Source organism: Enterococcus avium ATCC 14025 (assembly GCF_000406965.1).
In the GTDB taxonomy this organism is placed as follows: Bacteria; Bacillota; Bacilli; order Lactobacillales; family Enterococcaceae; genus Enterococcus_A; species Enterococcus_A avium.
Window position 1 is genome coordinate 260,459 of sequence record NZ_KE136366.1, and the last position, 56,744, is coordinate 317,202.

Consider the following 56,744-nt stretch of genomic DNA (forward strand, 5'->3'; position numbering starts at 1 on the left):
GTGGTGCAAGAAATTCTATTTTGGCAAAGGTCCAGAAACGGAATTTTCTAATCCTTTGCCTACTCTGAACGCGTTAGAATTATTCCGACGGATAAATTTTGTTGAGGAAACTGAATTAGATGATGCGGTGGATTTTTTATTAAGCCATTGGGAAACGAAACTTCCACTTGGTCCATGCCATTATGGAATTGGGACGCTGTTCATGCAAGTAGAATACCCATTTCGCGGGTACAATTTATTTTATTATCTTTATGTTTTGTCCTTTTATAAAAAAGCACGAAATGACCAACGGTTCAAAGAAGCCTTTAAAGTATTGCAGGAAAAAACGGTGGCCGATCAAATCGTAGTAGAACGGGTAGTTCCTAAATTACGTAAATTAAACTTCTGCAAAAAAGATCAGGTTAGCCTGTTAGCAACTGAACGGTATCAAGAAATTTTGACGAATATAGCGGAATAAAAGCCCATGATATTTTTATGCGTATCTTTTTAACAAAAGAAGAGGAGGTACGTCATGAAATTAATTGAAGTAAAGAGAGAGTATGGGCTTAATCAAAATACATTTTACGGCTGGTTAAGAGAAAATCAAATGATCATCAAAGAGATGACAGGATATGTTATTGGTCCTAAAGCTTTTGAGGGTATGGAGACAAGGACAAATCGGAGGGTGAATGATGACGGTGAAATTTTGATCACGACTCAAGTTATAATTGATAATCAAAAAATCCCTCAATTATTGGAACAGTATGAATCCTCCGGTTTACCAAAACTTTACTCGAACCGAAGAGTGGAGAGTGAGCGACAGCGAGCTTCTAACGGTGAATTAGAAAAACGTGTGGAAATTCTAGAAAATCAGCTAGCTATCTATGTAAATCAAAATAACCGAAAGCACACGTGAAGGTGCTTTCGGTTATTTTTTCGTATTACGCTAAAATCGTGCCGACAGGAAAAAGTCTTCTGAAAACTTTTCGAACGAGTGGTCCAGCGATAATTATTTGAAATGGCAGTGCCATCACAAGATTTTTCAAAATGTTCGTTCCCCACATAATGAACAATTTGTTCCATTCATGTGTATGGCTTAAAACTTCAATAGAGCCATAAAGCGACATGAAAAAGACCATGGGTAAAACCATGCAGCTAGAAATGGTTAAGACTTTGCGTAAAGGACTAGCAAATGTAGGCATGATTTTGAATGCGATTTTTTTCGCTGTAGTCGAAACGACAAACCAGTCCAGAATTAAAGCGCAGCAATAGCCCAAAGGTAAACCGAGCCAGGCTGTTTTAAGTACCTCTAAAGTGATTGTACCGGATTGTAAAGCGATATTATATAAGCTCATCCAGAACACCATCACAAAACACATCATTATCGTATAAACAAAACTTTCTCTTTTATTACTTGGCATAAAAATCCTCCTAAATTTAAATATGGTGAATTCATAAACAGGTCATGAATTTCAAGACGCAAAAAAAGGCAATCATATAACTCGCTACGATTGCCACTTGGGATCTTCACTGCGTTATGGAAAGTCATTTTTTGCTTTTTCCATTATATACAGATTTTTATGATTCATGTAAGTAAAATTTTTATTTTTTTTCACCAATTTCATCTTTTAAACGATAAATCTTAGAAGGACGACCGATTCCGACTGGTCGTTCGCCAATTTCATCAAAATATTGCAGCATTGCTTTTTTGAAATTTGAGTGATCGACGGTTTTATAATCAACGCCTAAAAATTTCGCAAAAACTTTACGTGCTTCAGTAATCGTAAATTCTTCACCTAAAACCTGTAAAATTAATGGTTCGTGATCCATTTTGTTTAAAACACGATTGAAGGCTTTGCGGATAATCTCATTATGGTCAAAGGCTAAAGTATCTTTACCGATTGATTTTCCAGCCTCAAGCTCAATTTCAATTGAAATACCATCACTTGTTAAGCAAATCGTATCGCCGTGCCGTTCCAGATTAAACCAGCGCGCATCCTGTGTATCATCTCCAGCAGTGGGAGGTACTTGTCCAATAAATGCAAGATAGCTGACAGTAATCACCCAACCACGAGGATCACGGTTCGGTGTACTAAAGGTATGGAGCTGCTCGACACTTTTTCGGCCGATAGTTAAACCGGTTTCTTCAGCGGTTTCGCGACGTACACTGTCGTTAGTGGATTCATTGCGCTCAACGAATCCGCCAGGGAGTGCCCAAGAATTACGATAAGGATTGCCGCGTCGCTGAATTAGTAAAATTTTTAATTGATCCTCTTCTTTGTTATAGCCCATAATGACGATATCGACAGTGACTGAGGGCTTGTCATACTCGGGGTGGTCTTGTTCTTTATACCAAGCAATGAATTCCGCTTCATCTGCTTCGTGTTCATAGTAATCTTTTTCTGCTTCTTTAGAGGCAAATTTTTTCATCTACAGTTCACCTATTTCTTATAAGTATTCGCTACCTTATTGTAGCATGAATAATAAAAAAAGGGGAACTCCGCTTGGAATTCCCCTTTACTACTCATAATTATTTTGATGAGTCAGTTGCTTTCTTATTTGAACTATTTGTTGTTAAGAAGTCAGATAAGATATTTTCAAATGAATCATCTTTGATCTTCACGTTTGCTTTCTTCAATTCTTTTGAAATTACTTCAGAAGAGAAGGTTTGATCAGCCATTTTAGTGTCTTCAGCGATTTGTTTTAATTCCTTTTTGTATTTATCCATGTCATTGCCTTTAGATGAATTTTTTTCCATCTTAACAATGTAGTAGCTTGATTGGTAAGTAGATGAATCCATTGCCGTAATCACATCAGAAACTTCGCCATCCTTCAACTTAAAGGCTGCTTCTTTAACTTCAGAAGGAACAGTTGTTGATTGTGAGTCAAATTTGATTTCGCCGCCATCTTTTTTCGTTGTTGAATCTTGTGATTTTTCTTTAGCGATCTTCGCGAAATCACCTTTGTCATCTAATTGTTTTTTGATTTCTTTTGCTTCATCTTCGCTGCTAGCTAAAATAATGCGAGCAGTTACTTCTGGATGGAATGAATCCCAAGCAGCTTTTATGTCTTTATCAGTAATTTTTACATGAGCTTTTAATCCTTCTTGGAAAGCTAAAGACTGTTTCAAGTATTCTTTATACGATTTTTTTGTATAGCCAGCTGATTGTAGTTGACTTTCAAAGCTATCGCCTAATTGCTTCTCTTGTTTCTTATATTCTTTGTCAATTTGCTTGTCTGTGACTTTATCACCATAGGCATTTTCAAAAACCTTATAGATGATCATGTTACGTACTAAACTTTGGTTCGATTGTTCTTTTTTCGCTTCATTATAAAAATCTTCGACGGTAATTTTACCGCCCTTCATTGTTGCGATGTCTTGATTAGAACTTCCTGAACAAGCCCCTAAAACAATTACACTAAGTAAGCCAGTAGTGGCTAAAAGAATCTTTTTCTTCATTTCTATGCTACAACTCCTAAAAATTAAAATTTACATCTGTTTGTTATTCCTGTTCAACTATAACACACCTAAAAATGTAAAGGAAAGGGGATTAAAAATAGTTTCCGAGAAAATTCACAATAAAGGCATAATTATTTTTAATGAAATAAATTGGTTACTGCTATCCAGCAGGACGCTCTAAAGAATAGCGGCCCTTCTTGATTACTTTTTTTTCATCGACTTCAGGCAAGGCCAGATTGATTTTGTCAATTTGTTCTTGGATCTGTTGAATGCGCGGCTCCGCTTGGAAGCGAAATTCCTCGATATCCTTTTCCACGCCAGATTTAAAGGCGGGAACTAATGTATCAAAGGTTTCCTTTAGGTTCGTTACAGATTCACGAAAATCAGCCAGATTATCATTTAATTCGTCCGTTAATACTACGAGTTCACGCGTATTAGTGATCAGTTTTTCCCGGGTTTCTTCTCCTTTACGTGGTGCTAATAGAAGTCCGCCGAGTGTTCCAAGACCGGCACCAAATAAAATTCCTTTAAAAAAACTCATTTATTTCACCTGCTCCTTGATCTTATCCGCGATCGCTTGTAATTCTTCTGCTGACTGTTCCTCCGCATGATTACCAAAATGAATCGAAAAATCATCCTTTTTACTGTAGCGAGGGATCAGATGAACATGTGAGTGGAAAACAGATTGATACGCCAACTCTTTATTATTATTTATGATATTTAAGCCCTCCATTTCAGGAAATGCTTTTTCAAGTGCACGGGCAATTTTAGGAATACGTGTAAAGAGATCAGCGGCTAAATTTTCATCATATTCAAAAATATCAGTTACATGTTTTTTTGGCACAACTAATGTGTGGCCTTTCGTTGCTTGCGAGATGTCTAGAAATGCATAGACTTTTTCGTCCTCATAAATTTTGTAGCTAGGGATTTCTTGATCAATAATTTTACAAAAAATACAATTTTCCATTGCAAACATCCTTTCTCATTCACTCATATTGTTTTATATTGTGCCGCTGCTGCAAAAAGCAGGTAAGCGATCGTAAATACTTCTTTTACTTTACCATAACTTGTAATACTTGTGCTGGAAAAGGTTGGGAGAAGATTAATTATTTATAGGATTCTGCTATAATGTAAACTATGAAATTGAGTGCCGCTTCAGCGAGGCTATTTCTGCCTTAAATTTAGAAAATGAGAAGCCATTAGTTTTTCGTATAAATAGAGTGAAACGAACTAGGAGGATAAGTATGAGCTTAACGATTCAGCATGTTACGGGCGGCTACGGTCACTTGCCTGTTTTAAAGGATATTAATTTTGAAGTCCATAATGGAGAAATGATCGGTTTGATCGGCTTGAATGGAGCAGGGAAATCTACAACGATCAAAAATATCATTGGATTATTGACGCCGCAGAAGGGAACTATTGCAGTTGATGACTTGACTTTACAGCAAGATCCAGAGAACTATCGAAAAAAGATCGGTTATATTCCTGAAACACCTTCATTATATGAAGAATTAACGTTGCGAGAACATATCGAAGTTACCGCAATGGCATATGGGATTCCAAAGGATGAGGCGATGAAACGGGCTGAATCATTATTGAAGACCTTTCGTTTGGAAAATCGTCTAGACTGGTTCCCTGTGAATTTTTCTAAGGGAATGAAGCAGAAAGTGATGGTTCTATGTGCCTTTTTAATCCAACCCAGTTTGTATATCATCGATGAACCCTTTTTAGGATTAGACCCATTGGCAATCAATGCGCTATTAGAGCTGATGGTAACGATGAAGGAGCAAGGGGCCGCAATCTTGATGTCTACTCACATTTTAGCAACGGCAGAGAAGTATTGTGATCGTTTTATCGTATTGCATGAGGGTGAAGTACGAGCACAAGGGACTTTGCAGGAATTGCAGGCGGAATTTAATTTGCCAGGTTCCTCTTTGGATGAAATCTATATTGCGTTGACAAAGGAGAAAGAACATGCATGATTTTTTTCTATTAAGGCGGCAACGCCATCAGAAAAAAATGATGAAATATATGCGCTACGTATTGAATGATCATTTTGTTTTGGTGTGCTTGTTTTTAGTCGGAGGACTAGCCTTTTATTATTCAAATCTTTTAAAACAATTACCGACAGATTTTCCTTGGAGCTTGCCAATCGTAGGAATTATTTGGTGGTTTATCTTACCATTTGGTAAGTTAGCGACCTTAGTTGAACCAGCGGATATGACCTTTTTATTACCTAAAGAAAAGGAAATGGGGAACTATCTATCACGCGGTTTACGTCATTCAATCGCTTTTCCATTCGTAATTGAACTGCTTATTTGCGGAGTGTTATTGCCATTAGTGGTTTTAGCCAAACAAGTAAGTTTTGTAAGCTTTTTCTTTTACTTACTAATGCTTTGGGGCCTAAAATTAGGAAATTTAAGAATACAACGCTTAGCATGCTACCAAGAAACACGGGAGCAAACGCAACGTTTGACTGTATTCTGGTTCTGTGTGAGTGGTGTGATTATTTTTGCTAGTTTATATGGATCAGCGTGGCTTGGCACGATTTTGGCTTTCGTAGCAGTATTTGGGTTCATTTCGATCACGCAGGAAAAGGATCGACTGTTGGATTGGAGTAAGATGATTGATCAGGAAAATGCTCGCTTGCATCGGATTTATCAATTTATTAATTTGTTTACTGATGTTCCAGAAGTTGAAGCAAAAGTACGACGCAGAAAGTATTTAGACGGTTTATTAGCAAGAATTCGCTTCAAGCAAGAAAACACGTATCTTTATCTATTTGCCCGCAGAGCTCTGCGGGGAGCAGAATTTGGTGGACTGTTCTTTCGTTTATTGATTGTAGGCGGTGTATTGCTATTTTCGCTGAATGACTTTCGCTTTATTGCGGGTGTCAGTATGCTGTTTATTTACTTAATAGGTTTTCAAATGATTCCTTTGTATAATCAGTTTGATTACATTAGTGCGACTCAGCTTTATCCAGTTTCGGAGAAGTATAAAAAGACTGCTTTGCGTCAGTTAATGGTCATTTTGTTATCTGCCGCGGCAATTATTTTCACCATTTGCAGTATGATACATTTGTCTATTGTCGGAAGTTTCGCTTTAATTGTGTTACTTTTAGGTGAAATTGGCTTGTTTGCTTGGTTCTATCTCCCGACCAGAATAAAGAAAATGGAGGATTAGTGAATGAAAGTATTATGGAATGAAGAAATTGTCGATGAATCAGAAGTAAAGATTGATATAGAAGATCGCGGTTATCAATTTGGTGACGGTATTTACGAAGTGATTCGGATTTATGATGGGTATATGTATATGGAAAAGGAGCATTTGGACCGTCTTTGGGTCAGTGCTGAAAAAATTCGCATGACACTTCCATTTACAAGAGAAGAATTAAGTCAGCGTCTGCATCGCCTAGCACAAGAAGTTGGACTTGAAAATGCTCGAGTTTATTTTCAAGTAACACGTGGTACAGCAAAACCGCGACTACATGATTTTCCCAATCCGAAAGAAGTTCAACCGGTTTTGATGGCTGATATTCAACCTGCGTCTCGCCCAAGTGCGAAACAGAATATCGGTATTCGCGCTGGTTTTGTAGAAGATAAACGCTGGCTGCATTGCGACATCAAATCCATCAGCTTATTAGGCAATATCATGGCCTTAGATGAAGCACAGCAAAAAGGCTATGACGAAGCAGTTTTAGTACGCGATGGCATTGTAACGGAAGCATCAGCATCAAATTTGTGGATGGTGAAAGACGAAGTGCTTTATACCCATCCAGACGGGAATCTTGTTTTACCAGGAATCGCAAAAATTAAAATTCGGGAATTGGTAAAAGCTTTAGGTATCGAATTGAAAGAAGAAGCATTCACTGAAAAAGAGCTACTTGCGGCAGACGAATGTTTTAAAACGAGTTCAGTAGCCGAAATCATGCCAATCATTGAAATCGATAATCAAACAATTGGTGATGGGACGCCAGGGAAAGTGACGAAAAAGCTTCTTAACGCGTATATCGAGTCAGTGAATTTAGCGGTTCAGGCGCATCGTGATGAAAAATAATCAAAGAAGAACATACATGCCCTTGACGAAGCGACTTTCCCCGACTAAAATAGGAAATACGTTTAAAATGCTAGGGGAGGGCCTTGGGAATGGAGTTTCAGTTGGATAGTGACTGGCGTGTGCAGCCGATCAAAGGTGATACGGGAAAAACGTATATCGGCTATCGTGACGAAGATCGCGTCTTCATTAAACGAAATACCACCCCAATGTTGGCGGCTTTATCTCGTGAAGGAATCGCACCAAAACTTGTTTGGATCAAACGAACAGGAAATGGTGATACACTGACTGCTCAAGAATGGTTGGATGGTCGAATTCTTGAGCCAGAAGAAATTCCGCGTCGAAATGACGTGGTTGATGTATTATATCATCTACATCACTCGCCATCATTGAAAGTGATGTTAAAAAAAATGGGTGGACGTCAAGTGTCACCACAACAACTATTAGCTGATTATGAGGCGAATTTGCCGACAATGATTGAGCAAAATGGTTTTATTGAATTAGTGTATGATTATTTGAAAAAAAATATCCCAACCTACGCTAAAAAGAATTACACCGTTGTTCATGGGGATGTAAATCATCGGAACTGGTTGGTTTGTTCTAACTATTTATATCTAGTTGACTGGGATTCGGTGATGTTCGCTGATCCAGCATTAGATATTGGTACGATTTTAGGAAACTATGTACCATTATCCAGCTGGAGTAAATGGCTCGTCCGCTATGGGATTCGCCCGACGGATGAAAATATGGAACGAGTATACTGGTATGGCTTAATGAGCTTGCTGCTAGAGATCGCTCGTCAGTATAAACGAGAAGAATATCATCATATGAATCAATCAATCTTACAATTAAAACGAATTTTTGCTGGAAGCTGAACGTCTTGTTCAGCTTTTTGTAAGTTCAATTAACGGATGAATAAAATAGGTTTGTTCATGGAAATACTGTTATTGATTTTATTTTAAAAGAACTTTTTGGAGGGAAACAATGCGCGTTAGAAACCGTCCGGGGGCTGCAGAAATGCTGGCTGCCCGTCCTGAATATGTTGTACAAGAACCAGAAGCGTGGAAAGGCCGCTGGTCTGAACGTTTCGGTAATGATCATCCGATCCATATTGAAATCGGTATGGGGAAAGGTCAATTCATCACTGGAATGGCTGCTGCACATCCTGAAATCAATTATATTGGAATTGAGATGCAAGTGAGTGTGATTTCTATCGCACTAGATAAATTAGTTGAAGCAGAATTGCCAAATTTACAATTATTGCATGTTGATGGGTCGGAGCTGACAAATTATTTTGCTGATAGTGAAGTTGATCAAATATATTTGAACTTCTCTGATCCATGGCCAAAGAAAAAACATGAGAAGCGACGTTTAACTTCACCAAGCTTCTTAGCAGTAGATGAGGAAATTTTACGACCTGCTGGTGAGATTCATTTTAAAACTGACAATCAAGGATTGTTCGAATACTCACTGAGTAGTTTTTCAAAATACGGTATGACATTGGAACAAGTTTGGTTAGACTTGCATGAAAGTAATTATGAAGGAAATATTATGACCGAATATGAAGAAAAATTTTCAAGCAAAGGACAGCGAATTTACCGAGTGGAAGCCCGTTTTAAAGACAAAACAAAATAATTGCTACAAGAAGATGAACTTTTTTTGGTTTATCTTCTTTTTTTTGAAGAATTGAAAATGTTCTGCGTATATTATTTTCGAGGTGAAAGGAATGGAGATTGAACAGTTTTCAGACGAATTGATCCAATATGGTTTCGATCATCAAATGCAGGATTTATATTTATTACCTCAAGGTGAAAAGTACCGCTACTTTTTTCGGAGAGGTCCCTTCTATGAACATAAAAACTCGACTCTATCCTATGTTAATAATGAAATGTGTGTGGTTTCTGCCCTGCAGTTGATCAATCGTTTCAAATATTTGGGTCAAATGGATGTCAGTGAAAAACGAAAAGCTCAGCTTGGTGCGATCTCCTACCCCTTGCCTCATAGTGAACAACGGTTACGTCTTTCGACTGTTGGAAATTATTTACAACAAGAAAGTTTAGTTATTCGTTTTCTGCATCAATTTGGTCGCAGTCCCGAAGTATATCATTTACCAGAGCAAATTGAAATTCTCCAGCAACACACAAAAAAACGTGGTTTATACCTATTTTGTGGTCCCGTAGGTTCAGGGAAAACAACCTTAATGTATAAATTGGCACGAGAGATGGATGGTCAAGTGATCACGATTGAAGATCCTGTAGAGATTGAAGAAGCAGATTTCTTGCAGTTGCAAGTAAACGAAAAAATTTATCAGAGTTACGATGAACTGATTAAGCTGTCTTTACGACATCATCCCGATGTTTTAATAATCGGGGAGATTCGTGATACGAAAACGATTCAAGGAGCGATCAGAGCTGCTCTGACTGGTCATTGTGTGTATGCAACAATCCATGCGGCCAGCCTAGAGTCTGCCCATGCGAGGATTTTTGAACTGGGTGGGGAAGCCACACTGCTCAAAGAATGTTTACAGGGAATTGTTTATCAGGAACTGTTGTCAGTAAATGAAACGGTAGGGTTATTGACTAGTTATCGATTTTATAAAGAGGAAGTACATTTTACTTGGAAAGAAGGGTTAAATCGTGTGGCGCAAAAAGCAAATGACGAGAAAACAACGAGTTGATTTTGTTCATCTATTAGGAGATCTCTTGCAAAATGGTTTTAGTTTGCAGCAGGCGTTTGCTTTTTTTATCAATGCCAATCTTTTTGCACCGTCTATTTTGGAAGCCGTTCAACAAGATTTACATCAGGGAAAAAGTTTGGCACTAAGCTTTACCCAACTGCGGTATTCGAATGACCAGCTCTTACAAATCGAATTAGCGGAGACTCATGGGGATTTGGCCCAAACGCTATTAGGAATCGCTGAACAAATGCGCTTAGTTCAACGTCAGCGAGAAAATTTTCTAAAAGCTGTATCCTATCCGCTGCTTTTACTCGTTTTCTTAATCGTAATTCTTTTAGGTATGCGTTTTTTCTTACTTCCCCAGCTATTGACCAGCGGAATGATCCGTGCAGAAGACTTTTCTGTACAGTTAATAAAAGCAGTTCCTATGATTGGATTAGGAATAATTCTTTTTTTGCTCTTACTGATGGTCAGCTGGAGGAATTGGGGAAAGCGGCATAATTATATAGTTCGCTTTCGTTTCTTGGCGAAAATTCCACTTGTAGGAACATTGTTCAGCAATTACTATTCAGCTTATTTCGCATTGGAATGGGGCAAGCTTTTTCAACAAGGTTTAGAACTGAATCAGATTATTGAATGTTTGTTGGTAATTGATGGAAAATCATTGATGCAAGAGCTTGCTGCTGATTTAAAAATCCGTTTAGCACAAGGCAATACTTTAGCAGCAGAATTAGGACGTTATCCTTTTTTGACTAAAGAATTCAGTCGAATTGTGTTTCAGGGAGAGGCTCGCGGAAATTTAGCAAAGGAGCTATTAACTTATAGTCAATTAGTTTGGCGTCGTTTTTTTAATCAATTAGAATTTTTGGTTTCATGGTTGCAGCCGCTTGTCTTTCTAATTGTTGCACTTTTGATTGTCAGCTTGTATTTAACAATGCTGCTGCCTTTAACAAATTTGGAGGGGATACTGTGAAGAAGAAGCTTTCAGGTTTTACTTTGTTGGAAATGTTAGTTGTTTTATTTATTATTAGTCTGCTGTTGCTGTTATTTGTACCCAAACTAATGAGTCAAAAAGAAAGCGCAACCAATAAAAGCGATGCTGCTATTGTCAAAGTTGTTGAGACACAAATTGAAGTCTTTGAACTGGATTATGGACGTAAGCCAGAGGAAGGTGAATTAGTCAGTAAAGGTTATGTTAGTGAAGACCAGTATAATAAATATGTACAAAAGAAATAAATTTAGCGGCTTCACCTTAATCGAGACGTTGATTGTTTTAGCTTTGGTTTGTGCTTTTGTATTGTTGCCGACGATTGCTATCAAAAGCTGGCAGCATCAATTGGAAAAAAACTTTTTCTATTATCAATTTGAAAAATCTACTTTGCACTTGCAGCAAGTGGCTATTGCAGATCATCAAAGAACTCGAATTAGTCTTAATAGCAGTTCCCAATTAATTGATTTCTATACCAATCATACCGAATTATCATGGAGAATATTGCCCGTTCCAAAATCAATTAAATTAGGCAGCAGGTATTCGATTTATTTTAAAGCTGGCAGCGGTAATGTTTCTACTGATCAGCCTGGGAATGGAAATATTCCAAAGGTCGTTTTTACTGATGAAGGAAAAGTTATTACCTATCAGTTTCAGATGGGGAGTGGTCGTTTTGAAAGGAAATAAAGGATATATCCTATTAGAGAGCTTGGTCAGTTTAACCATCTTATTAATTATCGTAGCCAGTTATGTCGGTGTTACCGTACAAATGCAAAAAGAAAGTCGCCAACGGTTAGCTACTCTTGAAAATTATCGTGATTTATACACTGAGACAAGACGATGCCGTTTGCACTTTCTGGAAATGCAGAGTTCACAAATGGAGATTTCTGTGGAAAAGGGAATAGCTATACACCAGCAAGGAGGAATCGTGATTGTCAAAAAGTAGCGGCTTCACCTTGTTAGAAAGTTTAGTGGCACTTTTGATGCTTAGTGGTATTTTATTGTTGTTGTCTGGTTTGGTTAAACATGCGAATAAAATGGAACAAGCCATCAGCGGTTACCATCAATTGGAATGGGAAGTGTTTTTGCTTCAATTAGACAATGAGTTGGAGGAAGTTAACTATTTGTCTAGTACAACACATGAAATTAATGGAGAAGTGGAAAACGCGGAAGGGGAAATAGTTGCTGTAACAATTAAGAAAAATAAGCAGCGGATTGTAAAAAGCCAATCCAATGGTTTTCAACCATTATTGACAGGAGTGAATCAATTTGTGTGTAAAGAAAATAATCATGGTGTGGATTTCATCGTTACCTTCGTTGATGGAAAGAAGAAAGAAGGAACATGGATCTTTAAATAGCCAAGGCGGAGCGCTGTTGTCCGTCTTATTGGCTATTTTTTTATTCAGTTTTTTGCTGCTAAATTTAACAACAAGTTATCATCAAACAGCTGATCTGGTGGAGCGTACTGAACACTTATATCAGGCTAAAATTGCAAAAGAACTATTTTTAGCCGACTACCCGAAATTAAAAGAAAAAGAGGGTGTGTGGGAGTTCAACAAGGGGGGACTGTCATACGAAACTGAGGAAGATTATGTGAAAATCGATGTGAAAATTAAAAAGAAAACATATCAATTTTGTGAAAAAATTAGCACATCTAATTCATCTGACTGATATAGTTCGTGGTATCCCGTTGATGAGGGGGAATATCTTGTAAAAGATACATTAGGTTGAATTAGAAAATCAATAATAAAAGAAAGAAAGCGATTGATTAATTACAATATGTCCGCTAAAATAGAACAGGTATCGTGAGTGTTATATTAGTTTGTGAGGTGCAAGATGAATCCAGAAAAAATTGAAACAGCTTTTTCTTTGATGGAAGAAGCGATCATCGCATTGCAGCATTCACTAGGAACTTCTTTTTTTGACGCTTACATCGAAAATACGGAGAACTTAGTTGACAATGCAAAAGTACGCGTGCTTGATCAACAACCTGATGCTGATACTGTCACAAAAGTAGAAGCATTGTATCAAAAATTAATAGGATTAGAGCTTGAGCAAGAAGATTGGCGTAAATTAACGCAATTGATTTTGCTTAAGGGTTCAAAAACGGAAAGCTTACAGCCAAACCATCAATTGACGCCAGATAGTATTGGCTTTTTATTTGTTTTTCTAATTGAACAATTAACGTTAAAAAAGAATCAACCATTAGAAATTTTAGATATTACTGTTGGTATGGGAAATCTATTACTGACGGTGTTGATCAATTTACAGGCAGCAGATTATTCAGTTAAGGGAATCGGTGTGGATAATGATGAGACACTTCTTGCTATTGCAGCTTCAAATAGCTTATTGATGAAGGAAGAAATCAAATTATTCCATCAAGATAGTTTACAGGACTTGTTAGTCGATCCAGTTGATTATGTGATCGGTGATCTTCCCGTAGGTTATTATCCAAATGATCAGCAAGCGGAGAAGTTTGCGACTCATTCTGAAAAAGAACACAGCTATGCTCATCATTTATTGATGGAGCAAGCCATGAATTATGTGAAGCCTGAGGGTTTTGGTCTTTTCTTAGTACCAAGTAATTTTTTAGAAACTGAACAGGGCCCGTTACTGCAAAAATGGTTAAAAGATGAAGTGCTATTGCAAGGAATCATCCAATTACCAGATGAATTATTTAAGTCTGAGCATTCACGGAAGAGTATTCTACTGTTACAGAAAAAAGGTGAAACGGCTGAACAAGCAGAAAAAGTATTGCTCGTTCATCTCCCATCATTAAAAGATCCAAAACAAGTAACCGAGTTCTTCAAAAAATTCGAGGACTGGAAGTCTTCTAATTTATAAACTGCTCGTAGGAGCTAAAAGCATTTCAATTATAAAGGAGAGTTAAAATGTCAAAAACAATTGCAATCAATGCAGGTAGTTCAAGTCTAAAATGGCAACTTTATCAAATGCCTGAGGAATCAGTAATCGCTAAAGGAATCGTTGAACGGATCGGCTTGAATGATTCAATCTTTACCATCAAATATGGCGATGGAGAAAAATTTGAACAAATTTTAGATATCAAAGATCATGAAGTTGCGGTTCAAATGCTATTAGACCAATTAATCGAACTAAAAATTATCACATCATTTGATGAGATTACTGGTGTCGGTCACCGTGTAGTAGCTGGCGGTGAATATTTTAAGGATTCTGTTTTGATTGATGATGAGGTCTTGGAAAAAATCGAAGAACTAAGTGAATTCGCACCGTTGCACAATCCAGCAAATGCAATGGGAATCAAGGCTTTCCGTCATATTTTGCCAAATGTAACAAGTGTGGCTGTTTTTGACACTTCTTTCCATTCAACAATGCCGGCAACGAACTATTTGTATAGTATTCCTAAAGAGTATTATGATAAGTATTCTGCTCGTAAATATGGTTTCCACGGAACTAGTCACCGCTATGTTTCAGAACGTGCGGCTGAATTACTTGGCAAACCGATTGAAGAAACGAAGATTATTACTGCCCACATTGGTAATGGGGGTTCTGTTACTGCTGTTGAAGGTGGTAAATCAGTTGATACATCTATGGGCTTCACGCCGTTAGCAGGGCTGACGATGGGAACACGTGCTGGGGACATTGATGCTTCATTGCTTCCATATCTAATGGAAAAAGCAGGAATCAAGGATATCAACGAGATGATTGATGTATTGAACAAAAAATCAGGTGTTTTAGGGTTAACAGGTATTTCAAGTGATATGCGCGACATCGAAAATGGTGCTGACGAAGGCAATGAAGAAGCTATTTTAGCTTTGGATATTTATTGTGATCGTATCCGTAAATATATCGCTCAATACATTTCAGTAATGAACGGTGTTGATGCTATTGTTTTCACTGCGGGTGTTGGTGAAAATGCTGACCCTGTTCGCCGTATGGTTTTAGAAAATATGACTTGGTTCGGTATTGAAATCGACGAAGAAATCAATAAGAGCATTCATGGAAAAGAAGCGGAACTTTCAACTGAAAATTCTCGCGTAAAAGTATACGTGATTCCAACTGACGAAGAAGTAATGATCGCTCGTGACGTTGAGCGCTTAAGTAAATAACCAATGAAGCCTTTGCCAAAAATGGTGAAGGCTTTTTGTATCGAAAGAATAAACTTTAGGCAGGTAAGGAAATTTTCGATGAAGAAATCTGAAAGCATAATTTTGTTGTATTAGAACAAAACTATGCTATTTTTTTGTGCTAAACTTTTTATGAAAGTGAGAGTGACTTTTTATGAGTGAAAAGAGAAATATCGAGCGTTCGATTCAAGAATATGTCCCTGGGAAACAGGTCACGCTTGCTCATTTGATCCCCCATGCTAATGAAGAAGTTTTTGAAAAATTAGGACTGGAGCATTCGGGTGACGCCATTGGTATTTTGACGATTACACCGAGTGAGGCATCAATTATTGGTGCAGATATTGCCAAGAAATCAGGAAATGTCTCTATTGGTTTTATGGATCGCTTTAGTGGAGCTGTCGTGATTATCGGAGAAGTATCCTCAGTCGAATTTGCCTTAAAACAAGTGACGAATTCACTTGCAGCAATCTTGAATTTTGATGTTGCAGAAATTACTAGGACTTAATGATGAAACGAGTCATTTTAATTGGAGAAACTGGATCAGGTAAAACAACCCTTATGCAGCTTTTGAATGAATGGGAGATCAAGTATCATAAGACGCAGCAAGTATACTTTACAGATAATGTGATTGATACACCAGGCGAGTTTTTGGAAAATCGTTTCTATTATAATGCGTTAGTCAGTTCGGCGGTTGGTGCGGATTGCATCGCGCTTGTTCAGAGTATTACGAATCGTCAGAATTATTTTCCACCTTGCTTTTCATCACGTTTTACTAAACCGATGATTGGAATCATTACGAAAACAGATTTGAATCATAATCAAGCAGATTTAGATTTAGCAGAAAAACGATTACGATTGGCGGGGGCGAAGAAAGTTTTTTCTTTGTCTACTGTTAACCAAGAAGGTGTTTCTGCTTTAAAAAACTTTTTATTAACAAAAGATTTTTGACAGCGAATACATTCTGCGGTACCATGAGTGTGTGAATAATTGAATAAGAGCATTTGGAATAGGGAACAAGGTGCGAATCCTTGACAGACCCTTTCTACTGTATACGCAGACAAAATCTCAAATGGCCACTTTCGGGAAGGCGAGATGGAGGATGAAGCGAAGTCAGGATACCTGTCCTTTTGCTGAGATAATTGTATTGGGAGAATTATTTCACCTTTAAATAGTCAATTGATGTTTATTTGGTGAGGTGTCTTCCATAGATACCTCACCTTTTTTGCGTGATCCACTTCTCACAGGTTTTATAGAGAAAAGAGAAATCTTAATTTAGAACAAATGATTGATAATGATGCGGATGGATTCACCTGTATATGAAAATAAGCTCAGTTTTAAAACGAATTTCCTTACAGTAGAACTAATTGCTCCAATATAAAAAAACAGTCGTACCACGACTGTTTAGATTCCTTATTTTATTTTCCGATAATTAACAGGTGTCATACCTACAAGTTCTTTGAATATTTTACAGAAGTAGCTAGTTTGTGAATAGCCGATATTTTGTGAGATAGACTTAATACTTAAATTAGATTGTGTCAAAAGAACTTTTGCCTGCTCAATTCTTTGTTGATTCAAATAGGTAATAAAACTGACACCGATCTCTTTTTTGAATAAACGACTGAAATAAAACTGGCTGAGATAAACATGGTTAGCAACATCTTCGAGCGTCAAATTTGTTGTTAAATTCGTATCAATATATGAAATAGCTTTACGGATTTCATCATTTTTCGAAATTATAGAATCTTTAGCTTCTTTTTTACTTGGATGAAAGTTAAATTTAATTTGTTCACGAGGATCAGAATCGTTAAAGTGGTAGTCGCCAATTGTTTTGAGTAAAGCAGCCGCGGATTCAATTTGAGTAGTACTGACTGTTTTTACTTTTCCTCTAGCTTGACGTAGTTCAGGAGAAGTTTCCCAATGGGTGACAATCGGATGGATACGAGTATATGGGTTTTTGTCATCATCAGTAATCTCTACCTGACCGAAAAGAGCAAATCCAATTAATTGATTATTGCTGATGATAGGTAATGAAATGTCAGTAAGACCAGCATGACAACGATAGATACAGGGATCACCATTTTTTGACGCCTCTAAACCGCCAAACGCATCGCATTTTTGACAAAGGGATTTGAATTCTGGATTAGAGCGCATCAACTGGCAAAAGGGAGAAAAATTATAAAGATCAGAAGTCTCCTTTCCGTGTATATCAACAAGGACGGAACCAAAATCTGCCGCAAGTGCGAAATCCTGAATTGTTTTGGAAAGTTGCAAAGAACTATGGGAATTCAATGTACTAATATTTTCCATGTAAGCGCCTCCTAGTCATCTACCATTTTACCAGAACATATTTTTATTTTAAATCTTGTTTATACCAATAACATTATTTTGACCAGCAGAAGACAAAATATTGCTATTTATTGAACTTAATTGACCACTGATTAAGGCTTATTTAGTAATGTCTTGACACTAATCTGCAACAAAATTTTAACATTCGAATTAATCCGACAAAAAGATAGGACAAATTTGTTCTATCTTTTTTGTTTATCATTATAAATGTAAGTGTTATCAAAATAATTAGGAGGAATGTTTTATGCCACAAGAAGCGCTAGGAATGATTGAAACTAGGGGGTTGATTGGTGCTATCGAAGCAGCTGATGCAATGGTAAAAGCTGCAAATGTTTCCTTGGTTGGAACGGAAAAAATTGGTTCTGGATTAGTCACTGTGATGGTACGAGGAGATGTAGGTGCGGTTAAAGCAGCTGTTGATGCAGGTGTTTCTGCGGCTGACGCGGTAGGGGAAGTTGTTTCTAATTATGTTATCCCACGTCCACATACTGAAGTTGAAGGCTTGCTCCCTAAGTCAGAATAGAAAGGGTGGGATAGCTGATGGCAAACACTGATCAAAAGATCGAAGAGATCATGAAACGCGTGCTCGCAAAAATGGAAACAGGAAATGAGATGAAAAACACTAACGGAGGAGATCGAAAAATGATTGAAAAGCAATGTGCGTTAACTGAATTTGTAGGAGCAACAGAGTTTGGAGATACAATTGGGTTAGTAATTGCTAACGTCGATTCATCTTTATTAGAAACAATGAAATTAGAGAAAAAATATCGTTCAATCGGAATTGTTGGTGCTCGTACTGGTGCCGGACCTCATATTATGGCTGCTGATGAAGCAGTGAAAGCGACAAATACAGAAGTAATCCTAATTGAAATGCCTCGAGATACAAAAGGCGGAGCTGGTCATGGATCGATCGTGATCTTCGGTGGCGACGATGTATCGGATGTGAAGCGTGCGGTAGAAGTTACGTTGAAAGAAGTTGATACCCGCACATTTGGTGATGTATATGGAAACGAAGCTGGTCATATCGAGTGTCAATATACGGCACGTGCTAGTTACGCATGCAATAAAGTATTTGGCGCTCCAGTTGGAAAAGCATTTGGTATTTTAGTGGGTGCACCTGCCGCAATTGGTGTTGTTATGGCTGATACGGCGTTAAAATCTGCAAATGTTGACGTAGTTTCTTACGCAACACCGCAAAATGGACAAAGCTTCTCAAATGAGGTAACGATGACAATTACAGGCGATTCTGGTGCTGTACGTCAAGCAATTATTTCAGCACGCGACATCGGTTGCCAATTATTGGGAACAATGGGAAGTACGCCTAAAAATGATCAACCATCATACATTTAAGAGTGGGAGTGAAAAATAGATGAAATCAAAACGATTTGAAGAACTAGAAAAAAGACCGGTCAATCAAGATGGTTTCGTAGATGAATGGGTAGAAGAAGGTTTAATTGCAATGCAAAGCCCGAACGACCCTAAGCCAAGTATCAAGATCGTCAATGGTGAAGTTGTTGAGCTTGACGGAAAAGACAAAGCGGATTTTGACTTGATCGATTCTTACATTGCGCAATATGGAATCGATTTGACTCGTGCGGAAGAAGTAATGACTATTCCTTCTAAAGAGTTAGCGAATAAAATCGTCGATCCAAACATTTCTCGTGAAGAAATCGTTCAATTAACCACAGCAGCTACACCTGGGAAATTGAATGAAGTTGTCGGCTATATGAATGTTGTTGAAATGATGATGGCGGTTCAAAAAATGCGTGCCCGTCGTCGTCCTACGACGCAATCTCACGTAACCAACGTTCGAGACAATCCAGTTCAGATTGCTGCTGATGCGGCTGAAGGGGCGTTGCGCGGATTTGATGAACAGGAAACAACCGTTGCCGTAGCTCGTTATGCACCATTTAATGCAGTGGCAATCATGGTTGGTTCACAAACTGGACGTCCAGGCGTATTAACTCAATGTTCATTAGAAGAAGCAACAGAGCTTGATTTAGGGATGCGCGGATTCACTGCTTATGCTGAAACAATCTCTGTATATGGTACAGAACAAGTATTTACCGATGGGGACGATACACCTTGGTCTAAAGGCTTCTTGGCCTCTTGTTACGCATCTCGCGGATTGAAAATGCGCTTTACTTCTGGAACAGGCTCAGAAGTACAGATGGGATATGCTGAAGGCAAATCAATGCTGTATCTTGAAACACGCTGTATTTTCTTAACAAAAGCTGCCGGAGTTCAAGGACTACAAAATGGTTCAATTAGTTGTATTGGTGTTCCAGGAGCGGTTCCTTCAGGAATTCGTGCAATTTTAGCAGAAAACTTAATTGCTATGTTGCTTGACTTAGAAGTTGCTTCAGGAAATGACCAAACCTTCTCACATTCGGATATTCGTAGAACCGCTCGTTTGCTGATGCAGTTCTTACCAGGAACAGACTTCATTTCATCTGGTTATTCTGCAACACCAAACTATGACAATATGTTTGCAGGTTCAAACTTCGATGCAGATGATTTCGATGATTACAATATCATTCAACGTGACTTGAGAGTGGATGGCGGATTACGACCAGTTAGCGAAGAAGACGTGGTTGCCGTTCGTAATAAAGCAGCAAGAGCGTTGCAGGGCTTGTTTGACAAGTTGGGCTTGCCAACGATCACGGATGAAGAAGTGGAAGCAGCAACCTATGCTCGCGGATCACAAGACATGCCGGAACGTGACATGGTTCAAGATATTAAAGCAGCGCAAGAATTATTAACGCAAGGTGCAACTGGTTTGGATCTGGTAAAAGGATTATCAGAAAGTGGCTTCGAAGATGTAGCGACCAGCTTGCTTAATCTATTGAAACAACGTGTAGCTGGAGATTTCTTACAAACTTCTTCAATATTTGATGCGGATTGGAATGTAATCTCTGCTGTCAATGACAAGAATGATTATGCTGGACCAGGAACCGGATATCGACTTGACGGTTCAGAATGGGAAAAAGTAAAAGCAATCCCTAAAGCAATCAATCCGAAAGATATTTAAGGAGGAGTAAAAATGACAGAACTAAATGAAAATCTTTTACGCTCCATCATCAAAGAAGTTCTAACTGAAATGGAAGCGAACACAGGAGATCAACCAGTTGCGTTTGAAAAACAAGCAAAGACAGAGCCTGCCGCATCATCCGATTGGTTTAAATCTGTCGGTGTTGCCCAACCAGGAAACTCTCAGGATGAAGTAGTTATTGCAGTGGCACCAGCATTTGCAGAATCACAAACAACTAATATTCTTGGTGTCCCTCACAAAGAAATTTTGAAGCAAGTAATTGCCGGAATTGAAGAAGAAGGATTGAAAGCACGGGTTGTTAAGGTATATCGTACTTCGGATGTGGCTTTTGCCGGTGTTGAAGGTGACAAATTATCTGGTTCAGGTGTTTGTGTGGCAATTCAATCAAAGGGAACGTCCATCATTCACCAAAAAGATTTGCAGCCGTTATCAAATCTAGAGCTTTTCCCACAAGCTCCGCTAATCACTTTAGAAACTTATCGGGCAATGGGGAAAAATGCTGCAAAGTATGCTAAGGGTGAATCGCCAAATCCGGTACCGATGATGAATGATCAAATGGCTCGTCCAAAATATCAAGCATTGTCAGCATTGCTTCATATTAAAGAAACGAAACACGTTGTAATCGGAAAACCAGCAGAAGAAATTTCTGTAACTTTATAGTGAGGTGACTAGAATGAATGAGCAATCTATCGAAAGTTTGGTTCGAGGAATCTTAAAAGATATGAATAACGGTGCAGGAAGTGCAGCACCTGAAACATCAGTAAGTTCTGGATCAGCAACTGTAGCTGATTATCCAATCGCAAAAAATCATCCTGATTGGATCAAAACAAAAACAGGTAAAACATTAGATGATATTACATTGGAAAATGTTTTGAATGGCTCTTTGACGCCGGATGATTTGAAAATTACCCCACGTATTTTAAAAGCACAAGGCGAAATCGCTACAAGTGCAGGGAGAAAAACGATCTCAAATAACTTTGATCGTGCGTCTGAATTGACGGCTGTTCCTGATGCTCGCGTATTGGAAATGTATAATGCGTTACGACCTTACCGTTCAAGTAAACAAGAATTGTTAGATATTGCGAACGAATTAGAAACGCAATACAGTGCAAAAATCAGTGCTGCTTATGTTCGCGAAGCAGCAGAACATTATGAAAAACGGAAAAAACTAAAAGGTGATAACTAATTTCTAGTTCGGAATTTCAGGAAGAGGAGCAATGAGTGATGAAACGTGTAATTGGGATTGACATTGGAAATTCCTCAACTGAAGTTGCTTTAGTTGAAATTGATAACCATCAACAAGTCCGATTCCTAGAATCAGCAATTGCGGAGACGACTGGAATAAAAGGAACAAAGAAAAATTTATTTGGTATCTATAAGGCGATCAATGAGGCTTGCGCTAAAAATCATTTAAAGATCGAAGAAATCGATTTGATTCGGATCAATGAGGCGACACCGGTTATTGGTGATGTAGCGATGGAAACAATCACAGAAACAATCATTACAGAATCAACCATGATCGGTCATAATCCCAAAACACCAGGTGGTTTAGGACTAGGGGTTGGGACAACACTTCGCTTTGAAGAACTTGAAAAAAGCGGCAAGCGTGACACGCCCTACATTTTGATTATTGAAAAATCCTTTGACTTTGATGATGTAGCACGTCAAATTAATCAATTTGTGGCAAGTGGCTATCTGATTACTGCTGCAATTATGCAATCTGATGACGGCGTTTTAGTGAACAATCGCTTGGATAAAAAAATACCGATTGTCGATGAAGTTTCGTATATCGATAAAGTTCCTGTCAATATGCTGGCAGCAGTTGAGGTGGCTGAGACAGGTCGGGGTGTTTCTCAATTGTCAAATCCGTATGGAATTGCCACTGTCTTTGATCTTGATTCAGAGGCAACTAAAAATATCGTCCCAGTTGCCCGGGCCTTAATCGGAAATCGTTCGGCAGTTGTCATAAAAACACCAAAAGGCGATGTCAAAGCTCGGACTATTCCTGCTGGAAAAATCGAAATTACTGGTGGAAATCGGCGAAATACTGTGGGGATTTCAGCTGGAGCTGAAAAAATCATGGAAACTGTATCAGCGTTTGAAGTGATCGATAACGTGACTGGTGAACCGGGCACGAATGTTGGCGGCATGCTGGAGAAAGTTCGTTTAACCATGGCTGAGTTAACCGATCGACCAGTGAATCAAATCTTTATTCAAGATCTGCTGGCTGTCGATACCTTTGTTCCAATTAGTGTCAAAGGCGGATTAGCTGGGGAATTTTCGATGGAGCAGGCGGTAGGGATCGCTTCAATGGTCAAATCGGATCATTTGCAGATGTCAAAAATCGCTGATGCGATCCAGCAGGATTTAGGGATCAAGGTTGAGATCGGCGGCGCGGAGGCGGAGGCAGCAATTTTAGGTGCACTAACGACACCAGGAACATCAGCTCCACTAGCCATTTTGGATTTAGGTGCCGGGTCGACCGACGCTTCTATTATTAAAAAAGATGAGAGAATCGTAGCCACTCATTTGGCTGGCGCCGGCGATATGGTAACGATGTTGATTCAATCGGAACTAGGTTTAGAGGATGTTTATCTAGCTGAGGATATCAAAAAATATCCTCTGGCAAAGGTTGAAAATATTTTCTACATTCGTCATGAGGATGGCTCCGTTCAATTCTTTGATCAACCATTAGATCCGTCCTTATTTGCTAAGGTCGTCGTGGTAACACCTGATGGTTATGTTCCGATTCCAGGCGATGATTCCATTGAAAAAATCCGCTTGGTTCGGCAGACAGCAAAAGAACGAGTCTTTGTAACGAATGCGTTACGAGCATTGCGAAGAGTTAGTCCAACGGGAAGTATTCGCGATATTCCATTTGTAGTCATTGTCGGCGGATCGGCTTTAGATTTTGAAGTACCCCAGATTGTAACCAATGCACTCTCTCATTACGGATTGGTCGCAGGTCGCGGAAACATTCGACAAATTGAGGGACCGCGAAATGCTGTGGCAACCGGATTGATTCTTTCATATTTGAGGGAGGGGTTCGATGGAGCTTGAGCTAAATGTTCGTCCTGTAGTCTTGATTTATCTTGATAATAGGTCATCGACTGAGGATATTCAATTTGTTCTCTATGGTATGGAAGAAGAAAAAATCCCTTATAGCTTAGAACAAAAGAATTTTTCAACAGCGACAGAGGCTGCTTATGTTGCGGCAAATACCTCATCGTTAAATGTTGGAATCGGCTATGTAAACAATGAAGTCGTTCTTCATTATAAAAATTTGGCACCAGAAACTCCTTATCAATCGATTCAACGAGTTGTAACTTGTCCACCATTGATTTTAAAAAACTTTGGTGGGAATGCGGCACGTTTAGTAAAGGGTGTGCCATTCAAATCAATTGATCCAATGGAGGTGAAAGCATGAAACAAGCAATTGGCTTAGTTGAAGTAACAGGCTTAGCTAGTGCAATCGAAGTATCAGATACAATGGTCAAGGTGGCGAATGTAGAACTCTTGGGTGTTGAAAAAGCGAAAGGTTTCGGTTGGATGACCGTTAAAGTGGCTGGAGATGTTGGGGCGGTTAAGGCAGCGGTTGATGCTGGTAAAGCCAAAGCGGTCCAAAATAATGTGTATCTTTCTTCACTGGTTATCCCTCGTCCAGCAAACAACTTAGAAGACTTCTTCTTTAAAAAGGAAGAGGAGAAGATTGATGTTCCTGCTGAGACGATTGAACAGCCAGAAGCAGTGATCGAGTCAGTTGAGGAAAAACCACAACCGATTGAAAAAGTGGAAATTGCAGAGACGATTAAAGAAGAACCAGTGAAAGAAGTTCCAATAGAAAAAGCTCCAATAGAAGAACCGCTTAAGAAAGATCCGGTAGAAGAGAAACTAATCAGAAAAGAACCGATCAAAGAACAACCCAAGAAGAAAAAGAATCCACCTAAAGGATCGAAAAAAGCTTCAGATTCGAAAAAGAAAAAGTAATTACAGACGTTAATGTGATATCTGTCCAACGATGCACAGATTTACAGAAGAAGATGAAATCATTTATCGTAAATGATAAAAAGTTTTCACTAGTTTAGTTGGATGATAGACGAATTTAGGAGGAATAGACATGAATGATGCATTAGGAATGATCGAAACAAAAGGCCTAGTTGGTGCTGTTGAAGCAGCCGATGCTATGGTTAAGGCAGCGAATGTAACATTAGTAGGAACAGAGAAAATCGGTTCTGGCTTAGTTACTGTGATGGTTCGCGGAGATGTTGGAGCAGTTAAAGCAGCAGTAGATGCTGGCTGTGCAGCTGCAGAAAAGGTTGGGGAAGTGGTTTCCGTTCACGTAATCCCAAGACCGCATCGCGATGTCGATGACATTTTAGTACCTAAGGTAGGCAATGAATAATTACAGCATTGAGGAAATTAGAAAAATTGTTCGTGAAGTGTTATTGGAGATGCAAGCAGAAACATTTCCAATTGGCATCTCTAACCGACACATACATTTAACGGAAGAACACTTTACTATTCTATTTCCTAATGAAACACTCGAGCCTTTGAAGCCTTTGAAACAGCCGGGGGAATTTGCCGCAAAGCAAACCGTGACTTTGGTTGGGCCGAAGGGGGAAATTCGGAAAGTTCGAATTTTGGGACCATTGAGAAAACGATCGCAGGTTGAAATTTCTAAAACAGATGCACGAAATTTAGGAGTTCAACCACCAATTCGCTTATCAGGAAATTTGGATGATGCGGTTGAAATCACGTTGCGCAGTGAGGCGGCAGAAGTAACTATTCCAGCGGCAATCGTGGCAAAACGCCACATTCATTTGAATGATCAGGATATGGAACGAATGGGCTTAAAGCAGGGCCAAGTGGTTTCAGTCGAAATTTTTGAAGGATCGCGAAAAACGATTTTCAATGATGTTGAATTGCGGCCAGGAAAGAATTTTGTTTTAGAAATGCACGTAGATACAGATGAAGCAAATGCTGCAGATATTCAGCCAAATACACGAGGACGGATTATTAAAGAATAATCCAAAGGAGGAAGTATGGAATCAATCGAAAAAGCCAATCAATTATTAACCTCTTTTCATGAACTTGTGAATACGAAGCAAGCGCAGGAGTTTGATCCTGAAGATGGCTATAAAGTTGGGATCGATTTGGGTACTTCCTCTATTGTGTTGGTTGTTTTAGATGGGAAGAATCGACCAGTTTTTGGAGCCTTCGAATATGCAGACGTTATTCGCGATGGATTAGTCGTTGATTACCAAAAGTCTGTTCAAATCGTCAATCGTTTGCGGGAACAAGCCGAGGAAACACTAGGTTTTGCCTTGAAAGCAGCATCGGGGGCGATTCCGCCGGGAACGGTTGGGAACAATAAGCGGGTGGTGGCTAATGTCATCGAAAGTGCGAATATGTTAGCTGATCAGCTAGTTGATGAACCAACAGCGGCGGCATTAGTTTTAAATGTCGATGAAGGAGCTGTGGTAGATGTTGGCGGCGGAACAACGGGCATTAGTATTTTTGAAAATGGACAGCCGATCATTGTAGAAGACGAGCCCACTGGGGGAACGCACATGACCTTAGTGATTGCTGGTAATAATCGAATTTCGATCGAAGAGGCAGAGAAGATTAAACGTGATCCTGCTCGTGACCGAGAGAACTTCATTATTTGCCGTCCAGTTATTCAGCGTATGGCGAACATTACCGCAAATGTTTTACGAAAACATCCAACGGAACCTATCTATGTAGTCGGCGGCGCTTCTTACCTATCTGAATTTGAAAAGGAATTTTCAAATTATTTAAATCAAACAGTATTTAAACCGAAATATCCTCAATTTGTAACACCAATTGGAATTGCGATGTCTTCTTCGCCAATCGTTGATTGAGCAAGAAGCGGTAGCAGTATCCAATTGAACAGAAACGATATCTGCACTAAGAATTGGGAGTAAGAATATGGACGAGTTAGTTGAGCGTATTATTTCAATCATTAATCAGCGAGAACACAATACCTTATTTCTTTCTTGTCGTACCCCTTCCCAGATAAATCAAGGAATTAAAGGCTTTTTATACAATAAGCAGATTCATTTGAGTGAAGTAGATGTCCTATTTCTAGAGCGGTTCATAAAAAAAGACAGTGACGATCCTTTAGTGAGGTGGCTGTATCAAAGCTATAACTATGATTGTCACCTGACGTTTGAACTGGCTTTTTCAAACACGGATTTGATTCCAAATGAATTATTCAACGAATGCAGTGTGACATTGCTTAACAATCAAGGCAAACAATATTTTCAATTTCCCAAAAAAGTGATTACCTACCAACAAGTAGCGATGCTGACGCAGGAGGATATTCTGCTTTTGGCATCCAATCAACTCATTACAGATTTGGCGAGGGAGCGATTGCAGGAAAAGAAAGTCATTGTTGTAGAAAGGAGTTCACCCTATGCTGATGGCAAAAGTAGTTGGAAGTGTAGTTTCGACCCAAAAAGATGAAACATTGGTTGGAAAGAAATTGATGATTATTCAACCGATTAACGCTGAGCGACAGGATATTCGTTTCCAACAGGTGGCGGCGGATACAGTAGGGGCTGGCATTGGCGATTACGTCTTATTGACCAGCGGATCTTCTGCCAGAAAACTGTTTTCGACTCCTTCAGATGCTGTTGATTATGCAATCGTTGGAATTATTGACACGTTTGATTTTTAGGGAGCTGAGGAAAGTATATGGCGATTTATACAAAAACGGGAGATAAAGGAACAACAAGCCTTTTTGATGGAACACGAGTAGAAAAATCAGATTTGCGCGTGGATACTTACGGAACGTTTGATGAATGCTGTGCTCAAGTCAGTGTCGCTCAGAAATTGGCGAAGGATTCAGAAACAATTGAACACTTAGAATGGGTTCAGCATAAACTATTCCAATTAAACGCAGAAATTGCAACAAAACAAGACATGGCAAAGCTGGAAGCGAAAAGTACGTTGGTTGGAGAAAATGACATCCACCAAATGGAAGCGTGGATCGATCAGTATACTAAGCGTTTACCAGAATTGCATAGTTTTATTTTACCGGGCCAAACACTGTCAGCTGCTCAGTTACATGTTGCTCGAGCTGTTTGTCGGCGGGGCGAACGATTGCTGACGGAGCTGTCCAAGTCTGTTGATATCCGGGAAGAGGTACGAAAATTTGTTAATCGCCTATCTGATTGCCTGTATATCTTTGCTCGTATGGAAGATCAATGTGAGACTGAAAAACAGCTGATTAATGAGATCCTGCGTCGTTACCTTGAACAAAGTGGATCACAAATAGAAGCGAGTAATTTAGATAAAAATTATGCGATCTTTCAAGCCTGCGAAGCACAAGCATTAAAATTGGGCGTCCCAGTATCAATGGCGTTAGTCGATAAGGCAGGACACCTGTTCAGCTTTTATCGAATGGCTGGTGCGTTGCTGGTTAGCGAAAATTTAGCACAGAAAAAAGCCTACTCAGCTGTTGCGATGAAGACCGACACGCACAAGCTAAGTGAACTGGTTCAGCCAGCAGCGGATCTTTATCAGCTGGAAGCATTGACTGACGGACAAATCGTCACGTTTGGCGGTGGATATGTAATCAGAGATGCAGCAGGTGAAGTGATTGGCGGCTTAGGAATCAGCGGCGGTGCGGTCGTGGAAGATATGGCGATTGCTCAAAAAGGTTTAGAGAAGTTGAAGGAGATTTGACATGCGTGAAGAAGAAATAAAAGAAGTCATCAAAAAAATTCTTCAGGAAGCTCAAGCAACAACATCTCCTATGAAGGAATTTGGTGTTTTTGAGACAGTTGAAGAAGCGATTCATGCGGCAAAATTTGCCCAAGAATGTTATGAGAATCAAACCCTAGAAACAAGAAGAAAAGTGATCGAGGCAATTCGCAATGGCATGCGGCCATACGTTGAAAAAATTGCTCGCGATACATTAGAAGAAACTGGAATGGGGCGATACGAGGATAAGGTCCAAAAGCTGCAGTTAGCGATCAATAAAACTCCAGGTGTGGAAGATCTGCGAACGGAAGCATTAACTGGTGATAACGGGATGACCCTGTACGAGTTATCTCCTTACGGTGTTGTTGGAGCTGTGACCCCTAGTACGAATCCAGCCGAAACCCTAATCTGTAACGCAATCGGTATGTTAGCGGCAGGAAATGCGATCTATTTTAGTGTCCATCCAGGGGCCAAAAGGGTTTCTCGCTGGGTCGTTAGCAAAATGAATGAGCTGATTTATGAGGCTTGTGGGATTCAAAATCTAATTGTGACGATTACTGAACCTTCGATCGAAGCTGCAAAAGAAATGATGGAGCATCCGGATGTACCGTTGCTGGCGATTACAGGTGGACCAGGTGTAGTACGGCAAGCGATGAGAAGTGGAAAGAAAGTCATTGCAGCAGGTGAAGGAAATCCACCATCGCTAGTTGACGAGACAGCAAATATCGAAAAAGCTGCAAAGGACATTGTTATTGGTGCATCGTTTGACAATAATATTTTGTGTACGGCTGAAAAGAGTGTGGTTGTTGTGGACCAGGTAGCGGATTATTTAATTCTACAGATGGAGAAAAATGGTGCCTATCTAGTTCAAGATGAAGCGGTCATTCAAAAAATGATAGATATGACTATCATGGAGAATGGAGCCCCTAGCCGGAAATTTATCGGAAAAGATGCTAACTATATTTTAGCTGAAGCCGGGATCAAAGTAGATTTTGACGTTCGGGTCATCATTTTGCGGGCGGATAAAATTCATCCGTTTGTAGTGAAGGAAATGCTGATGCCGATTTTGCCAGTCGTTACCGTCAGCGATTTTGACGAAGGATTAACGACTGCACTGCAAATTGAGAATCGACGCCATCATACAGCGACAATGCATTCTCAAAATGTCGGTCGGATGAATATTGCAGCGAAGAAATTTCAAACATCGATTTTTGTTAAGAATGGTTCATCGTTTGCCGGTTTAGGCTTTGGCGGTGAAGGTCCAACGACCTTTACGATCGCAACGCCGACTGGAGAATGTACCACCTCCGCTCGTGATTTTGCTCGTAAACGACGTTGTGTGTTAACTGATGGATTCTCAATACGATAAAGGAGGCGTTCTTTTTGAAAAAATGGTCAATGAAACCAGAAATTTATTCTGGCTTTGCCAGTCTGGAACGATTGCAGCAATTTGAAAAAGAAAACCTCTGCTTTGTCTGTGATCCTTATTTAGCCGAATCTGACAGCTTAAAACGAATTTTAGGTTATGTAAAACGAACCAATACGGTCGAGATTTATTCTGATATTATACCGGATCCTCCGATTGAAACGGTAGTAGATGGAATCGAAAAAATGACAAAACACAAGCCAACTGTGGTTATCGCAGTTGGCGGGGGATCGGCGATTGATACAGCAAAAGCGATGCTTTTCTTCTACAAACGAACGACTGGCAATAAAGTGAAGCGATTTGTGGCTATCCCCACCACAAGCGGAACTGGATCGGAAGTAACCAGTGCTTCGGTAATCACCGATACACAAAACAAAATAAAATATCCGATTTTTCATGAAGCGATCATTCCTCACGAGGCGATTTTGGATGCAAGTTTGGTTATGTCTAGCCCGCCATCAGTTACGGCTTTTAGCGGACTAGATGTGTTAACACATGCACTTGAGTCATTAGCTTCAGTAAATCGAACCAATTACACAAACGCGTTAGCTGAAAAAGCGACGGAATTAGTTTTCCAGTTTTTGCCGACATGTGTGAATCAAGGAATGGAGCTGGATGCACGGATTCAAATGCATGAAGCCTCGACTTTGGCTGGTTTGGCTTTTGATGCTGCGGGTTTGGGTGTCTGTCACGCGATCGCTCATCAAGTAGGAGCGAATTTCAAGGTTCCTCATGGATTAGCCAATTCGATGCTGCTGCCTTACGTGATTCAAGCAAACAGCAAGGATAAAGAAACCAGAAAAAATTATGCAAGAATTTCTCGTAAGCTTGGTATATGTCCGCCGAGTTTGCCGGACCATTTAGCAGTTTCAAATCTTGCTCAGGCTGTTCAACAATTAGCGATCGAATGTAAAGCACCGATTAAGCTGAATAGTTTTGGAATCCAGGAAGAAGCTGCATTATCTGCTGAGGATGTTATCGCAAATAATGCATTAAATGACACGACATTTAAAACGAATCCGATTCAGTTTTCAGCGGAAGAAATCAAAGATATTTATCGAAATATCATAAAATAATCATTATTACTGACAATAATTTATCACTTTGTAAGGGAGAAAACCGTTATAATGAAGATGAGTAAATTGTCGGGTGTCAGTTGCGAAAGTCAGAAAAAAGAATAAGGAGGTCTCATTATGAATAGTCCTGTATTTGGTGAATTTTTTGGTACGGTTGTTCTGATTCTTTTTGGTTCAGGTGTTGGGTGTTCTGTCAATTTGAAAGGTACTTTGGCAAAGGGCGTCGGAGCTAGTTGGTTATACATTGCAATGGGCTGGGGTGTTGCGGTTATGCTGGGTGTTTTAGCTAGTGGACATTTCGGTTCTCCAGGTCACTTGAATCCGGCAGTAACGATTGGATTTGCTGTTGCTGGTTCCTTTGAGTGGGGGCAAGTTGCACCATTCATTTTGGCTCAGGTTGCTGGTGCTTTTGTCGGGGCATTGATTGCAGCGATCCACTTCTGGCCGCATTTTCAAAATACAACGGTTGAAGAAGGGAACAGCGTTGGGATTTTTGCTACTGGACCAGCAATTCCAAACACAGCATTAAACTTAGTTAGTGAAATCATTGCTACTTGTTTCTTCGTATTAGCGATTCAATTAATGCCAGCTGATATTCCTCCTGGTTTACAACCATTGATGCTTGTCTTCGTCTTAATCGGAATTGGTCTATCACTAGGATCGACCACTGGTTATGCCATCAACCCTTGTCGTGACTTTGGTCCGCGGTTGATGTATGCGTTGATGCCGATTCCGAATAAGGGTGATGCCAATTGGGGATACGCATGGATTCCGATCGTGGGTCCAATCATTGGTGCATGTATTGCGACCTTGTTAGTGAAAGGTATAGGATAAATTATAAAAAAGGATTCAAATGAATTCGTCTGATACTCAATGAGTAGCGGACGATTTCATTATTAAGGGGGGAAATTATGGCAAGTAAAATTATGTCGATCAATGCCGGTAGTTCCTCATTGAAGTTTCAAGTATTCGAAATGCCTGAGGAAACATTGTTAGTCAAAGGCTTATTTGAACGAATCGGATTAGAAGAGGAAATGGGTTTTTCTTATTCATTGAAGGACGCAAAAGTAAAAACGACTATTAAAGGAAAAACCCATGAAGAGGCAATAGAGTTTCTGTTGCATTTTTTACTGGAAAGAAATGTTTTAACCAGTTTGCAGGAGCTTGCTGGCGTAGGGCACCGTGTGGCTCATGGCGGAGAAGATTTCAAGAAATCTAGCTTGGTGGATCGGGACGCATTACAAAAAATCAAGGTGCTAGGGAAATTAGCTCCTTTGCATAACCCTGTGAATGTGGTCGGTATCGAGGCATTGCAAAAGGATTTGCCTGATTGTCCGCAAGTCGCTGTTTTTGATACCTCCTTTCATCAGACGATGGAGGCTAAAAATTATATCTATCCATTGCCTTATCGATTCTATGAAGAGGATAGCGTCCGACGCTACGGCTTCCATGGAACTAGTCATCAATTTGTGGCGTCTGAAGCAGCTAATTGTCTTGAAAAACCATTAGAGTCATTGAAGATTATTTCCTGCCATTTAGGAAACGGAGCAAGTATTTGTGGAATCAAGGACGGAAAATCGGTCATTACCTCAATGGGCTTTACGCCTTTGGCAGGTTTAATGATGGGCACGAGATGCGGTGACATCGACCCTTCGATTATTCCATTTTTGCAAAATGAGAAAAATCTTTCTGCTAATGATATGGATAAGCTAATGAATGCGGAATCAGGCTTCAAGGGCATCACAGGCTTTAGCAGTGATACGCGAGATATCATTACTGAGGCAGAAAAAGGAAATGACAGAGCAAAGCTTGCGCTGGATATGTTTGCTAGTCGTGTGAAGCAAACGATTGGTGCTTATGCGGCAGAGCTTGACGGTGTGGATGTCTTGATTTTCACTGCTGGAATTGGCGAGAATTCTTCCGTCATTCGAGAAATGGTTTGTGAGAATTTAACCTTCTTAGGAATTGAGCTGGACCCACAGATGAACCAGAAAAATAACAGAAGAATCAGTACTGAGACCTCTAAGGTAGAAGTGCTAGTAGTTGAAACAAATGAAGAATTAATGATCGTCAGAGATACGTATCATTTGATTTAATTGATTACTTTTACAGAAAACGACCTCCTATTCTAAAAGAATCGGGAGGTTGTTTCTTTGGATTGAAGCAGACAGAAAGTTATTGGTAATCAAACGCGTGGGAAATCAAAAAACGACTTTTTAGAAGAAAGCATTGAATGGTAGAATAAAAGCGATAACGAAAGAGAACGGAGGGGAATGATTGGATAAAAAAGCCCTTGTAAATAAAAGCATCGACTATATTTTAGCTCATTTAGAAGAACCGATCTCAATCGAGGATGTCGCAAACCAGCTATCTTTTTCAAAGTATTATTTTTGTCGTATGTTCAAAGAGGAGACTGGCGAAGGTGTTTATTCTTTTATCAAACGTCTAAAAGTCGAACAAAGTGCAATTGATCTAAAACTTCAAAAGGATAAGCGAATTACTGACATCGGATTGGATTACGGGTATAGTGCGTCTAATTACAGCTCCCTATTCAAAGAACATTATCAGCTTTCACCAAATGACTATCGAAAATCATTGGAAGCGTCGACGATTTCAAATCCTTTCTATCCTCAGAAGCAAGAAGTTTTGGACACCTTTGAAGATTATCAGAAGAAGGTTGAATTAAAAGAATTAAATGATTTATATGTGATTTATGAGAGAATGCTGGGCAATTATGCGGAATTGAAAAGTAGCTGGTCGGCGTTGGTCGAAGAGAATGCCTATTATGATGACACGACTGTGATGATCGAAAAATTCTATAATGATCCAGCCGTTGCGATCGATGGTCACAGTATTTGTGATCTATGCTTTACGCTTAATGAGGAAATCAAAGAGAAAAACACTATGGTGATAACCGGCGGCACGTATGCGATTTATCCATATAAAGGTCAGATAGAAGACATTTTCCGAGTGATGCAGGGTTTTTTTAGGATCTGGCTTCCTGAAAGCAGCTATCAGATGCGTGAAAAATATGGGTTGACGATTTATCGTAAAATTGATTGGGAAAATGATTATGTACAGTTGGACATGTGTATTCCGGTTGAATAGAGCAAGAATTCAGAAGTCAACAAGAAGATTCTTTTCTACAATAGGATTATCTAAAACAGATAATTTATTGTAGAGGAGAATCTTTTTTTGAAAAAGGAGTGAGAGTATGGAAATGGTGATTCCACCTTATACTGGGCGATAACTATTTTGCCCAGAGAGGATGAGTGAAGTGCGAAAGGTAACTTGGACAGTGGCATGCTTAAAGACGCCCACAATCATTCGGCATTGCAAGAAATGCAATGAGGATACTGAATTTTCCTGTTCGGAAAGGTTTCGGATCAATGCTCAAGGGAAATATTTGGATGTTTGGTTAATCTATAATTGTAAAAAATGTAAGACTAGCTGGAATTCAACCATTCTATCGAGAATTCATACGAATAAGCTAGACTCTGATTTGTTGGCTCTTTTTCAAGAGAATGATTCCGGACTTTCAAAAAAATACGGGACTGATAAAACCACCTTAAAGAAAAATGGTGTAGTGATTCGAACGATTGACTACGAGGTGTTGGGGGATCTATTTGAACTAGACGAGGAAGTCGTTGTAACAATTCAATCGGATTATCCATTGGACATCAAGCTCTTCAAGATTTTGAAAGAAAAATTGAACTTATCAAACAATGAGCTGAAGCAGCTAATTTCGAAAGGGAAGATTATTGGCTTATCTAATGAATGTTTCAAAGAGAAGCTGCGGAGTCGACAGACGATTCTATTTAATCTTAAAAAGGAGTCAATCAATGCCTAAGATGAAATCCCATCGTGGACTGAAAAAGCGAGTGAAATTAACGGGGAATGGAAAAAATAAAAAAGGGAAAAGTCGCTCGGCTTATATAGATAAGGCAAATTTGCCCGCTGTTAAAAAAAGATTACTAAGCTAGATGAACACAATATAAAACTCTGCGAAAAAATCATCGAATGATTCTCGCAGAGTTTTTCTTTCTATTGTAGCAAACTGTCGATCAGTTCTGGACGCGGATTGGATAAGACGATTTTATTAATGAGCATCGCTTGATCTTGTGCACCATTTGCTCCAGCCTCGACAGCAGCTTTGACCGCGGCAACATCTCCTGTAAGTACAACGAAAGATTTTCCAGCAATTCCTGTCCCAAGTTGAATCGCTAAGAGCTCAACGTCGGCGGCTTTTACAGCAAAATCAGCGGCGATGATTGAGCCTGTTGCTGAATAGTATTCCAAAACACCGACTGCATGAACTTTTTCTGGAACTTGAGCCATATTGATGGCATGAATCACTGCCGGATTAATACGAGGAATTAACAGCTCTCCAACGACATAGCGCCCTCCCAGTTCAACACCAACTTCCATAGAGCGTTCAATCGCTGCCACCTGTCCGCAGATCATAATATAGTATTTTCCAGGACAACTCGCTCGGGCCATAATCAAGGTGGCATCTGCGGCTTTTAGCATGTAGTCAACGACTTCGATTCCTTTCGCGATACTGTTTAATTCCAAAAAGCCAATCGTATCCATTATTTTCATTAGTTGTCCCTTCTTTCAATAGTAATACTAGCGCTAACAGCTGTAACAATGCCATCAATGCTGGCATGAATATCTGCACCTAAAGCTTTTTCTGGCTTTCTGCCGATCAGCTCTCCTGCTCTGACTCGATCCCCGATCTGTAAGACTGGTTCGCAAGGAGCCCCTATGTGCATTCTTAGGGGAATTCTAACCTGTTTCGGTTCATATTTCTGAAGCTTTTCGATAGTAAAATCAGCATACTGCTTAAGCCCATCCTTCAATAAGATTTTCACTGGCGGAACCAGCTGATAGTCTCGCATAGGTGAAGGCGTGAGTGGCCGTTCATCTTTCTTATAACGGATACCTTTTTCCGCTAAACGTTGTTTGACATACTTATTTACTTGCCTTGGTAAAAGTCCCATTGGACAGGCAATTGTTTCGCAAATTCCACATTCGCAGCAAAGCAGCGCTTCTTTCCATATTGGATCATCATCGATATCATCTGGGACATCAGTGATCGTCAAATGCCGCATCACACGGTGAGGATGGATCGGATGACCAATTTGATAACGAGGACAAAGCTCCGTACATAAGCGACATTGAATACAAGAAGAACGTGCTTTATTGATCATTTGTGGAATTTCTTTTTCATGGAGTTCATAAATGAAATCACGTTTTTCCATAATAATGATTCCAGAAGTTGTTTTCGTGACGACTTGTTGAGAGAAATCCTCTTTTACTCCGGTTTTCCCCATCATCGGGCCGCCGTTAATAAACATGAAATCATTTAGTGTGGTGCCGCCGGCTAAAGCTAGGCATTCATCGAAAGAAGTACCAATGGGAACTTCCAAAATTTTCGGCTCTCTGACAGCACCAGTGATGGTGAGCAGTTTATGAGTGACGTTTTTTCCCTGTCGTGCTTGATAGATATTCAGCATGGTGGCGATGTTTGAGATAACACAGCCGACCTCAATGGGAATTCCACCAGGTGGAACTGTTCGCCCAGTGACCTCATAGACCATAATCTGTTCATCGCCAGCTGGATAAAAGTTCTTCATTTTGAAGATCGTGACAGGAACCCCTAATTCTTGAATGGCTTTTTCAAGGGCGGCGATTTCTTTCGTATAGTAGGCCTTAGTCGCTATTACGATATGTTGCGCCTCCAGCATTTCACCGACTGCTGCGATGGCCTCAACACATTCCTTAGCATAGTTGTTCATTACATAATGGTCGGTTTTAAGTAGCGGTTCGCACTCCGCTGCGTTGATAATGAAATATTCCGTTTTGGTGTTGTACTTAACAGCAGTCGGAAAGCCCGCACCGCCGCAACCGACAATCCCAGCCGCAGTGATTTGATCCAATAGCATATTCGTTCCTCATTTCTTTAGACTAAAATAAGAGCGTTTTCATTTGTTACGAGTAATTGCGTTAAAAAATTGTTTCGGGTGGTACGGATCAGCTGGCAGGCTTTCTCAGGTGTGGTTAGCAGCTGTCTGTTTTTCAACAGTTTCTGTGCCAGCATCATAGAGAGTCCCTTGGCTAAAAAGCTTTCTTGTGGATTGATTAAACTGTCAAAATCAGGGAATTCTCCTAAATTTGCGATTCGATTGATGTTAGCCATTGCCAGATAACCAAGTGAGTCTTGAAGAATCTCTAAAAACCGTTCCTGTTGATCACTTTTGATATGATCAGAAAAATAAGTGAAGTATGTTTGGTACGTATCCTTGATTACCTGCAGCAAATCCGAACACATGGATTCATTACCTCTAATAGTGAATGCCGAATATTGTGATAGGATATTTGCCAAGAAGTACCCAATATCATACGAAAAGGGGCCCGTCATGGTGTATTCCATATCAATCACCTTAAAGGATGTTTGTGAAACAAAAATATTAGAAGAATGAAAATCACCGTGGATCAAGCATTCATCCTTACTAGATACGCGTTCAATCAATTCTTCCCAATCCCGCTTAACTGCGGCATCCTGCAAAATAGTGTCCAAGATGTCTAATAGTCCTTCTTGATGGGAAGTCAACGCTTGATTCGTTCTAACCGGCGGCTTCAAAATAAAATCGGTAATGATCTTTCGCATGTCAGCATTTTTAAAATAGCTTGCTAAGGCTTGCCAATGCTCTTCAGACAACCGCAGCTTAGAGGTTGCTACATGCGTTCTAGCAAGGTATTCTCCGACTTGTTTTCCTAACCGTGGCAGCTGTTCTCCTCGACAAAGGGCGAAACGCAGAACGGTCAGGTAAGAAAGATCCTCCATAATAAATAAATGTGCCGCTGGGTCCGCATAGTAGGTTTCTGGAACCATCTGAGGAGCTAAACCTGCCCGCAATTGATAAGTCATATATTCCAAATAATTCCGCTTAGGGTCAATTGGAGCAAGGGAGATACCGCTGGAAATCGTCTTTTTTGAATGTTTGGCAATGTATTTTTTATTTCCCTGTTTTAGAACATAGAGATAATTTAAATAGCCATCAACGTATTTGTCTTTTTCGTTGGAAAGAACGGACACGATGAGGGGACTAGTTTGATCAAAAAGTTTGGTTCGCTGAAGCAAATAATCGGCAAGAGTGTGCTCACTAATCTCCATCGTTTTCCTCCTGTTCGAGCAATCGTTAATCTCGGAATTTCATGCGTTGCCAACATGTCAGTGGTATTCGCAGAAATCCTATCCTATCAATAATTTTATCGAATCTTATAGTGAAAATATATAATAAAAATATGCACACTAAAGGCTTTCCCCAAAAAGCCCTTGAGCGCTTGGATCAGAGGGAATCGTTGAAAAAAGTGAGCAAAAAAATGCAATAAAAAACCGTTCTCGAAACGAAAACGGTTAGAGTACATACATAGATTCTTCAAAATCCTCCACGTAATAACGGAAATTTTTTCTTCCTCGGCGAACGATTTTGTGCCCTTCAGCTTCAAGTTTTTCGATCTGGGCCTCCACGCCGCCAGGGAATTTCGGGTTGATTTCTCCTTTGGCCTTCAGTGTTCGCCAGTAAGGTGTGGGATCATCGTCACGCTGCTCGCTAGCCCATGCTGCGATAGAGATGAAGGCACCGGCTGTGATGGGTTCGGTAAAGTCGCCATCATTTTGTTTTGCCAGATGCTCTCTGATGGCACTTGTTGTGATAATTTTGCCAAAAGGAATTTGTTTCATGATGGCATCGTAATCCAATGGTGGGGCAAAGTACATTTTTGTTCCACCATAGCGTTTGATCGTGGCTTCATCGGTTACGATCTGCATTTTCGGCATTCCTTTATCTTCGTTTAGCATGGCATTAAAATCCTTTTGATCCTCATTTGCCATGAGATTCGCCTCCTAACTTCTTTATGAATAAGGTAGTCATTACGCGCGCAATTCCTACCTCTAGTGTACCGAGTTTAAAATGGCCCTGCAATGAGACAGTTTATTTTTTTTGAAAAAAAGTTGCGACGTTTTTATCTAATGTCTGAGTAGTTGAGACAATGATCAATTCTTCGACTGAGGATAAAAGAGCGCAGGTCAAAAGAATGACACCAAAGGGCTTGATTGCAACGATTAATAATACAATCGGCGATAAAAAGAGCAATAGACCGGTCAACTTATTTAAGTAAGTATGCAGACTTGTGAACTGATGAAAACGAAAATAGCCGATCACATAGGAAATACAGCGAATGAGCGCTACTGTTAACGCGCCCCAAAGAAGAAAAGCTGGAAGCGTGATTGTCAGTACAACCTTTGCGATGACGACGAGAAAGAAAAGTAGATCTGCCAAACTGTCTAAAAACGTACCAAAGGGGCTTGTCCAGTTCATTTTGCGGGCTAACCAACCGTCAAGCATATCCGTCAGTCCAGCAAAAAAATAAAGTGGAAAGAACCATTTATTTGGTACAAAGAGAATCAGCAGCGAGGCGAGGATTCGTAAACAGGTAATAATGTTTGGAATGAATTTCATATAGGACTCCTTCTTAAATACAAGCATAAAAAAATAATTTCTATTATTTCGTCTTTACTAACCCTACTGAAGGTAGTGGATGAACAAATAAAGTAGGATCTTTTCAGAAATATAACTTAACTTTATCATGATCTTAGCTAGTTTGAAATCAAACTGAAATCAGAATGCAATGATTTTGTGCTATTTTTGATAAAAAGGGTAAAGAGGAGTGCGAAATGACAACAACATTGATTATTGATCATCCCTGGAAGGAAAGCTTTAATCATGCTGTCTTGAATAAGCTGATCACTGGGTTGGAGCAAGATCAGAAAATCTATCAGGTGATTGATTTAAATAAGGACGGCTTTGATCCAGTCATGAAGAAAGAAGAGTTGGCAGTTTATCAAAGCGGTTCGGTTTTAGATCCATTGGTTTTGCATTATATGAGTTTATTGAAGGTGACCACTCAGCTGGTTTTGATCTTTCCGATTTGGTGGTATAGCTCACCCGCAAGTTTAAAGGGCTTTCTTGATAAGGTGCTGTTAAATGAATTCGCTTTTTTTGATGGTGGAAATGGGATTCAGCCGCTTTTGTCGATTGATTCGGTGGTTGTTTTTACCACCTCTGACCAACCAACAGCCAGCTTGGAGCAACGGTGTACCCGCAGTTATAAGCATCAGCTGACGACGACGCTAGAAGATATCGGCATGCGCAATATTTCCTGGTACCATCTAGGAGCTGTTAAAAATACTACTGAGGAAGAACGAATCGAATATTTAGATTCGGTTTACGAGAAATTATAAAGAAACTTCGAAGCTCTCTATGTCAGAAAAGCCTCGAAGTTTTTTTATTTTTTAGTTAGTTTGGCTAATATAGCGTCAATTTGAGTCAGTTCTTCTTTACTAAAGGCTAAATGATCTAGGGCTTTCAGGTTGTCTTCTAATTGACTGACGCGTGACGCACCAATCAAGACACTCGTAACGGTGGGCTGACGCAAGTTCCAGGCTAATGCCATTTCTGCCAATGTCTGCCCGCGTTTTTCAGCAATGTCATTTAGTTGTTTAACCACCTCTATGGTAGATTGAACGTTGTCTTCTGTTAAGAAAGGACTATCTGAACGATGCGCGCGGGAATCTTCGGGAATACCGTGTAAATAGCGATTTGTCAACAGGCCTTGCGCCAAGGGACTGAAGGTGATCGTACCTATTCCTTCCTCTGCTAAAACATCGGTCAATCCATCTTCGATCCAACGGTCGAACATATTGTATCGTGGTTGATGAATGATAAAAGGTGTTCTTAGTTCTTGGAAAATCTTGCTGATTTCAGCTGTTTGTTCCGCGGAATAATTTGAAACCCCAACGTATAAGGTTTTCCCCTGACGAACTAGCTGATCTAATGCCAGCGCGGTTTCTTCTAAAGGCGTGTCAGGATCTGGTCGGTGAGAATAGAAAATGTCTACATAATCAAGTCCCATACGCTTCAAGCTCTGCTCACAGCTGGCGATGATGGACTTTCGGGAACCCCATTCACCATAAGGTCCCGGCCACATATAATAGCCGGCTTTTGAAGAGATGATTAGCTCATCACGATATGGAAACATGTCTTCCTTCAAGATTCGTCCGAAATTGATTTCTGCCGAACCTGCAGGTGGCCCATAATTATTTGCTAAATCGAAGTGAGTAATTCCATGATCGAAGGCGGCTCGAACAATGGCCCGCTGATTGTCCAAAGTGTCAACATCGCCAAAATTATGCCACAAGCCTAAAGAAATCGCGGGAAGTTTCAAACCGGATTTTCCTAAACGTCGATAATCCATTTTCTCATAGCGTTGTTCATTTGCTAAATACATAATTGACCTCCTAAGAAACAAATTTTCACGTTCTTTAAAACGCTTACTTCTGATTATCCGCTTTTTTCAACGATTGTAAAGAAAGAGAGCTGATTATAAGTGAGACAGAAAAAAATTTTTTATAAAAGTGATGGTCTTTTTATGATTTATTAGGTGATTATAAGAAATTCATCAAATTCTCAAAAGTTTCTTTAAGTTTTCCCTCGAACTCCCTGAGTTGGTCTTGCGCCAGTTTCTTTTTATCGTTACACTGGCTAAGATATAAAAGAAAGATGAGGATTATTTTTTATGGAAAACGAAAAAGTTACACAGCCGAATAAAAGCGACTGGTTTTTACGCTTCATCAAAGGGATGTTCATCGGCTCTGGATTTATTTTACCGGGTGTCAGCGGCGGGGCGTTGGCAGCAGTATTTGGTATTTATGAACGAATTATTTCTTTTTTAGCCCATATTACTAAGAACTTTAAAGAAAATGTTTTGTTCTTTATTCCTGTTGGGCTGGGCGGATTAGCCGGAGTTTTCGTGTTATCCTTTGCTGTCAGCTTTTTACTTGGCGAATTTGAAACGATCATGCTATGGTTCTTCGTTGGCTGTATTATTGGAACGGTTCCTGCGTTATGGAAAGAAGCGGGAAAAAAAGGTCGAGATACCAAAGATTATATAATTATCGTCGTTAGTTTTGTGGTTGGTTTCTTATTCTTGTGGAAGGGCTCCAGCTTGTTTGGAACTGTGGATCAAAACTTCTTTACTTGGATGATCGCGGGGGCATTGATTGGATTAGGTTTGATCGTTCCGGGACTAAGCCCTTCAAATTTTTTGGTTTATATGGGTATGTATAAAGCGATGGCTGATGGCTTTAAAACGGTGGATATGGGTGTAATTATACCGATTGGAATCGGTGGATTGGTTACGGTTTTGAGCTTATCTAAAGTAATGGACTGGGTGTTCAGCCATTTTTATGCACCGATGTATCATTTTATTTTAGGAATTGTTTTTGCTTCGACCGTTATGATTGTGCCGACTGATTATAGCGGAATCGGCATCCTTGGATTCCTTGGTTGCGCGGTTTTATGTGTTTTAGGCGCCGCTTTAGGATGGTGGATGAGCCGACTGGAAGAACGTTACGTTCCAGAAGATTAGAAAAAAATTTGAATTTAGGGCTTGCATTTTTGATGAGAAGTCTTTAATATGGTGTTAAGCATTTGGAATAGTAATAAATTTTATCGGCAGCAGAGAGTTGATTCACCGTCTGAAAGATCAACACGCCCTCTGGAATTTATGAACCTACCAAAGTTGATTGCTGTGAAAGCAGCACGCGACTCTAGCGTTATTGGAGCTGAAAGTTGGGTCAACAAGTTTTGACCAAGCAAGGTGGTACCGCGAAATTATCCGTTTCGTCCTTACAATTATGTAGGGATGGAACGGTTTTTTTATTTTTATTTTCTAGGAGGATGCATGAATGACAAACTTACAAAAAGAAGATTTTTCTAAATGGTATTTACAAACAATTCAAAAAGCTGACTTGATGGATTATTCACCTGTTCGTGGCTGTATCATCTTTAAAGCTGATGGTTGGGAATTATGGGAACATATTCAAGAGGACTTTAATAAATACCTAAAAACCCAAGATATTCGTAATGTTTATTTCCCAATGCTGATTCCTAAACATTTCTTGGAAAAAGAAGAAGAGCACGTAGAAGGCTTCGCCCCTGAGTTGCCTTGGTTAACAAAAGTAGGCGATGAAGAATTGGAAGAACCATACGCGTTACGTCCGACATCTGAAACCTTGATCGGAGATGCATTCTCCAATTGGATTAATTCTTACCGTGATCTTCCTTACGAAATCAATCAATGGGCAAATGTCTTCCGCTGGGAGAAAAAGACCATGCCATTCTTGCGTACATCAGAATTCTTATGGCAAGAAGGACATACGGCTCATGAATCAGAAGAAAATGCACGTGAGCGTACAATGGGTGTGTTAGAAGCCTACGCAACCTTGATCGAAAATACGTTAGCAATTCCTGTTTACCGTGGACAAAAAACACCATCTGAACGTTTTGCTGGTGCTGTAGACACTTATTCTGTAGAGGCAATGATGCGTGACGGGAAAGCCGTCCAAGCAGGAACGTCTCATTACCTTGGTCAAAACTTTGCGGAAGCCTTTGATATTAAATTTTTAAACCGCAACAATGAGCACGAATTCGTGTATACAACTTCTTGGGGGATTTCGACACGTTTGATTGGATCATTGATTATGGTTCACGGTGACGAACAAGGATTAGTATTACCACCAAAGGTTGCACCAACACAAGTTATTTTAGTACCAGTTGGACCTTGGCAAAAGAACCCAGAAATCTTAGAGCGCTTGAAGGAATTAAAAGTAGCCTTAGCAGCAAAAGGTTTACGTGTTCGTATTGATACTACGGATAATACACCAGGCTACAAATTCAACGAGTGGGAATTGAAGGGTGCAGCATTACGTGTCGAATTTGGCCCACGTGATCTAGAAAATAATCAAGCAGTTATCAAAATGCGTGACTTAGATGATAAGGAATCCGTTTCATTAGACGGTATTGAAGATTATATTGTAGAACAATTAGATGTCATGCAAGAACGTTTATTCGAAAGTGCGCAAAAACGTTACACCGAAAACGAGCACACTGACATCGACACATTAGATGAATTGAAGGCCCATATCGAAAAATCAAAAGAAGCTGGCGAAGTTCCAGGCTTTGTCTTGATCGGATGGGACGGTACCGAAGAAACAGAAGCTAAGATCAAAGAAGAAACTGGCTTCACGACGCGAAATATTCCATTTAACCCGCCTGTTGAAAAAACAGTCGACATCGTTAGTGGAAAACCTGCGAAGCATACCGTTTGGATTGCTCGCGCATACTAATTTGAGGAAGTCCGCAACAGAATCACTTTTTATATAAAATGAGTTTTTGCAATTACTGTTAAATCAATCAGCCACCAGTAAGCAGGACGGTCGGGAATTTGGTTTCCCAAAAAGGTTGATCTGTGCGGTTATATTCTTAGAGCCTGAGGCGATCAAAGACATTTGATCGGCTCAGGCTTGTTTTTGCGAGTTCTGCTTTTCGCAGTGTTTTCAAAGAGAAAACTACATAAATGTTTTGGGAATAGTTAAATAGAAAGGTTTAGCAGAATCGTATGCGTACGAAGATAAAGTATTTTTTCCGCTTTTTGGAAAAATGGCTTCTTTACTTGTGAGCTAGCTGTCAGTCTAACTTTTCGCAGTCGCTCAATGTTGGACGTGCTATTAAATTATCTGGACCCAATATTGATAGAAAAGCTTATTAGAATCGAATACTATCTAACGATTGAAAGTGATTATGTGATGGAAGCGACTATCTTTTAATCACTTTTTTTGTGGGTAGAATGTCAACGTGTCCGAAGCCTGTTTGCAGCTAGTTGGAATCAATGCTATTGTTGAATGAAATAATAGACAGAGGAGGCCAATGATGAAAATTGTTGTACTAGATGGTTATGCGTTAAATCCTGGCGATTTAAGCTGGCAAGGTTTTGAAGAATTCGGTGAAGTGACTGTTTATGAGCGCACTTCTTTTACGGATAAAAGTGAAATTATTGAGCGAATCGGTGATGCGGAAGCGATATTGACAAATAAAACACCGATCGATGAGGAGATTTTGGCAGCCGTTCCTCAATTGAAATACATTGGAGTCATCGCGACTGGCTACAATGTGGTGGATATTGAAGCCGCTGAACAGCGGAATATACCAGTAACGAATATTCCTACTTATGGAACGGATGCGGTGGCGCAATTTACTTTTGCCCTTTTATTAGAGATTGCCAACCAAGTAGGTGTCCATAATGTTTCTGTACATCAGGGAGAATGGCAAGAGAGTGTTGACTTCACGTATCAGAAAACGCCTTTGATGGAGCTTCAGGGCAAGACGTTGGGTCTGATAGGCTACGGAGAAATTGCTCAAGCGACAGCGGTAATTGCTCATGCGTTTAATATGAAGGTCATCTATTGGAATCACCGTCCAAAAGAAGCTCAGGCTGAATGGGCGCAGCAGGTTTCTATGGAGGAGCTTTATCAGCAGTCAGACATCATCAGTCTTCACGTACCGCAAACGGCAGAGACTCAAGAAATGATTAACCAAGAAAGTATCGCGAAGATGAAGGATGGCGTTATTTTGTTGAACACAGCTCGCGGCGGACTATTAGACGAAGCAGCGGTTGCTGAGGCTTTAAATGAAGGAAAAATATTTGCGGCAGGTGTCGATGTGGTCTCAAGCGAGCCGATGTCAAAGGACAATCCATTACTGACCGCTAAGAACTGTTTCATCACTCCGCATATTGCGTGGCGTCCGCTAGAAACGCGGGAACGCCTGATGGCTATTGCGGTGGATAATTTCGCTGCTTTTCTAGCCGGGAAAGAGAAAAATGTGGTAAATAAAAGAGCATGACGGATAATATCATGCTCTGTTTCTTCTATTTAAATAGTTGATCTATTTTGTCGTAGTCTTCAGTGGATAATCGGATATCGACCGCTTTGGCATTTGCCGCTACTTGTTCTGGACGTTTTGCGCCAGGGATGACGACATCGATTTGTGGATGCTTCATATACCAAGCAAGAACCAATTGTGCCACAGTCGCATCGTAGGCTTTAGCGATTGGTTTTAATTGATCTACTTTTTCGATGACCTCAGTGAAGCGTTCGCCATTGAAGTCAGGTCGTTTGCTTCTTGGGTCGGATTCCTCAAAACGATCTTCTTTTTGATATTTTCCAGTCAATAAGCCGGAAGCTAGAGGAAAGTATGGAACAAAGCTGATTCTCTTTTCTTTCAGATAAGGGAAAAGCTCTTCCTCAAGTTCACGATGAATCAAGCTATAGCGTTCCTCAACAATATCGACATAACCGTTTTGGTTGGCTTCTTTTAATTGTTCTAATGAGAAGTTTGAAACACCAATCGCACGGATTTTTCCTTCTTCTTTCAATTGATGCAGCGCGGCGATGGCCTCATTTTTTGGTGTTGCTTCATCTGGAAAATGAATGTAAAAAATATCGATATAAGTTGTTTGTAGTCTTTGGAGAGCTTCTTCTACAGATTTTCGCAGAAATTCTGGTGAGTTGTTGAATTGATAATTATTCTCTGGATCATGTGCGGCTTTTGTCGCAATAATAATGCGTGAGCGGTCAAATTCTGGCTCCTGTAAGACTTCACCGATCAACTCTTCTGAACGACCGTAGCCATAGGCAAAAGCCGTATCTAAGACAGTAATCCCATTATTGATCGCTGTACGGAGTACGTCTTTTCCAGTTTCGTCGTTTAAGTTTGGATGAATATTGTGTCCGCCGACAGCATTTGTTCCTAAACCTAAATCACTTGCGTAAACACGTGATTTTCCAATTCGTACATCTGACATATCGCATTCGCTCCTTTTACTTACCACTGGAGAATTCCAACGGCTTTTCTTTTTCAAGTTTAAGGGAAAGTCTCAAAAAAAGCGACTAATCTATTTTATCTCCTGCCAAGCTGGAAAGCAGTGTGCATTTTTCTGTTTAATAACTATCATGGGAAAAGCGGCAACTTCTTTTTTATCACCGGAAATCACTTGACTTTCAAGTCTTTTTTTAGTAGCTTAAGAAGAGATAAAAACATCAATGAAACATCTAAGAAGGAACCAGTAAATTACGAAAAAACGTACAGAAAAAATTGCCTTGGCTGAAAGCAATTTCGTGAAAAGTAATTGAAAGACAGTCTGGAGATGAGCGCGTGCAAAGCCGCTCCGTTACGCAAGCGTTAATTGCTAGAGAAAAAGAGTGAAGCTCTTTTTAAAAATAGGTGGTACCGCGATATTTTCGCCCTTGTTCATTCGAGCAAGGGTTTTTTTGTCAGTTGTCAGTTCCGCTTTTCGCAGTGTAAAAGATCGATACATGTTCACTATTTTAAAATGGAATGATTGATCGTGTTGTTTAGCGGAATGATATGCGTACGAAGATAGGTTCATTTTTTCGCTTTTTGGAAAAATGATTTCCACGATGTTGAGCTAGCTGCCGATCATATGCTTAATATCAAATGGAGAATAATTTGTAGAACAGTCTTATTAACTAATTAAATACATTAATATGAAAAAGGATTTCAGTTCCTCTTTTCTCAGTAATTATAGTTAGAGAAGAGAGTAATGATTTAACAAAAAATAGGCTGGAGAAGTTTAGAGGAATGTCATACGGCTTGAAAATCGAACTTATTTTTCTGGTAAGAAAAATAAATACATTAATATGAAAAAGGATTTCAGTTCCTCTTTTCCCAGTAATTATAGTTAGGAAAGAGAATAAAGATTTAACAAAGAATAAGTTGGAGAAGTTTAGAGGAATGCCATACGGCTTGAAAATCGAACTTATTTTTCTGGTAAGAAAAATAAATACATTAATATGAAAAAGGAGATATACCATGAGTTATCAACGACCAAAAGGAACCAATGATATTTTACCGGGAGAAAGTGAAAAATGGCAATTTGTCGAAGAAACAGCTCGGTTAGTATTTAATGATTACCAATATCAAGAAATTCGGACACCCATTTTTGAACATTACGAAGTGATTTCGCGCAGTGTCGGTGATACGACCGATATCGTTTCTAAGGAAATGTATGATTTCCATGATAAAGGAGATCGTCATGTGACCCTTCGCCCAGAAGGAACGGCACCGATCGTGCGTGCATATGTCGAAAATAAATTGTATGGACCAGAATTCAAGAAGCCTTACAAGGTTTATTACACTGGACCGATGTTCCGTTACGAACGTCCGCAAAAAGGTCGTTTGCGCCAATTCCATCAGATCGGCGTAGAGGCCTTTGGCAGTGAAAACCCAAGCTTGGATGTCGAAGTTATGGCGATGGCGATGGATTTCTTCAAACAATTAGGAATCAATCAATTACGTCTTGTGATCAATACGCTGGGGGATAAGGAAACACGGACAAATTATCGTCAAGCTCTGATCACCTATCTTGAAGCGCATGAAGAAGAGCTGAGCGAAGATTCACGTCGACGTTTGCATGAGAATCCACTGCGTGTGTTGGATAGTAAGGATCGCAAGGATCAGCCAATCGTGGCCGATGCACCAAGTATTTTGGATTATTTGAGTGATTACGCGAAGGAATACTTCGAAGGGGTTACGAAAACCTTGGAGTACCTAAATATTTCCTACGAAATCGATCACCGAATGGTTCGAGGATTGGATTATTACAACCATACAATCTTTGAAATCATGTGCGATGCTCCTGGAATGGGTGCACAAACAACTATATGCGGTGGTGGACGTTACGATGGTTTGGTAGAAGAGTTGGGCGGACCGGAGACACCTGGAATCGGATTTGCGATGGGAATTGAACGAATTCTATTAACGCTGGAACAAGAAGACGTGATGATTCCAAGCGCAGCAAGTCTGGATGCGTATGTTGTTGGTCTTGGTGAAGCAACAAATATGGAAAGCTTAAAAGTTGTTCAAGCGATTCGCGGTTTTGGTTTTTCTGCTGATCGTGACTTCATGGGACGTAAAGCGAAAGCTCAATTCAAAACGGCAGATAAGGAAGGGGCAAAGCTTGTCCTAACTTTAGGTGAAGATGAGTTGTCCAATGGTGTAATCAACGTGAAGGACTCAGCGACACGGGAAGAAAAGGCGTTTCCTTTAACGGATATCTATGAAGATTTTGCGGCGATCTATGATGAAATGACTATGCCGAAACTTGATTAATCGAAATAAATCTTACCTAATAAGAAAGATTACTTAAATAAATGGAGGAATGAAAAAATGGCTAGACGTACAGTCTATTGTGGACGAGTGTCCGAGGAGTATATGGATCAAAAAGTAACATTAAAAGGATGGGTACAAAAACGTCGTGATTTAGGCGGTTTGATTTTTATTGATCTGCGTGACCGTGAAGGTATTGTGCAGGTGGTCTTCAACCCAGAAGAATCGAAATCCGCTTGGGAAATTGCGGATCAATGCCGTAGTGAATATGTAGTTGAAATCACTGGTACAGTCATTCGTCGGGATGCTGGTGCGGTGAACAAAAAAATGGCAACCGGTGATTTTGAAGTTAAAGGTGAAGAAATTGTCATCCTAAATAGTGCCAAAACACCACCATTTTCAATTGAAGATGAACAAAATATCAGTGATGAAGTGCGTTTGAAATATCGTTATATGGATTTACGTCGTCCGAAGATGACACAAAACTTGATGATGCGCCATCGTTTGACGCAATCAGTTCGTCGTTTCTTGGATGATAATGACTTCTTAGATATTGAAACGCCATACTTGGCTAAATCTACGCCAGAAGGTGCTCGTGACTACTTGGTTCCTTCACGTGTTCATCCGGGGCATTTTTATGCATTGCCGCAATCACCGCAAATTTTGAAGCAATTATTGATGACTGCTGGCTTTGATCGCTATTATCAAATCGTGCGTTGTTTCCGTGATGAAGATTTACGCGGGGATCGTCAGCCAGAATTTACCCAGATCGATATTGAAACAAGCTTTTTATCAGCAGAAGAAATCCAAGATTATACTGAAGCGATGATCGCACAAGTCATGAAAGATGTACGTGGTGTTGAAGTGACGTTGCCATTCCCACGAATCACTTGGGATGAGGCGATGGAACGCTATGGTTCTGATAAACCAGACACTCGTTTTGATATGGAATTGATCGATGTGACAGATATCGCTTCTGCCACAGATTTTAAAGTCTTCCGTATGGCTTCAGATAACGGCGGTGTCGTAAAGGCCTTAAATGCGAAAGGCGCAGCGGATAAATACTCTCGTAAAGAATTGGATCGCTTAGGTCAATTCGTTGGTCAATTTGGCGCTAAAGGCTTGGCTTGGATTAAGGTTGATGAGAACGGCGAATTAACTGGTCCTATTGCGAAATTCATGGGCGGTGTCAGTGATGAATTGAAGAAAGCAACGAATGCCGAAGCAGGAGATATCTTAATGTTTGCGGCAGATCAATTCTTAACAGCCGTGACAGCATTAGGCGCGGTTCGTTCGAAAGTTGGGAAAGAATTAGGTCTGATTGATGAAGACCGTTTCGATTATCTATGGGTAGTGGATTGGCCGCAATTTGAATTTGACCAAGAATTAGGTCGCTACGTTTCTGCTCACCATCCATTCACGATGCCGATGGAAAAAGATATCGAAAACTTGAAGGAGCATCCAGAGAAGGTTTATGCGCAAGCCTATGATATCGTCTTGAACGGCTATGAATTAGGCGGCGGCTCACTCCGTATTAATACCCGTGAACTGCAAGAGCAAGTCTTTGAAACATTAGGCTTCACTCGTGAAAGTGCCAATGAACAATTCGGTTTCTTATTAGAAGCGTTGGATTATGGCTTCCCTCCAATTGGTGGGATCGCACTTGGCTTGGATCGTTTCGCGATGCTGTTAGCAAATGAAGACAACATTCGTGAAGTCATTGCCTTTCCTAAGAATGGGAAAGCAGCAGAACCAATGACTGATGCACCAAGCACAGTGTCACCATTACAGCTTTACGAATTGAGTATCGATGTCACGAAAATCGAAGAGTAAAGTAGCAGGCATTAATTTGCTGTTTTTCTAAAGTTTTTACATGAACTCTAAGAATATACTAAGAGAAGCGCCTACCTCCATGGTAGGTGCTTTCTTTTTTTCATGAAAATACGTATAATGTGAGTGAAATTTTGAAATGAGGCGGACAGGACATGATGAAAAAGAAGATAGAGGAGTGGCCCCATCACGATTATGCCACCCGATTATCTGTCGCAGTTGTTTATGCATTTTTAGCGGCGATTGCCGTAAACTTTTTTTACCAGCCAGGACATATCTATTCCAGCGGAGCCACCGGCTTTGCACAAATTTTAACAACGTTATCAGATCGGGTTGTCGGTTTTACCGTACCTGTATCGATCACCTTATTTTTGATCAATGTGCCCTTATTTTTCTTGGCATGGTTCAAGATTGGTCATAAGTTTACGATTTTTACCTTCATTACTGTTTTTTTAACATCGTTCTTCATTCACATTATTCCCCAGACAACATTGACGAAGGACCCAATTATCTGTGCGATTTTTGGCGGAGCAATCATGGGTGTTGGGATCGGATTTGCTTTGAAGAATGGTCTATCTTCTGGCGGCTTAGACATTTTGAGTATCGTGATTCGTAAGCGAACAGGGTCTTCGGTTGGATCAATCTCCATCATTTTCAATGTGATGATCATGCTGATGGCGGGGATTCTATTCAGCTGGCAATACATGTTTTATTCTGCTTTAGCTATTTTTATGAGTGGTAAGTTGACCGATGCGCTCTATACGAAGCAGCGGAAGATGCAGGTGATGATCGTTACCAAATGTCCAGAACGTGTGATTAATTCAATCCAGGATCATATGCGACGTGGAATAACTATCATTAATGAAGCTGAAGGTGCGTATAAGCATGATAAGCAAACCGTTCTGTTTACTGTAGTTACCCGCTTTGAGTTGCCATTACTAGAATCAATCATGCGGGAAAATGATCCCGATGCGTTCGTTAGTATTTCGGAAAACGTACGGATTATGGGGCGCTTTTACGAAGAATCAATGGATTAAAGATTAAGTGTCGCTTTTTGACAAATATGACTGATAGAATAATTATGAACATCTAAGGTAGAAGAAAACTCTATTTTAGATGTTTTTTAGAAAAAGGATTCTTTTAATGAGAGCTAGTTGTCAGTTCTATTTTTAATGGCTACGTATATGAAAATATTCCAACTAAATAAAAGGAATTAAGCCATTCTGATCGAATTATTTTAATAAAAAAACTTAAATATTTAGGAAATACTTTTTTTATGGAGAAATTGTTGCAGTTTACGAAAAATATCCGTATAGTTAATTTGATATTCTATAGTAAAGTTGGAAAGTAAACTTATGGGAAAAAGATTAAAGCATAGTCGCTATATTACTGGGTTTGACGGAATTCGCTCGTTAGCGGTAATCGGCGTAATTTTATATCATTTATTGCCTACGCAAATGCGGGGTGGATACTTAGGGGTTCCTGTTTTTTTTGTGGTCTCAGGTTATTTGATCACGGATTTGCTACTGCAGGAATGGAAGCAAACTGGTCGTATCGAGATCAAGCAATTTTATTATCGGCGTATGAAGCGTCTATACCCGGCGCTAGTCACGATGCTTGTGGGTGCTTCAGCGTACATAACGTTATTTCAACGGAATCTTTTGAATAACTTGCGGGGCAATGTCATCAGCAGCTTGTTCTACGTGAACAACTGGTGGCAGATCAATCATGGAATGTCTTATTTTGATCGATTTTCTGGTGAATCGCCCTTTACGCATATTTGGTCGTTGGCAGTGGAAACGCAGAATTATATTTTTTGGCCCATCATCTTTGTTTTATTGATGAAGCTGGTGAAAAACAAGGGAAAAGTTTTCCTTGGGATTGTCGCGGCCGCTTTGGTCTCCGCGATTTTAATGGCTGTGCTGTATGTGCCGGGACAAGATCCTACACGGGTTTATTATGGAACGGACACGCGCTTGTTTTCTATCTTGCTAGGAGGTGCGTTGGCTTTTATTTGGCCAAGCACACGCTTGAAGCCGCAGATTCCGTCACAGGCTAAGCGAATACTTAATGGAATTGGGTTAGGCTCGTTATTGTTTCTTGTTCTGGCATTCCTATTTATGCGGGATGATTTATCCTTTATCTATTATGGCGGTATGTTTTTAGTCAGTTTAGTGAGCGTCATATTAGTTGCTATCACTGCCCATCCAGGTGCTAGCTGGAACCGTTGGTTAACGAATCCGGTCTTTGATTGGATTGGCAAACGGAGCTATGGGATCTATTTATATCAATATCCAGTAATGATTTTCTATGAAGCAAAGGTTAATGTAGCGAATCATACCTTTCTTCATACGATTATGGAAGTCATTCTAATTCTTTTTGTTACTGAACTTTCTTATCGATATATCGAAAATCCGCTGCGCCGGTTCAATTACCGTAAGACGTTTGCCTCACTAAAACAATCTTTTTGGGCACCAATCAAAAGTCGCAGGAAAATCGGATTTATCTTTTCTAGCTTAATCACTGTAATCGCGGTAGTAGGTGTGATTATCGCGCCAACCAATAAAGTTGATGCCAATCAACAAGCGTTACAAAAGCAAATCGAACAAAATAAGCAGGCTTCCAAGAAAACAGACGGGGAGACGGCCGCAAACGATTCTAATGGAGCAGCAGAATCTACAGATAGTTCTGAAGCACCAACCAGTTTAGCTGATAAATATAGTCTAAGTAATCGTGAGATAACGAAGGCAAAAAATCTGAAAGTGACGGCTTTTGGGGATTCTGTTTTATTAGCAGGCTCCAAAGGACTGACAGAGATATTTCCTAAAATGGTTGTTGATGGCGAAGTCGGACGGCAATTGAAGGATAGTCCGCCACTGTTGAAAGCCTTGAAAGATAAGGGCGAGCTAAATGATACGATTCTCTTGAGTTTAGGAACAAATGGTCCTTTCAATCTCGATGACTTTGCTCAAATCATGAATGTTCTAGGGGACAAGCATCAAGTCTTTATCATCAATACTCATGTGCCGACGCGTCGTTGGCAGAATGATGTGAATGCAAATCTAGAGGCCGCTGCCAAGGATTATAAGAATGTTCACTTGATTGACTGGTATAATTTCAGTAAGGATCATCAAGATTGGTTCTATGATGACCAGGTCCATCCGAATGATGTTGGATCGATCCATTACTGCCAATTGATCGCCAAGGAAATACTAAAAGGCGAATAAACTGAAAAAGACAAAAAAACGTTTTGTGAGTCACTCACAAAACGTTTTTTGCTTGATGCTCTCGCAAGTACTTTTCTTTTTGCCTGCGGGGTAATTTTTTAAAAGCTGATTCCGCTTTAGTGGCCTCGCTGCGGGTTTCAAAGCGCTCGGCGTGAATCATTTTGACTGGTCGGCGACTCTGAGGGTGGGTATATTTTGCACCAGTGCCTGTATTATGCTCCAATAGGCGTCGGGATAGGTCTGTCGTATAGCCGCCGTAAAAGCTTTGGTCATTGCAAAGTAAAACATAAAAGAATTGATCAGTTGCCATAAAGCATCTCCTGTAAGTCGGCAGAGTAGCTGCCCGTTTGGTCATAGGTATATAATGGTGGAAGAAAACGCAGACCTTCGTTTTTGCCGTCTTTGATTCCTTCGATTAGTAGAATATTGGCTTCTTTTTCTGGTTTTGGGTAAACGAATTGGATTCGCTTCGGCGCGATCCGGTGTGCACGAAGACAGTCCATGATTTCTAAAAAACGATCCGGTCGATGTACCATTGCGAAACGGCCATTCATTTTTAGTAATTTCGCAGTGACACTGACGACATCCTCTAAAGTCGCGTGAATCTCATGACGAGCAATCGCTAAATGCGGGTTAGGATTTTTTTGACTTGTTGGCAATTCCTTGAAATAGGGCGGATTGCAGACGACTAAATCAGCAGAATCGGCTTTAAAAACGTCAAATGTCTTTTTTAAGTCCAGCTCGTGCATCGTCATTTGGTTTTCCAGCTGATTTAAAAGAATACTGCGTTTGCCCATGTCAGCAAGACGAGGTTGAAGCTCGATCTGGTCAATCAGGGCAGTGGTTTTTCGACTTAAAAAAAGTCCAATCGCGCCATTTCCTGCACAAAGATCAATGATTTTTCCGCGTTTTGGCACACGAGCAAAGTTCGCTAATAGAACGGCATCAATGGAAAATGAGAAAACCTCCGAGCTTTGGATGATTTGGATATCTTCAGCATAAAGCTGGTCGATTCGTTCGCCATTTCTTAACAATTTCATTTGCCCCCTTAAAAAAATCATACCGTTGTATTATACTACGTTTAGTTAGTTAACTGAAAGGAAGAAATCATGTTTTTTAAATTTATTCGCGTCATTGCCCGAACGATCTTGGCGGTCGTCAATGGCAATGCTCACTACCAAAATCAAGACAAATTACCAGAGGGAAACTATATTCTTGTGGCGCCTCACCGAACTTGGTGGGACCCTGTCTATATGGCTCTGGGCGCATCGCCTAAACAGTTTAGTTTTCTGGCAAAGGCCGAGCTGTTCAAGAATCCGATTTTGCGATTCATTCTGGTGCATTTAAATGCCTTCCCTGTTGATCGCGACAAACCAGGACCAAGTGTGGTGAAGCGACCAGTCAAAATGCTGAAGGACTCGGATAAGAGCTTGATCATGTTTCCAAGTGGAACCCGTCATTCTTCTGAGTTGAAAGGCGGAATGGCGTTAATTTCTCGTTTATCGAAAAAGCCGATCGTCCCTTCTGTTTATCAGGGACCTACAAAGTTCTCTCAACTGTTTAAACGGACCCCCGTCATTATTCGTTTTGGTGATCCGATTGATCTTTCTGACATCAAGAAAATGGATAAAGCTGGATTGGCCGAGGTTGAACGTCGTGTTCAAGGAGCGTTTGACCAGCTAGATCGGGAGATTGATCCGAATTTCAAATATGTTGCCAAAGAAAAAAACGCCGAGTAGTTACAGATTATCGACAAAGTAAGGTTCCAAGCTCAATTTTCGAGCTTGGGATCTTTTTTTGGTTTGATTTCAAATTTTGAAAAAAACGCATGGATCTTTCTTTATCTTATAAAAGTTGAGAAATAAACCGTTCCTGTAGCAACATCCACTTGCTTTGCGGAAAAAAATGGCGAATCATGTTATACTTTTGGGAAGGACTTAATTAGGAAAAGGGTGGATCAATGAAAGTTTTGCATACTGCGGACTGGCATATGGGGAAAAAGCTGCACGGCTATGACTTGTTGCCAGATCAAGCATATATTCTTGATCAAATACTAAAAATCGCAAAAGAAGAGATCGTAGAGGCCATCGTAATCGCGGGGGATTTATATGATCGTTCTGTTCCTTCTGAGGCGAGTGTTCGGTTATTAAATCAAACAATCGCTGATTGGAATTTAACGCAGCAGTTCCCATTACTGGCGATTTCGGGCAATCATGATAGTGCGACTCGCTTAGCAACAGGGACACCATGGTTCAATCAAGCACAGTTTCATTTGCATACTCGCTTAAAAGAAGCTTTTACGCCGGTGGAAATGGGAAATAGCCAATTTTATCTATTGCCTTATTTTGAACCGGTGGATGCGCGTATCTACTTTGAAGATTCAGAGCTTCGTACGATTCAACAGGCAATGCCGAAAGTAATCGAAAAAATACAGGAAAGCTTTGATCCGGATAAAAAACACATTTTAGTCAGTCATTTTTTTGTTGCCGGCAGCAGCAAAACGGACTCTGAAACGAAGATCGAAGTTGGCGGACTTGATGGGATCAATGGGAAGTTACTCGAATGCTTTGATTACGTCGCGTTGGGCCATCTCCATGGGAAGGACGCGCTAAAAATGGCGAATGCTCGCTACAGCGGCTCGCCTTTGAAATACTCATTGTCGGAAAAGGATCAAACAAAAGGTGTTTGGATCGTTGATACA

63 protein-coding genes, 1 riboswitch and 1 other annotated feature (2 of these 65 running past the window's edge) are annotated in these 56,744 nt (G+C 40.0%); of the genes, 48 read left to right on the forward strand and 15 right to left on the reverse strand.

What is annotated here, in order from left to right:
- Together OMU_RS18720 and OMU_RS18725 are read left to right on the forward strand one after the other, a co-directional pair.
- Positions 1-457 carry the 3' portion of a hypothetical protein gene (locus OMU_RS18720; protein WP_016181430.1) on the forward strand. 359 nt of this gene lie to the left of the window's left edge, so the window shows 457 of its 816 coding nt (coding positions 360-816); its start codon lies beyond the left edge, outside the window; the stop codon is at positions 455-457.
- Positions 458-511: 54 nt separating this feature from the next.
- Positions 512-895, forward strand: coding sequence for a hypothetical protein (locus tag OMU_RS18725; protein ID WP_016181431.1), 384 nt, complete (start codon positions 512-514; stop codon positions 893-895).
- A 25-nt stretch (positions 896-920) separates the two neighbouring features.
- Here OMU_RS18725 and OMU_RS18730 read toward each other — a convergent pair whose 3' ends face one another.
- The 5 genes from OMU_RS18730 to OMU_RS18750 all read right to left on the reverse strand — a co-directional run bounded on the left by OMU_RS18730 (position 921) and on the right by OMU_RS18750 (position 4,406).
- Positions 921-1,400 (reverse strand): DUF2798 domain-containing protein, encoded by a 480-nt coding sequence (locus OMU_RS18730; RefSeq protein ID WP_016181432.1) that lies wholly within the window; start codon positions 1,398-1,400, stop codon positions 921-923.
- A gap of 181 nt (positions 1,401-1,581) precedes the next feature.
- On the reverse strand, positions 1,582-2,409 hold the full coding sequence (locus OMU_RS18735) for an NUDIX hydrolase (protein ID WP_016181433.1): 828 nt from the start codon (positions 2,407-2,409) through the stop codon (positions 1,582-1,584).
- Positions 2,410-2,509: 100 nt separating this feature from the next.
- A complete protein-coding gene (locus tag OMU_RS18740; RefSeq protein ID WP_016181434.1) occupies positions 2,510-3,439 on the reverse strand; it encodes a peptidylprolyl isomerase in 930 nt (309 codons plus the stop codon).
- Between the two features lie 160 nt (positions 3,440-3,599).
- Positions 3,600-3,980 carry a YtxH domain-containing protein gene (locus tag OMU_RS18745; RefSeq protein WP_016181435.1) on the reverse strand — a complete coding sequence of 127 codons (381 nt, stop codon included), beginning with the start codon at positions 3,978-3,980 and terminating at the stop codon, positions 3,600-3,602.
- A complete protein-coding gene (locus OMU_RS18750) occupies positions 3,981-4,406 on the reverse strand; it encodes an HIT family protein (RefSeq protein WP_016181436.1) in 426 nt (141 codons plus the stop codon).
- A gap of 277 nt (positions 4,407-4,683) precedes the next feature.
- Between OMU_RS18750 and OMU_RS18755 the strand changes: the two genes are divergently transcribed.
- From OMU_RS18755 to OMU_RS18830, 16 genes are all read left to right on the forward strand, one after another.
- The gene (locus OMU_RS18755; RefSeq protein ID WP_016181437.1) at positions 4,684-5,421 is read left to right on the forward strand and encodes an ABC transporter ATP-binding protein; all 738 of its coding nucleotides are present in this window, start codon (positions 4,684-4,686) and stop codon (positions 5,419-5,421) included.
- A complete protein-coding gene (locus OMU_RS18760) occupies positions 5,414-6,622 on the forward strand; it encodes an ABC transporter permease (RefSeq protein WP_016181438.1) in 1,209 nt (402 codons plus the stop codon). The genes OMU_RS18755 and OMU_RS18760 overlap by 8 nt, the downstream gene beginning before the upstream one ends.
- Positions 6,623-6,625: 3 nt before the next feature.
- The gene (gene dat, locus OMU_RS18765) at positions 6,626-7,495 is read left to right on the forward strand and encodes a D-amino-acid transaminase (RefSeq protein ID WP_016181439.1); all 870 of its coding nucleotides are present in this window, start codon (positions 6,626-6,628) and stop codon (positions 7,493-7,495) included.
- An 89-nt stretch (positions 7,496-7,584) separates the two neighbouring features.
- Positions 7,585-8,367, forward strand: a complete 783-nt coding sequence (locus tag OMU_RS18770; protein WP_016181440.1) for a phosphotransferase family protein — start codon at positions 7,585-7,587, stop codon at positions 8,365-8,367.
- 109 nt (positions 8,368-8,476) lie between these two features.
- On the forward strand, positions 8,477-9,127 hold the full coding sequence (trmB, locus tag OMU_RS18775) for a tRNA (guanosine(46)-N7)-methyltransferase TrmB (protein WP_016181441.1): 651 nt from the start codon (positions 8,477-8,479) through the stop codon (positions 9,125-9,127).
- A gap of 91 nt (positions 9,128-9,218) precedes the next feature.
- The gene (gene comGA / locus OMU_RS18780; RefSeq protein WP_016181442.1) at positions 9,219-10,169 is read left to right on the forward strand and encodes a competence type IV pilus ATPase ComGA; all 951 of its coding nucleotides are present in this window, start codon (positions 9,219-9,221) and stop codon (positions 10,167-10,169) included.
- Complete coding sequence (comGB, locus tag OMU_RS18785; RefSeq protein ID WP_016181443.1) at positions 10,129-11,142, forward strand: competence type IV pilus assembly protein ComGB; 1,014 nt, start codon at positions 10,129-10,131, stop codon at positions 11,140-11,142. The genes comGA and comGB overlap by 41 nt, the downstream gene beginning before the upstream one ends.
- Positions 11,139-11,405, forward strand: a complete 267-nt coding sequence (gene comGC, locus OMU_RS18790; protein WP_016181444.1) for a competence type IV pilus major pilin ComGC — start codon at positions 11,139-11,141, stop codon at positions 11,403-11,405. Before comGB ends, comGC begins: the two co-directional genes overlap by 4 nt.
- The gene (gene comGD / locus OMU_RS18795; RefSeq protein ID WP_016181445.1) at positions 11,389-11,844 is read left to right on the forward strand and encodes a competence type IV pilus minor pilin ComGD; all 456 of its coding nucleotides are present in this window, start codon (positions 11,389-11,391) and stop codon (positions 11,842-11,844) included. Before comGC ends, comGD begins: the two co-directional genes overlap by 17 nt.
- Positions 11,822-12,103, forward strand: coding sequence for a competence type IV pilus minor pilin ComGE (gene comGE / locus OMU_RS18800; protein ID WP_227132329.1), 282 nt, complete (start codon positions 11,822-11,824; stop codon positions 12,101-12,103). The genes comGD and comGE overlap by 23 nt, the downstream gene beginning before the upstream one ends.
- On the forward strand, positions 12,090-12,515 hold the full coding sequence (gene comGF, locus OMU_RS18805) for a competence type IV pilus minor pilin ComGF (protein WP_016181447.1): 426 nt from the start codon (positions 12,090-12,092) through the stop codon (positions 12,513-12,515). Before comGE ends, comGF begins: the two co-directional genes overlap by 14 nt.
- Complete coding sequence (comGG, locus tag OMU_RS18810) at positions 12,478-12,828, forward strand: competence type IV pilus minor pilin ComGG (protein WP_227132327.1); 351 nt, start codon at positions 12,478-12,480, stop codon at positions 12,826-12,828. Before comGF ends, comGG begins: the two co-directional genes overlap by 38 nt.
- Positions 12,829-12,993: 165 nt before the next feature.
- Positions 12,994-14,001, forward strand: a complete 1,008-nt coding sequence (locus OMU_RS18815; RefSeq protein ID WP_016181449.1) for a class I SAM-dependent methyltransferase — start codon at positions 12,994-12,996, stop codon at positions 13,999-14,001.
- A 47-nt stretch (positions 14,002-14,048) separates the two neighbouring features.
- The gene (locus tag OMU_RS18820) at positions 14,049-15,245 is read left to right on the forward strand and encodes an acetate kinase (protein WP_016181450.1); all 1,197 of its coding nucleotides are present in this window, start codon (positions 14,049-14,051) and stop codon (positions 15,243-15,245) included.
- A gap of 172 nt (positions 15,246-15,417) precedes the next feature.
- Positions 15,418-15,768 carry a BMC domain-containing protein gene (locus tag OMU_RS18825; protein ID WP_016181451.1) on the forward strand — a complete coding sequence of 117 codons (351 nt, stop codon included), beginning with the start codon at positions 15,418-15,420 and terminating at the stop codon, positions 15,766-15,768.
- 2 nt (positions 15,769-15,770) lie between these two features.
- Positions 15,771-16,211 (forward strand): EutP/PduV family microcompartment system protein, encoded by a 441-nt coding sequence (locus OMU_RS18830; protein WP_016181452.1) that lies wholly within the window; start codon positions 15,771-15,773, stop codon positions 16,209-16,211.
- 16 nt (positions 16,212-16,227) lie between these two features.
- Positions 16,228-16,404, forward strand: a riboswitch (cobalamin riboswitch).
- A gap of 269 nt (positions 16,405-16,673) precedes the next feature.
- On the opposite strand, the gene OMU_RS18835 is transcribed toward OMU_RS18830, so the two are convergent.
- Positions 16,674-17,570 (reverse strand): PocR ligand-binding domain-containing protein, encoded by an 897-nt coding sequence (locus OMU_RS18835; RefSeq protein WP_016181453.1) that lies wholly within the window; start codon positions 17,568-17,570, stop codon positions 16,674-16,676.
- A 283-nt stretch (positions 17,571-17,853) separates the two neighbouring features.
- Between OMU_RS18835 and OMU_RS18840 the strand changes: the two genes are divergently transcribed.
- The 20 genes from OMU_RS18840 (at position 17,854) to OMU_RS18935 (ending at position 34,741) form a co-directional block, all read left to right on the forward strand.
- Entirely contained in the window at positions 17,854-18,132 is a 279-nt protein-coding gene (locus OMU_RS18840) for a BMC domain-containing protein (RefSeq protein ID WP_016181454.1), read from the forward strand.
- 17 nt (positions 18,133-18,149) lie between these two features.
- Positions 18,150-18,959, forward strand: coding sequence for a propanediol utilization microcompartment protein PduB (gene pduB, locus OMU_RS18845; RefSeq protein WP_016181455.1), 810 nt, complete (start codon positions 18,150-18,152; stop codon positions 18,957-18,959).
- 19 nt (positions 18,960-18,978) lie between these two features.
- Complete coding sequence (locus tag OMU_RS18850) at positions 18,979-20,640, forward strand: propanediol/glycerol family dehydratase large subunit (protein ID WP_016181456.1); 1,662 nt, start codon at positions 18,979-18,981, stop codon at positions 20,638-20,640.
- Between the two features lie 12 nt (positions 20,641-20,652).
- On the forward strand, positions 20,653-21,321 hold the full coding sequence (locus OMU_RS18855; protein ID WP_016181457.1) for a propanediol/glycerol family dehydratase medium subunit: 669 nt from the start codon (positions 20,653-20,655) through the stop codon (positions 21,319-21,321).
- 13 nt (positions 21,322-21,334) lie between these two features.
- On the forward strand, positions 21,335-21,847 hold the full coding sequence (locus OMU_RS18860) for a diol dehydratase small subunit (RefSeq protein WP_016181458.1): 513 nt from the start codon (positions 21,335-21,337) through the stop codon (positions 21,845-21,847).
- Positions 21,848-21,885: 38 nt separating this feature from the next.
- Entirely contained in the window at positions 21,886-23,721 is a 1,836-nt protein-coding gene (locus OMU_RS18865; protein WP_016181459.1) for a diol dehydratase reactivase subunit alpha, read from the forward strand.
- The gene (locus OMU_RS18870) at positions 23,711-24,088 is read left to right on the forward strand and encodes a glycerol dehydratase reactivase beta/small subunit family protein (RefSeq protein ID WP_016181460.1); all 378 of its coding nucleotides are present in this window, start codon (positions 23,711-23,713) and stop codon (positions 24,086-24,088) included. Before OMU_RS18865 ends, OMU_RS18870 begins: the two co-directional genes overlap by 11 nt.
- A complete protein-coding gene (locus tag OMU_RS23975; protein ID WP_016181461.1) occupies positions 24,085-24,648 on the forward strand; it encodes a BMC domain-containing protein in 564 nt (187 codons plus the stop codon). Before OMU_RS18870 ends, OMU_RS23975 begins: the two co-directional genes overlap by 4 nt.
- A gap of 130 nt (positions 24,649-24,778) precedes the next feature.
- The gene (locus tag OMU_RS18880; RefSeq protein WP_016181462.1) at positions 24,779-25,063 is read left to right on the forward strand and encodes a BMC domain-containing protein; all 285 of its coding nucleotides are present in this window, start codon (positions 24,779-24,781) and stop codon (positions 25,061-25,063) included.
- Positions 25,056-25,688 carry a phosphate propanoyltransferase gene (locus tag OMU_RS18885; RefSeq protein ID WP_016181463.1) on the forward strand — a complete coding sequence of 211 codons (633 nt, stop codon included), beginning with the start codon at positions 25,056-25,058 and terminating at the stop codon, positions 25,686-25,688. The genes OMU_RS18880 and OMU_RS18885 overlap by 8 nt, the downstream gene beginning before the upstream one ends.
- 15 nt (positions 25,689-25,703) lie before the next feature.
- Positions 25,704-26,543 (forward strand): ethanolamine utilization protein EutJ, encoded by an 840-nt coding sequence (gene eutJ, locus OMU_RS18890; RefSeq protein ID WP_016181464.1) that lies wholly within the window; start codon positions 25,704-25,706, stop codon positions 26,541-26,543.
- Between the two features lie 67 nt (positions 26,544-26,610).
- On the forward strand, positions 26,611-27,147 hold the full coding sequence (gene pduM / locus OMU_RS18895; RefSeq protein ID WP_016181465.1) for a PduM family microcompartment protein: 537 nt from the start codon (positions 26,611-26,613) through the stop codon (positions 27,145-27,147).
- Positions 27,098-27,361: a EutN/CcmL family microcompartment protein gene (locus OMU_RS18900; RefSeq protein ID WP_016181466.1), complete on the forward strand. Its 264-nt coding sequence runs from the start codon at positions 27,098-27,100 to the stop codon at positions 27,359-27,361. Before pduM ends, OMU_RS18900 begins: the two co-directional genes overlap by 50 nt.
- Positions 27,362-27,378: 17 nt before the next feature.
- Positions 27,379-28,371, forward strand: a complete 993-nt coding sequence (locus OMU_RS18905) for a cob(I)yrinic acid a,c-diamide adenosyltransferase (RefSeq protein ID WP_016181467.1) — start codon at positions 27,379-27,381, stop codon at positions 28,369-28,371.
- Position 28,372: 1 nt separating this feature from the next.
- Positions 28,373-29,758: an aldehyde dehydrogenase family protein gene (locus OMU_RS18910; RefSeq protein ID WP_016181468.1), complete on the forward strand. Its 1,386-nt coding sequence runs from the start codon at positions 28,373-28,375 to the stop codon at positions 29,756-29,758.
- Positions 29,759-29,772: 14 nt separating this feature from the next.
- The gene (locus tag OMU_RS18915; protein ID WP_016181469.1) at positions 29,773-30,891 is read left to right on the forward strand and encodes a 1-propanol dehydrogenase PduQ; all 1,119 of its coding nucleotides are present in this window, start codon (positions 29,773-29,775) and stop codon (positions 30,889-30,891) included.
- A gap of 117 nt (positions 30,892-31,008) precedes the next feature.
- Positions 31,009-31,725, forward strand: a complete 717-nt coding sequence (locus OMU_RS18920; RefSeq protein WP_016181470.1) for an MIP/aquaporin family protein — start codon at positions 31,009-31,011, stop codon at positions 31,723-31,725.
- Between the two features lie 77 nt (positions 31,726-31,802).
- Complete coding sequence (locus OMU_RS18925) at positions 31,803-32,987, forward strand: acetate/propionate family kinase (protein WP_016181471.1); 1,185 nt, start codon at positions 31,803-31,805, stop codon at positions 32,985-32,987.
- Positions 32,988-33,168: 181 nt separating this feature from the next.
- Positions 33,169-33,999: an AraC family transcriptional regulator gene (locus OMU_RS18930; RefSeq protein WP_016181472.1), complete on the forward strand. Its 831-nt coding sequence runs from the start codon at positions 33,169-33,171 to the stop codon at positions 33,997-33,999.
- Positions 34,000-34,159: 160 nt separating this feature from the next.
- Entirely contained in the window at positions 34,160-34,741 is a 582-nt protein-coding gene (locus OMU_RS18935) for a DUF1062 domain-containing protein (RefSeq protein WP_172702133.1), read from the forward strand.
- Positions 34,742-34,935: 194 nt separating this feature from the next.
- On the opposite strand, the gene OMU_RS18945 is transcribed toward OMU_RS18935, so the two are convergent.
- From OMU_RS18945 to OMU_RS18965, 5 genes are all read right to left on the reverse strand, one after another.
- Entirely contained in the window at positions 34,936-35,493 is a 558-nt protein-coding gene (locus OMU_RS18945) for a BMC domain-containing protein (protein ID WP_016181475.1), read from the reverse strand.
- Entirely contained in the window at positions 35,493-36,839 is a 1,347-nt protein-coding gene (locus OMU_RS18950) for a 4Fe-4S dicluster domain-containing protein (protein ID WP_016181476.1), read from the reverse strand. Before OMU_RS18950 ends, OMU_RS18945 begins: the two co-directional genes overlap by 1 nt.
- Positions 36,840-36,856: 17 nt before the next feature.
- Positions 36,857-38,071, reverse strand: coding sequence for a phosphotransferase (locus OMU_RS18955; protein WP_016181477.1), 1,215 nt, complete (start codon positions 38,069-38,071; stop codon positions 36,857-36,859).
- A gap of 243 nt (positions 38,072-38,314) precedes the next feature.
- Positions 38,315-38,791 (reverse strand): MGMT family protein, encoded by a 477-nt coding sequence (locus tag OMU_RS18960; protein WP_016181478.1) that lies wholly within the window; start codon positions 38,789-38,791, stop codon positions 38,315-38,317.
- Between the two features lie 100 nt (positions 38,792-38,891).
- Complete coding sequence (locus OMU_RS18965; RefSeq protein WP_016181479.1) at positions 38,892-39,419, reverse strand: CDP-alcohol phosphatidyltransferase family protein; 528 nt, start codon at positions 39,417-39,419, stop codon at positions 38,892-38,894.
- A gap of 215 nt (positions 39,420-39,634) precedes the next feature.
- On the opposite strand from OMU_RS18965, the gene OMU_RS18970 reads away from it, so the two are divergent.
- Positions 39,635-40,201: an NAD(P)H-dependent oxidoreductase gene (locus OMU_RS18970; RefSeq protein WP_016181480.1), complete on the forward strand. Its 567-nt coding sequence runs from the start codon at positions 39,635-39,637 to the stop codon at positions 40,199-40,201.
- Between the two features lie 44 nt (positions 40,202-40,245).
- On the opposite strand, the gene mgrA is transcribed toward OMU_RS18970, so the two are convergent.
- Positions 40,246-41,247: an L-glyceraldehyde 3-phosphate reductase gene (gene mgrA, locus OMU_RS18975; RefSeq protein ID WP_016181481.1), complete on the reverse strand. Its 1,002-nt coding sequence runs from the start codon at positions 41,245-41,247 to the stop codon at positions 40,246-40,248.
- 288 nt (positions 41,248-41,535) lie between these two features.
- Here mgrA and OMU_RS18980 point away from each other — a divergent pair, with 288 nt between their 5' ends.
- From OMU_RS18980 to OMU_RS18990, 3 genes are all read left to right on the forward strand, one after another.
- Positions 41,536-42,387 (forward strand): DUF368 domain-containing protein, encoded by an 852-nt coding sequence (locus OMU_RS18980; RefSeq protein WP_016181482.1) that lies wholly within the window; start codon positions 41,536-41,538, stop codon positions 42,385-42,387.
- A 319-nt stretch (positions 42,388-42,706) separates the two neighbouring features.
- Complete coding sequence (gene proS, locus OMU_RS18985; RefSeq protein ID WP_016181483.1) at positions 42,707-44,146, forward strand: proline--tRNA ligase; 1,440 nt, start codon at positions 42,707-42,709, stop codon at positions 44,144-44,146.
- Between the two features lie 583 nt (positions 44,147-44,729).
- Complete coding sequence (locus OMU_RS18990) at positions 44,730-45,701, forward strand: D-2-hydroxyacid dehydrogenase (protein ID WP_016181484.1); 972 nt, start codon at positions 44,730-44,732, stop codon at positions 45,699-45,701.
- A 25-nt stretch (positions 45,702-45,726) separates the two neighbouring features.
- Here OMU_RS18990 and OMU_RS18995 read toward each other — a convergent pair whose 3' ends face one another.
- The gene (locus tag OMU_RS18995) at positions 45,727-46,662 is read right to left on the reverse strand and encodes an aldo/keto reductase (protein WP_016181485.1); all 936 of its coding nucleotides are present in this window, start codon (positions 46,660-46,662) and stop codon (positions 45,727-45,729) included.
- Positions 46,663-46,902: 240 nt separating this feature from the next.
- Positions 46,903-47,109, forward strand: a binding site (T-box leader).
- Positions 47,110-47,690: 581 nt separating this feature from the next.
- Here OMU_RS18995 and hisS point away from each other — a divergent pair.
- From hisS to OMU_RS19015, 4 genes are all read left to right on the forward strand, one after another.
- On the forward strand, positions 47,691-48,989 hold the full coding sequence (hisS, locus tag OMU_RS19000; protein WP_016181486.1) for a histidine--tRNA ligase: 1,299 nt from the start codon (positions 47,691-47,693) through the stop codon (positions 48,987-48,989).
- A gap of 57 nt (positions 48,990-49,046) precedes the next feature.
- A complete protein-coding gene (gene aspS, locus OMU_RS19005) occupies positions 49,047-50,819 on the forward strand; it encodes an aspartate--tRNA ligase (protein WP_016181487.1) in 1,773 nt (590 codons plus the stop codon).
- Positions 50,820-50,974: 155 nt separating this feature from the next.
- Positions 50,975-51,853 (forward strand): YitT family protein, encoded by an 879-nt coding sequence (locus OMU_RS19010; protein WP_034876875.1) that lies wholly within the window; start codon positions 50,975-50,977, stop codon positions 51,851-51,853.
- A gap of 318 nt (positions 51,854-52,171) precedes the next feature.
- A complete protein-coding gene (locus OMU_RS19015; RefSeq protein ID WP_016181489.1) occupies positions 52,172-54,043 on the forward strand; it encodes an acyltransferase family protein in 1,872 nt (623 codons plus the stop codon).
- Between the two features lie 34 nt (positions 54,044-54,077).
- On the opposite strand, the gene OMU_RS19020 is transcribed toward OMU_RS19015, so the two are convergent.
- The gene (locus OMU_RS19020; protein WP_016181490.1) at positions 54,078-54,353 is read right to left on the reverse strand and encodes a GIY-YIG nuclease family protein; all 276 of its coding nucleotides are present in this window, start codon (positions 54,351-54,353) and stop codon (positions 54,078-54,080) included.
- Positions 54,343-55,077, reverse strand: a complete 735-nt coding sequence (locus OMU_RS19025) for a tRNA1(Val) (adenine(37)-N6)-methyltransferase (protein ID WP_034876873.1) — start codon at positions 55,075-55,077, stop codon at positions 54,343-54,345. The genes OMU_RS19020 and OMU_RS19025 overlap by 11 nt, the downstream gene beginning before the upstream one ends.
- Positions 55,078-55,152: 75 nt before the next feature.
- On the opposite strand from OMU_RS19025, the gene OMU_RS19030 reads away from it, so the two are divergent.
- Both OMU_RS19030 and OMU_RS19035 read left to right on the forward strand, forming a co-directional pair.
- The gene (locus OMU_RS19030) at positions 55,153-55,782 is read left to right on the forward strand and encodes a lysophospholipid acyltransferase family protein (protein ID WP_016181492.1); all 630 of its coding nucleotides are present in this window, start codon (positions 55,153-55,155) and stop codon (positions 55,780-55,782) included.
- 221 nt (positions 55,783-56,003) lie between these two features.
- Positions 56,004-56,744: the 5' portion of an exonuclease SbcCD subunit D gene (locus OMU_RS19035; protein WP_016181493.1), read on the forward strand. It continues 393 nt past the right edge of the window; the window shows 741 of its 1,134 coding nt (coding positions 1-741); the start codon lies at positions 56,004-56,006; the stop codon falls past the right edge of the window.

Coding starts and splice junctions, on each gene's coding strand:
- OMU_RS18725 (WP_016181431.1), top strand. CDS start 512: ATGAAATTAATTGAAGTAAAGAGAGAGTATGGGCTTAATCAAAATACA.
- OMU_RS18730 (WP_016181432.1), bottom strand. CDS start 1,400: ATGCCAAGTAATAAAAGAGAAAGTTTTGTTTATACGATAATGATGTGT.
- OMU_RS18735 (WP_016181433.1), bottom strand. CDS start 2,409: ATGAAAAAATTTGCCTCTAAAGAAGCAGAAAAAGATTACTATGAACAC.
- OMU_RS18740 (WP_016181434.1), bottom strand. CDS start 3,439: ATGAAGAAAAAGATTCTTTTAGCCACTACTGGCTTACTTAGTGTAATT.
- OMU_RS18745 (WP_016181435.1), bottom strand. CDS start 3,980: ATGAGTTTTTTTAAAGGAATTTTATTTGGTGCCGGTCTTGGAACACTC.
- OMU_RS18750 (WP_016181436.1), bottom strand. CDS start 4,406: ATGGAAAATTGTATTTTTTGTAAAATTATTGATCAAGAAATCCCTAGC.
- OMU_RS18755 (WP_016181437.1), top strand. CDS start 4,684: ATGAGCTTAACGATTCAGCATGTTACGGGCGGCTACGGTCACTTGCCT.
- OMU_RS18760 (WP_016181438.1), top strand. CDS start 5,414: ATGCATGATTTTTTTCTATTAAGGCGGCAACGCCATCAGAAAAAAATG.
- dat (WP_016181439.1), top strand. CDS start 6,626: ATGAAAGTATTATGGAATGAAGAAATTGTCGATGAATCAGAAGTAAAG.
- OMU_RS18770 (WP_016181440.1), top strand. CDS start 7,585: ATGGAGTTTCAGTTGGATAGTGACTGGCGTGTGCAGCCGATCAAAGGT.
- trmB (WP_016181441.1), top strand. CDS start 8,477: ATGCGCGTTAGAAACCGTCCGGGGGCTGCAGAAATGCTGGCTGCCCGT.
- comGA (WP_016181442.1), top strand. CDS start 9,219: ATGGAGATTGAACAGTTTTCAGACGAATTGATCCAATATGGTTTCGAT.
- comGD (WP_016181445.1), top strand. CDS start 11,389: ATGTACAAAAGAAATAAATTTAGCGGCTTCACCTTAATCGAGACGTTG.
- comGG (WP_227132327.1), top strand. CDS start 12,478: ATGGAAAGAAGAAAGAAGGAACATGGATCTTTAAATAGCCAAGGCGGA.
- OMU_RS18815 (WP_016181449.1), top strand. CDS start 12,994: ATGAATCCAGAAAAAATTGAAACAGCTTTTTCTTTGATGGAAGAAGCG.
- OMU_RS18820 (WP_016181450.1), top strand. CDS start 14,049: ATGTCAAAAACAATTGCAATCAATGCAGGTAGTTCAAGTCTAAAATGG.
- OMU_RS18825 (WP_016181451.1), top strand. CDS start 15,418: ATGAGTGAAAAGAGAAATATCGAGCGTTCGATTCAAGAATATGTCCCT.
- OMU_RS18830 (WP_016181452.1), top strand. CDS start 15,771: ATGAAACGAGTCATTTTAATTGGAGAAACTGGATCAGGTAAAACAACC.
- OMU_RS18835 (WP_016181453.1), bottom strand. CDS start 17,570: ATGGAAAATATTAGTACATTGAATTCCCATAGTTCTTTGCAACTTTCC.
- OMU_RS18840 (WP_016181454.1), top strand. CDS start 17,854: ATGCCACAAGAAGCGCTAGGAATGATTGAAACTAGGGGGTTGATTGGT.
- pduB (WP_016181455.1), top strand. CDS start 18,150: ATGGCAAACACTGATCAAAAGATCGAAGAGATCATGAAACGCGTGCTC.
- OMU_RS18850 (WP_016181456.1), top strand. CDS start 18,979: ATGAAATCAAAACGATTTGAAGAACTAGAAAAAAGACCGGTCAATCAA.
- OMU_RS18855 (WP_016181457.1), top strand. CDS start 20,653: ATGACAGAACTAAATGAAAATCTTTTACGCTCCATCATCAAAGAAGTT.
- OMU_RS18860 (WP_016181458.1), top strand. CDS start 21,335: ATGAATGAGCAATCTATCGAAAGTTTGGTTCGAGGAATCTTAAAAGAT.
- OMU_RS18865 (WP_016181459.1), top strand. CDS start 21,886: ATGAAACGTGTAATTGGGATTGACATTGGAAATTCCTCAACTGAAGTT.
- OMU_RS18870 (WP_016181460.1), top strand. CDS start 23,711: ATGGAGCTTGAGCTAAATGTTCGTCCTGTAGTCTTGATTTATCTTGAT.
- OMU_RS23975 (WP_016181461.1), top strand. CDS start 24,085: ATGAAACAAGCAATTGGCTTAGTTGAAGTAACAGGCTTAGCTAGTGCA.
- OMU_RS18880 (WP_016181462.1), top strand. CDS start 24,779: ATGAATGATGCATTAGGAATGATCGAAACAAAAGGCCTAGTTGGTGCT.
- OMU_RS18885 (WP_016181463.1), top strand. CDS start 25,056: ATGAATAATTACAGCATTGAGGAAATTAGAAAAATTGTTCGTGAAGTG.
- eutJ (WP_016181464.1), top strand. CDS start 25,704: ATGGAATCAATCGAAAAAGCCAATCAATTATTAACCTCTTTTCATGAA.
- pduM (WP_016181465.1), top strand. CDS start 26,611: ATGGACGAGTTAGTTGAGCGTATTATTTCAATCATTAATCAGCGAGAA.
- OMU_RS18900 (WP_016181466.1), top strand. CDS start 27,098: ATGCTGATGGCAAAAGTAGTTGGAAGTGTAGTTTCGACCCAAAAAGAT.
- OMU_RS18905 (WP_016181467.1), top strand. CDS start 27,379: ATGGCGATTTATACAAAAACGGGAGATAAAGGAACAACAAGCCTTTTT.
- OMU_RS18910 (WP_016181468.1), top strand. CDS start 28,373: ATGCGTGAAGAAGAAATAAAAGAAGTCATCAAAAAAATTCTTCAGGAA.
- OMU_RS18920 (WP_016181470.1), top strand. CDS start 31,009: ATGAATAGTCCTGTATTTGGTGAATTTTTTGGTACGGTTGTTCTGATT.
- OMU_RS18925 (WP_016181471.1), top strand. CDS start 31,803: ATGGCAAGTAAAATTATGTCGATCAATGCCGGTAGTTCCTCATTGAAG.
- OMU_RS18935 (WP_172702133.1), top strand. CDS start 34,160: ATGAGTGAAGTGCGAAAGGTAACTTGGACAGTGGCATGCTTAAAGACG.
- OMU_RS18945 (WP_016181475.1), bottom strand. CDS start 35,493: ATGAAAATAATGGATACGATTGGCTTTTTGGAATTAAACAGTATCGCG.
- OMU_RS18950 (WP_016181476.1), bottom strand. CDS start 36,839: ATGCTATTGGATCAAATCACTGCGGCTGGGATTGTCGGTTGCGGCGGT.
- OMU_RS18955 (WP_016181477.1), bottom strand. CDS start 38,071: ATGGAGATTAGTGAGCACACTCTTGCCGATTATTTGCTTCAGCGAACC.
- OMU_RS18960 (WP_016181478.1), bottom strand. CDS start 38,791: ATGGCAAATGAGGATCAAAAGGATTTTAATGCCATGCTAAACGAAGAT.
- OMU_RS18965 (WP_016181479.1), bottom strand. CDS start 39,419: ATGAAATTCATTCCAAACATTATTACCTGTTTACGAATCCTCGCCTCG.
- OMU_RS18970 (WP_016181480.1), top strand. CDS start 39,635: ATGACAACAACATTGATTATTGATCATCCCTGGAAGGAAAGCTTTAAT.
- mgrA (WP_016181481.1), bottom strand. CDS start 41,247: ATGTATTTAGCAAATGAACAACGCTATGAGAAAATGGATTATCGACGT.
- OMU_RS18980 (WP_016181482.1), top strand. CDS start 41,536: ATGGAAAACGAAAAAGTTACACAGCCGAATAAAAGCGACTGGTTTTTA.
- proS (WP_016181483.1), top strand. CDS start 42,707: ATGACAAACTTACAAAAAGAAGATTTTTCTAAATGGTATTTACAAACA.
- OMU_RS18990 (WP_016181484.1), top strand. CDS start 44,730: ATGAAAATTGTTGTACTAGATGGTTATGCGTTAAATCCTGGCGATTTA.
- OMU_RS18995 (WP_016181485.1), bottom strand. CDS start 46,662: ATGTCAGATGTACGAATTGGAAAATCACGTGTTTACGCAAGTGATTTA.
- hisS (WP_016181486.1), top strand. CDS start 47,691: ATGAGTTATCAACGACCAAAAGGAACCAATGATATTTTACCGGGAGAA.
- aspS (WP_016181487.1), top strand. CDS start 49,047: ATGGCTAGACGTACAGTCTATTGTGGACGAGTGTCCGAGGAGTATATG.
- OMU_RS19010 (WP_034876875.1), top strand. CDS start 50,975: ATGAAAAAGAAGATAGAGGAGTGGCCCCATCACGATTATGCCACCCGA.
- OMU_RS19015 (WP_016181489.1), top strand. CDS start 52,172: ATGGGAAAAAGATTAAAGCATAGTCGCTATATTACTGGGTTTGACGGA.
- OMU_RS19020 (WP_016181490.1), bottom strand. CDS start 54,353: ATGGCAACTGATCAATTCTTTTATGTTTTACTTTGCAATGACCAAAGC.
- OMU_RS19030 (WP_016181492.1), top strand. CDS start 55,153: ATGTTTTTTAAATTTATTCGCGTCATTGCCCGAACGATCTTGGCGGTC.